General features: G+C 38.4%; 40 protein-coding genes (1 of these 40 only partly in view). 4 read left to right on the top strand and 36 right to left on the bottom strand.

Going from position 1 to position 51,797, the window contains the following annotated elements; genetic code table 11:
* The 7 genes from sucC to sdhC all read right to left on the bottom strand — a co-directional run.
* Positions 1–957, bottom strand: partial view of an ADP-forming succinate--CoA ligase subunit beta gene (sucC, locus tag GQR55_RS04610; protein WP_007586870.1) — the 5' portion only. 210 nt of this gene lie to the left of the window's left edge; 957 of the gene's 1,167 nt are visible here — the first part of the coding sequence; it begins with the start codon at positions 955–957; its stop codon lies beyond the left edge, outside the window.
* A 177-nt stretch (positions 958–1,134) separates the two neighbouring features.
* Positions 1,135–2,652, bottom strand: a complete 1,518-nt coding sequence (gene odhB, locus GQR55_RS04615) for a 2-oxoglutarate dehydrogenase complex dihydrolipoyllysine-residue succinyltransferase (RefSeq protein ID WP_166419626.1) — start codon at positions 2,650–2,652, stop codon at positions 1,135–1,137.
* 3 nt (positions 2,653–2,655) lie between these two features.
* Positions 2,656–5,475, bottom strand: coding sequence for a 2-oxoglutarate dehydrogenase E1 component (gene sucA, locus GQR55_RS04620; RefSeq protein ID WP_166419627.1), 2,820 nt, complete (start codon positions 5,473–5,475; stop codon positions 2,656–2,658).
* A 91-nt stretch (positions 5,476–5,566) separates the two neighbouring features.
* Positions 5,567–6,283 (bottom strand): succinate dehydrogenase iron-sulfur subunit, encoded by a 717-nt coding sequence (locus GQR55_RS04625; RefSeq protein WP_002961804.1) that lies wholly within the window; start codon positions 6,281–6,283, stop codon positions 5,567–5,569.
* Positions 6,284–6,293: 10 nt separating this feature from the next.
* Positions 6,294–8,066, bottom strand: a complete 1,773-nt coding sequence (gene sdhA / locus GQR55_RS04630) for a succinate dehydrogenase flavoprotein subunit (RefSeq protein ID WP_166419628.1) — start codon at positions 8,064–8,066, stop codon at positions 6,294–6,296.
* Positions 8,067–8,414: a succinate dehydrogenase, hydrophobic membrane anchor protein gene (gene sdhD, locus GQR55_RS04635; RefSeq protein WP_166419629.1), complete on the bottom strand. Its 348-nt coding sequence runs from the start codon at positions 8,412–8,414 to the stop codon at positions 8,067–8,069.
* Complete coding sequence (gene sdhC / locus GQR55_RS04640; RefSeq protein ID WP_166419657.1) at positions 8,405–8,782, bottom strand: succinate dehydrogenase, cytochrome b556 subunit; 378 nt, start codon at positions 8,780–8,782, stop codon at positions 8,405–8,407. The genes sdhD and sdhC overlap by 10 nt, the downstream gene beginning before the upstream one ends.
* A gap of 420 nt (positions 8,783–9,202) precedes the next feature.
* On the opposite strand from sdhC, the gene GQR55_RS04645 reads away from it, so the two are divergent.
* From GQR55_RS04645 to GQR55_RS04655, 3 genes are all read left to right on the top strand, one after another.
* Positions 9,203–10,489, top strand: a complete 1,287-nt coding sequence (locus tag GQR55_RS04645; protein ID WP_166419630.1) for a citrate synthase — start codon at positions 9,203–9,205, stop codon at positions 10,487–10,489.
* Between the two features lie 115 nt (positions 10,490–10,604).
* The gene (locus tag GQR55_RS04650) at positions 10,605–11,831 is read left to right on the top strand and encodes a SufS family cysteine desulfurase (RefSeq protein WP_166419631.1); all 1,227 of its coding nucleotides are present in this window, start codon (positions 10,605–10,607) and stop codon (positions 11,829–11,831) included.
* A gap of 33 nt (positions 11,832–11,864) precedes the next feature.
* On the top strand, positions 11,865–12,281 hold the full coding sequence (locus GQR55_RS04655; protein WP_166419632.1) for a SufE family protein: 417 nt from the start codon (positions 11,865–11,867) through the stop codon (positions 12,279–12,281).
* A 194-nt stretch (positions 12,282–12,475) separates the two neighbouring features.
* On the opposite strand, the gene tcdA is transcribed toward GQR55_RS04655, so the two are convergent.
* Genes tcdA through GQR55_RS04690 form a run of 7 tightly spaced genes read right to left on the bottom strand, consistent with a single transcriptional unit; the run spans position 12,476 to position 19,937 of the window.
* The gene (tcdA, locus tag GQR55_RS04660; RefSeq protein ID WP_166419633.1) at positions 12,476–13,273 is read right to left on the bottom strand and encodes a tRNA cyclic N6-threonylcarbamoyladenosine(37) synthase TcdA; all 798 of its coding nucleotides are present in this window, start codon (positions 13,271–13,273) and stop codon (positions 12,476–12,478) included.
* The gene (locus GQR55_RS04665; protein ID WP_166419634.1) at positions 13,274–13,954 is read right to left on the bottom strand and encodes a TIGR01621 family pseudouridine synthase; all 681 of its coding nucleotides are present in this window, start codon (positions 13,952–13,954) and stop codon (positions 13,274–13,276) included.
* Positions 13,951–14,712, bottom strand: a complete 762-nt coding sequence (kdsB, locus tag GQR55_RS04670; RefSeq protein ID WP_166419635.1) for a 3-deoxy-manno-octulosonate cytidylyltransferase — start codon at positions 14,710–14,712, stop codon at positions 13,951–13,953. Before kdsB ends, GQR55_RS04665 begins: the two co-directional genes overlap by 4 nt.
* Positions 14,700–14,897, bottom strand: a complete 198-nt coding sequence (locus tag GQR55_RS04675) for a Trm112 family protein (RefSeq protein WP_024599582.1) — start codon at positions 14,895–14,897, stop codon at positions 14,700–14,702. Before GQR55_RS04675 ends, kdsB begins: the two co-directional genes overlap by 13 nt.
* Positions 14,887–15,867, bottom strand: coding sequence for a tetraacyldisaccharide 4'-kinase (gene lpxK, locus GQR55_RS04680; protein ID WP_166419636.1), 981 nt, complete (start codon positions 15,865–15,867; stop codon positions 14,887–14,889). The genes GQR55_RS04675 and lpxK overlap by 11 nt, the downstream gene beginning before the upstream one ends.
* The gene (msbA, locus tag GQR55_RS04685) at positions 15,864–17,609 is read right to left on the bottom strand and encodes a lipid A export permease/ATP-binding protein MsbA (RefSeq protein ID WP_166419637.1); all 1,746 of its coding nucleotides are present in this window, start codon (positions 17,607–17,609) and stop codon (positions 15,864–15,866) included. The genes lpxK and msbA overlap by 4 nt, the downstream gene beginning before the upstream one ends.
* A 60-nt stretch (positions 17,610–17,669) precedes the next feature.
* Positions 17,670–19,937 carry a DNA internalization-related competence protein ComEC/Rec2 gene (locus tag GQR55_RS04690; protein WP_166419638.1) on the bottom strand — a complete coding sequence of 756 codons (2,268 nt, stop codon included), beginning with the start codon at positions 19,935–19,937 and terminating at the stop codon, positions 17,670–17,672.
* On the opposite strand from GQR55_RS04690, the gene GQR55_RS04695 reads away from it, so the two are divergent.
* Positions 19,917–20,423, top strand: a complete 507-nt coding sequence (locus tag GQR55_RS04695) for a DUF2062 domain-containing protein (RefSeq protein WP_166419639.1) — start codon at positions 19,917–19,919, stop codon at positions 20,421–20,423. The two genes, GQR55_RS04690 and GQR55_RS04695, sit on opposite strands and share 21 nt — an antisense overlap.
* Positions 20,424–20,542: 119 nt before the next feature.
* Here the strand turns inward: GQR55_RS04695 and GQR55_RS04700 are convergent, their stop codons facing one another.
* The 22 genes from GQR55_RS04700 to GQR55_RS04805 form a co-directional block, all read right to left on the bottom strand.
* Positions 20,543–22,288, bottom strand: a complete 1,746-nt coding sequence (locus tag GQR55_RS04700) for a DUF3466 family protein (protein ID WP_166419640.1) — start codon at positions 22,286–22,288, stop codon at positions 20,543–20,545.
* Positions 22,289–22,299: 11 nt separating this feature from the next.
* Positions 22,300–24,213, bottom strand: a complete 1,914-nt coding sequence (locus tag GQR55_RS04705) for an ABC transporter ATP-binding protein (protein WP_166419641.1) — start codon at positions 24,211–24,213, stop codon at positions 22,300–22,302.
* A 15-nt stretch (positions 24,214–24,228) separates the two neighbouring features.
* On the bottom strand, positions 24,229–24,468 hold the full coding sequence (locus tag GQR55_RS04710) for a glutaredoxin family protein (protein WP_166419642.1): 240 nt from the start codon (positions 24,466–24,468) through the stop codon (positions 24,229–24,231).
* Positions 24,461–26,578 (bottom strand): bifunctional 23S rRNA (guanine(2069)-N(7))-methyltransferase RlmK/23S rRNA (guanine(2445)-N(2))-methyltransferase RlmL, encoded by a 2,118-nt coding sequence (rlmKL, locus tag GQR55_RS04715; protein ID WP_166419643.1) that lies wholly within the window; start codon positions 26,576–26,578, stop codon positions 24,461–24,463. Before rlmKL ends, GQR55_RS04710 begins: the two co-directional genes overlap by 8 nt.
* 404 nt (positions 26,579–26,982) lie before the next feature.
* Positions 26,983–27,513 carry a cell division protein ZapC domain-containing protein gene (locus GQR55_RS04720; RefSeq protein WP_166419644.1) on the bottom strand — a complete coding sequence of 177 codons (531 nt, stop codon included), beginning with the start codon at positions 27,511–27,513 and terminating at the stop codon, positions 26,983–26,985.
* Between the two features lie 120 nt (positions 27,514–27,633).
* Positions 27,634–28,644: a quinone-dependent dihydroorotate dehydrogenase gene (gene pyrD, locus GQR55_RS04725; protein ID WP_166419645.1), complete on the bottom strand. Its 1,011-nt coding sequence runs from the start codon at positions 28,642–28,644 to the stop codon at positions 27,634–27,636.
* A gap of 120 nt (positions 28,645–28,764) precedes the next feature.
* On the bottom strand, positions 28,765–33,606 hold the full coding sequence (locus tag GQR55_RS04730; RefSeq protein WP_166419646.1) for an NAD-glutamate dehydrogenase: 4,842 nt from the start codon (positions 33,604–33,606) through the stop codon (positions 28,765–28,767).
* A 208-nt stretch (positions 33,607–33,814) separates the two neighbouring features.
* Complete coding sequence (locus GQR55_RS04735; RefSeq protein ID WP_166419647.1) at positions 33,815–36,136, bottom strand: MMPL family transporter; 2,322 nt, start codon at positions 36,134–36,136, stop codon at positions 33,815–33,817.
* On the bottom strand, positions 36,136–37,131 hold the full coding sequence (locus tag GQR55_RS04740; protein WP_165740267.1) for a YCF48-related protein: 996 nt from the start codon (positions 37,129–37,131) through the stop codon (positions 36,136–36,138). The genes GQR55_RS04735 and GQR55_RS04740 overlap by 1 nt, the downstream gene beginning before the upstream one ends.
* Positions 37,132–37,263: 132 nt before the next feature.
* Entirely contained in the window at positions 37,264–38,628 is a 1,365-nt protein-coding gene (locus GQR55_RS04745) for a DUF1329 domain-containing protein (protein WP_166419648.1), read from the bottom strand.
* Positions 38,629–38,641: 13 nt separating this feature from the next.
* Positions 38,642–40,741: a DUF1302 domain-containing protein gene (locus GQR55_RS04750; protein ID WP_166419649.1), complete on the bottom strand. Its 2,100-nt coding sequence runs from the start codon at positions 40,739–40,741 to the stop codon at positions 38,642–38,644.
* A gap of 251 nt (positions 40,742–40,992) precedes the next feature.
* Entirely contained in the window at positions 40,993–41,214 is a 222-nt protein-coding gene (locus tag GQR55_RS04755; RefSeq protein WP_149592249.1) for a DUF2835 family protein, read from the bottom strand.
* Complete coding sequence (pepN, locus tag GQR55_RS04760) at positions 41,215–43,809, bottom strand: aminopeptidase N (RefSeq protein WP_166419650.1); 2,595 nt, start codon at positions 43,807–43,809, stop codon at positions 41,215–41,217.
* A gap of 46 nt (positions 43,810–43,855) precedes the next feature.
* The gene (gene nhaC / locus GQR55_RS04765) at positions 43,856–45,319 is read right to left on the bottom strand and encodes a Na+/H+ antiporter NhaC (RefSeq protein WP_166419651.1); all 1,464 of its coding nucleotides are present in this window, start codon (positions 45,317–45,319) and stop codon (positions 43,856–43,858) included.
* 179 nt (positions 45,320–45,498) lie between these two features.
* Entirely contained in the window at positions 45,499–47,523 is a 2,025-nt protein-coding gene (prc, locus tag GQR55_RS04770) for a carboxy terminal-processing peptidase (RefSeq protein ID WP_166419652.1), read from the bottom strand.
* Between the two features lie 26 nt (positions 47,524–47,549).
* On the bottom strand, positions 47,550–48,200 hold the full coding sequence (gene proQ / locus GQR55_RS04775; protein WP_024600504.1) for an RNA chaperone ProQ: 651 nt from the start codon (positions 48,198–48,200) through the stop codon (positions 47,550–47,552).
* A 15-nt stretch (positions 48,201–48,215) separates the two neighbouring features.
* A complete protein-coding gene (locus GQR55_RS04780; RefSeq protein ID WP_166419658.1) occupies positions 48,216–48,494 on the bottom strand; it encodes a hypothetical protein in 279 nt (92 codons plus the stop codon).
* Positions 48,494–48,952 (bottom strand): GAF domain-containing protein, encoded by a 459-nt coding sequence (locus tag GQR55_RS04785; protein WP_166419653.1) that lies wholly within the window; start codon positions 48,950–48,952, stop codon positions 48,494–48,496. The genes GQR55_RS04780 and GQR55_RS04785 overlap by 1 nt, the downstream gene beginning before the upstream one ends.
* A gap of 128 nt (positions 48,953–49,080) precedes the next feature.
* A complete protein-coding gene (locus GQR55_RS04790; RefSeq protein ID WP_007586920.1) occupies positions 49,081–49,461 on the bottom strand; it encodes a hypothetical protein in 381 nt (126 codons plus the stop codon).
* A 171-nt stretch (positions 49,462–49,632) separates the two neighbouring features.
* On the bottom strand, positions 49,633–49,881 hold the full coding sequence (locus tag GQR55_RS04795) for a hypothetical protein (RefSeq protein ID WP_166419654.1): 249 nt from the start codon (positions 49,879–49,881) through the stop codon (positions 49,633–49,635).
* Between the two features lie 11 nt (positions 49,882–49,892).
* On the bottom strand, positions 49,893–50,714 hold the full coding sequence (locus GQR55_RS04800) for a CPBP family intramembrane glutamic endopeptidase (RefSeq protein WP_166419655.1): 822 nt from the start codon (positions 50,712–50,714) through the stop codon (positions 49,893–49,895).
* 119 nt (positions 50,715–50,833) lie between these two features.
* Complete coding sequence (locus tag GQR55_RS04805; RefSeq protein ID WP_166419656.1) at positions 50,834–51,703, bottom strand: LytTR family DNA-binding domain-containing protein; 870 nt, start codon at positions 51,701–51,703, stop codon at positions 50,834–50,836.
* Positions 51,704–51,797: the final 94 nt, after the last annotated feature.

Genomic DNA, 51,797 nt, shown 5'->3' on the forward strand with positions numbered 1-51,797 from the left:
AAAGATATTTACTAAAACAGCTTTAACATTGTCGTCAGAAAGAATGATTTTGAATGCTTCAGAAACACGTTCTTTAGTAGCACCGCCACCAACATCCAAGAAGTTAGCCGGCTTGCCGCCGTGTAGGTTTACGATGTCCATAGTACCCATTGCTAGGCCTGCACCGTTAACCATACAACCAACATTACCGTCTAGAGCAACGTAGTTAAGCTCGAAGCTTGCTGCGTGTGCTTCACGAGCATCTTCTTGAGATGGATCGTGGAATTCACGGATTTTAGGTTGACGGTAAAGTGCATTACCATCAATACCGATTTTTCCGTCAAGACAGTGAAGGTTGCCTTCGTCTGTAATTACTAACGGGTTGATTTCAAGTAGTGCGAAATCAAAATCAGTGAACATTTTACCAAGACCCATAAAGATCTTAACAAACTGTTTCATTTGTACTGGGTTAAGACCCAATTTGAAACCTAGTTCACGTGCTTGGTAAGCTTGAGGACCAACTAACGGGTCGATCTCTGCTTTGTGGATAAGCTCTGGTGTTTCTTCAGCAACAGTTTCAATTTCAACGCCGCCTTCAGTAGACGCCATGAAAACTACTTTACGAGATGCACGGTCAACTACTGCACCTAGGTACAATTCGTTAGCAATGTCAGTACAGCTTTCTACTAAAATTTTAGCTACTGGCTGGCCTTTCTCGTCTGTTTGGTAAGTAACTAGGTTTTTACCTAACCAGTTAGCTGCAAACGCTTTTACTTCTTCGATAGTTTTAACTAGCTTTACGCCGCCAGCTTTACCACGTCCACCTGCGTGAACCTGAGTTTTAACAACCCACATATCGCCGCCAATTTTTTCAGCAGCTGCAGCAGCTTCTTCAGGTGTATCGCAAGCGTAACCTGTAGAAACTGGTAAACCATATTCGGCAAAAAGTTGTTTTGCCTGATACTCATGCAAATTCATGATGCTTTATCCAATTTTTTATACTAAAAGAGCTGAATATTTTTTCAAATAAACAACTATCCCAAATTGCGCACCTAGTATAGATCCCAAGGCTTAACATGAAAACCCCAGTAAGACCAAAGGCGCAAAAAAAAAGCTGTGAATGTTCATTCACAGCTTACATTTCATACAACTAGATTAAACATCTAGCAATAAGCGAGTTGGATCTTCAAGTAACTCTTTAATAGTCACTAAGAAACCAACAGATTCTTTACCATCAATGATGCGGTGGTCATAAGAAAGTGCTAAATACATCATAGGAAGTATTTCAACTTTACCATTTACTGCCATAGGACGGTCTTGGATTTTATGCATACCCAAAATCGAAGATTGTGGCAAGTTAATGATAGGTGTAGATAGTAATGAGCCAAATACACCACCATTAGTAATAGTGAAGTTACCACCCGTCATATCAGCAAGCGTTAGCTTACCATCACGACCTTTAAGTGCTAGTTCACGAATACCTTTTTCGATTTCAGCAACAGATAGTTTGTCACAATCTTTAAGTACTGGAGTAACTAGACCACGTGGAGTAGATACTGCAATGCTGATATCAAAATAGTTGTGGTAAACAATATCGTCACCATCAATAGATGCGTTAACATCTGGGAAACGCTTAAGTGCTTCAGTTACCGCTTTCACGTAGAAAGACATGAAACCTAAACGAATACCATGACGCTTTTCAAACGTTTCTTGATACTGCTTACGAAGGCTCATGATTGGTCCCATGTTCACTTCGTTGAATGTAGTTAACATTGCAGTTGAGTTTTTAGCTTCAAGAAGACGTGTCGCAATCGTTTTACGTAAACGAGTCATAGGAACACGTTTTTGAGTACGATCGCCCATCGGTGCTGCTGGAGCAGAAGCTTCTGCTTTTTTAGCCGCTGGCGCTGGTGCTTTTAAGAAAGTATCAACGTCTTCTTTAGTTACACGACCATTTTTACCCGTGCCTTTAATTTTAGAAGCGTCTAAGCCTTTCTCAGCGATTAAACGACGAACTGATGGAGTTAACACATCTGAACTTTCGCTTGAATCTGCTGCTGGCGCTGCGTCTGCTTTTGCAGCTGGAGCCGCTGGTGTACCGCCTGCTTTAACCGAACCAATTACTTGCTCGCCTAATACAGTATCGCCTTCGCCGTGAATGATATCACCCATGATGCCATCTTCTTGAGCTACTACTTCAAGAACAACTTTATCTGTTTCAATATCTACCAAGTTTTGGTCGCGTGTTACAGCGTCACCTGGTTGTACATGCCATGTAGCAATTGTTGCGTCTGCAACTGATTCTGGAAGTACAGGTACTTTAATATCCACTTCTTTACCTTCTGATGCTGGTGCTGATTGCGCCGCTGGCGCGTCTTCTGATTTAGCTGGTGCTGATTCTTCTTTAGTTGAACCTTCACTTGCTGGCGCTGCATCAGCATCACCAAGTAAACCCATAACTTGATCGCCAAGTACGGTTGCACCTTCTTCTTGTGATATCTCTGTAATTACACCGTCGTGCTGTGCAACAACTTCTAGAACCACTTTATCTGTTTCAATGTCTACTAAGTTTTGATCACGAGTTACTTTGTCGCCAACACTTACATGCCATGTAGCAACGGTAGCATCTGCAACCGACTCAGGAAGAACAGGAACTTTAATTTCTGTGCTCATTGCTTATCCTTTATTTTCTATAGTAAGCGCGTCGGCAACGAGCGCTTGTTGTTCTTTAGTATGTACTGACATGTAACCACACGCTGGTGATGCAGATGCTTTACGTCCTGCATACTTTAATTTAGCACCTTGTGGGATTGCATCAATAAAGTGATGTTGTGAACAGTACCATGCACCTTGGTTTTGTGGCTCTTCTTGACACCATACAAAATCAGTTACATGTTGGTAGCGTTTCATAATTGTTTGCATTTCGTCGTGTGGGAACGGATATAGCTGTTCAACACGTACAATTGCAACATTATCTTGCTCAAGCTTACGACGTTCTTGTAATAGTTCGTAGTAAACTTTACCACTACAAAATACAACACGTTCTACTTTCTCCGGCTTAATATCATCAATTTCATCGATCATATTATGGAAAACACCGTGTGAAAGCTCTTCAAGTGATGAAGTAGCAAGAGGGTGACGAAGTAACGACTTAGGTGTCATTACAATCAGTGGACGACGAAGTGGTCGAACTGATTGACGACGAAGCATAGCGTAAACTTGTGCCGGAGTAGACGGAACACACACTTGCATGTTGTGATCAGCACATAGTTGTAAGAAACGCTCTAAACGCGCTGAACTATGCTCTGGGCCTTGACCTTCGTAGCCATGCGGTAACAAAATTGTAAGACCACATAAACGGCCCCATTTTTGCTCACCAGAACTTAAGAATTGGTCAAATACAACCTGTGCACCATTGGCGAAATCACCAAACTGCGCTTCCCAAAGTATTAGTGATGTAGGCTCTGCTGTTGCATAACCATACTCAAAAGCAACAACGGCTTCTTCAGATAAAACCGAATCAAATACTTGGAAAGTACCTTGGTCTTTACTTAGATGCTCTAAAGGAGTGTACGTAGCACCATCAGTTTGACTATGAACAACAGCATGGCGATGGAAGAATGTACCACGACCAGAATCTTGTCCAGTTAAACGAATGTCAGTGCCTTCTGTCGCAATTGTTGCATAAGCAAGTGTTTCTGCCATACCCCAATCAAGCGCTTTTTCACCACTTGCCATTAACTTACGATCATCGTAAATCTTTTTAACACGAGATTGAGCAACATATTGCTCTGGGTAAGTTGCAATTTTTTCACCCAGTTCTTTTAGTCTTTCAACAGAAACACTCGCGTCGTAATCAACATTCCACTCGTGGCCAACATATTTAGCCCAATCTGAAGAATGCGAAGTTTCTGGCTGTATTTCTGAAACAACACAGTTGCCTTCATCTAATGCATTACGGTAATCATCTGCTAGAGCTTTAACTTCTTGTTCAGAGAAAGAGCCTTCTGCAATCAATTGATCAGCGTATATTAAACGTGGAACTGGGTGTTTTTTAATTTTTTGGTACATTAAAGGCTGTGTAGCATTAGGCTCATCAGCTTCATTGTGACCATGGCGACGGTAACACACTAAATCGATAACTACGTCGCGTTTAAACTGGTTTCTGAAATCAAGTGCAAGTTGTGTAACAAATGCAACAGCTTCAGGATCATCAGAATTAACATGAAATATTGGTGACTGAACCATTTTGGCTATGTCAGTACAATATACAGTTGAGCGTACATCATCTTGTTTAGACGTTGTAAAACCTACTTGGTTATTTACAACAATGCGTATACTACCACCACAGCTAAAGCCATTAGTTTGTGACAAGTTAAATGTTTCTTGTACAACACCCTGACCAGTAACTGCAGAGTCACCATGAATTGTAATTGGTAGAGCTTTAATACCAGAGCTGTCACCTAAGCGATCTAGGCGAGCACGAACTGAGCCCATAACTACCGGATTTACAATTTCAAGATGAGATGGGTTGAACGCAAGCGCCATATGTACGTTGCCACCTTTAGTAGCAAAGTCAGATGAATAACCCATGTGATATTTAACATCGCCAGAACTTAATGTTTCTTTGTGTTTACCAGCAAATTCATCAAATAATTCTGATGGATTTTTACCAAGTACATTCACAAGAACATTTAAACGACCACGGTGAGCCATACCAATAACAGCTTCTTGTTGGCCGCTTTCACCAGCGCGGTGAATAAGCTCTTTTAGCATTGGAACTAACGCATCGCCACCTTCAAGTGAGAAACGCTTAGCACCTGGGAACTTAGCCCCTAAATATTTTTCAAGACCATCAGCAGCCGTAAGACCTTTTAGGATACGTAGCTTTTCATCTTTTGAGAATTTTGGCCTAGACTGAACAGATTCTAAACGCTGTTGTAACCAACGCTTTTCCTCTGTTGATGTGATGTGCATATACTCAGCGCCAATTGAACCACAATATGTAGTTTTTAGTGCTTGGTATAGTTCACCTAAAGGCATAGTATCGCGCCCTACGGCAAACGACCCTACGTTAAACTCGCGGTCAAAATCACTTGAAGATAGGTCGTGGTACTCTAGCTCTAAATCTCGTACACGCTCTCGTTGCCAAATACCTAATGGATCTAGGTTTGCATTTTGGTGTCCACGAAAACGGAAAGCATTAATAAGTTGTAGAACTTTAACCTGTTTAAGGTCACCGCCACTACCCTCTGCTACCACTACTTCTCTATGCTTGTTTTTTGCAAGCTGTGCAAACTGCGCTCGAACTTCTGAATGTTTTATTTCAACATCCACACCATCAACTTTAGGTAATTGTTCGAACACTTCTCGCCATTCATCTGGCACAGAAGTCGCATCGTCTAAATACGCTTCATAAAGCTCTTCTACATAAGCAACGTTGCCGCCGTTTAAATGTGAAGATTCTAGCCATGCCTTCATCACACCTTCGTGCATTTATAAGCCCTTTTCTTTAGCGCAGAAATTAATAGTTATCATAACAAGATGGCTAATAATCTGTATTAGCCATCTTACGTTTACTAAGTAATCAAACCGCTCGGTTTAATAACATAGATTTGATTTGTCCAATTGCTTTGGTCGGATTAAGACCCTTAGGACAAACGCTAACACAGTTCATGATACTGTGGCAACGGAACACACTGAACGCATCGTCTAAATCCGCTAAACGTTCTTCAGTTGCTGTATCTCGGCTATCAGCCAAGAAACGGTAAGCGTGAAGAAGGCCTGCTGGACCAATGAACTTGTCTGGATTCCACCAGAACGAAGGACACGATGTTGAACAACATGCACACAAAATACACTCATATAGCCCATCTAATTTATCACGTTCTTCAATAGATTGAAGACGTTCGCCTGCTGCAGGCTGATCATTAATTAGATAAGGTTTAACTTTTTCGTACTGAGTGTAGAACTGACTCATGTCAATAACAAGGTCACGAACCACAGGTAAGCCAGGTAAAGGACGTACTACAATTTTACCTTTGCCATTTTTTTGCAGCGTAGATAAAGGAGTAATACATGCTAAACCATTTTTACCATTCATGTTAACACCATCAGATCCACACACACCTTCACGGCATGAACGACGGAAAGATAATGTTGGATCTTGTTCTTTTAAAAGAATAAGTGCATCCAATACCATCATGTCGTGACCTTCCTCTGTTTGCAAGGTGTATTCTTGCATACGAGGAGCGTTGTCAACATCTGGATTATAACGATAAACTGAAAATTGTACTTGTGCCATCGTCTATCTCCTAGTAAACACGTGCTTTAGGTGGGAAAGCTTCACGCGTTTTAGGCGCATAGTTTACATCACGCTTGCTCATTTCATCCGTTAATGGATTGAATACTGAGTGACATAACCAGTTTTCGTCATCACGATCTGGGAAGTCAAAGCGAGAATGTGCACCACGGCTTTCTGTACGGAAGTTTGCAGCTACTGCAGTTGAGTAAGCTGTTTCCATTAAGTTATCTAGTTCAAGACATTCGATACGCTGCGTGTTGAAGTCTGATGATTTATCATCAAGACGAGCATGTTGCAGACGTTCACGAATTTCTTTAAGTTCTTGAAGACCTGAAGCCATTGAATCACCTTCACGGAATACCGAGAAGTTAAGCTGCATACATTGCTGTAGGTCTTTTTTGATTTGAACTGGATCTTCACCTTGGCCAGCCGTTGAATTTTCCCAACGATTGTAACGTGCAAGAGACGCTTCTAAGTCTGATTCTGAAGCCGCTTTAGATATTTCAACGTCATTCAGGTACTTACCTAAGAAGTTACCCGCAGCACGACCAAACACAACTAAATCTAGTAATGAGTTACCACCTAAGCGGTTTGCACCGTGTACAGATACACAGGCAATCTCACCTACTGCAAATAAACCTTGAACTACTGTTTCGTTGCCTTGAGCATCAATTTGTAGCGCTTGTCCATTTACATTAGTAGGAACACCACCCATCATATAATGACAAGTTGGAATTACTGGAATTGGCTCTTTAGCAGGGTCAACGTGAGCAAATGTTTTAGCAAGGTCACATACGCCAGGAAGACGTAAGTTAAGTGTTTCTTCACCTAAGTGGTCAAGTTTTAACTTAAGATGTGGACCCCAAGGACCATCACAACCACGGCCTTCACGGATTTCAGTCATCATTGAACGCGCAACAACGTCGCGAGACGCTAAGTCTTTTGCGTTTGGTGCGTAACGTTCCATGAAGCGCTCGCCATCTTTATTTAAAAGATAACCGCCTTCACCACGACAACCTTCAGTTACTAGCGTACCAGCACCTGCAATACCCGTTGGGTGGAACTGCCACATTTCCATGTCTTGCATAGAAATACCAGCACGTGTTGCCATACCAACACCATCACCAGTGTTAATGTGAGCATTAGTTGTTGATGCAAATATACGACCTGCACCACCAGTAGCTAATACAACTGCTTTAGATTTGAAGAAAGTGATTTCACCAGTTTCAATCTCAATTGCAGTACACCCTACTACATCACCATTATCGTTTTTAACTAAATCAAGCGCATACCATTCAGAGAATACATTTGTTTTGTTTTTAACGTTTTGTTGGTAAAGAAGGTGTAATAAAGCATGACCAGTACGGTCAGCAGCAGCTGCAGTACGTGCGGCTTGTTCACCACCAAAGTTTTTCGATTGACCACCGAAAGGACGTTGGTAAACACGGCCATTTTCAAAACGAGAAAATGGTAAACCCATGTTTTCTAATTCAGTAATAGCTTCTGGGCCAGTTTGACACATGTATTCGATAGCGTCTTGGTCACCGATAAAATCGGAACCTTTAACGGTATCGTACATATGCCATTCCCAGTTGTCTTCGTGTGAATTACCAAGCGCAACCGTAATACCGCCTTGAGCAGATACAGTGTGTGAACGCGTTGGAAATACTTTAGATATTAATGCACACGTTTTGCCAGATTCTGTAATTGCTAAAGCAGCGCGCATACCTGCACCACCTGCACCAATTACTACGGCATCAAATTCACGAACAGAATATTTCACTTAAACACCCCATAATACGATTAGACCAATAGCTACGTAAGCAAGTGACATTAGGCTCAATACAAAACCTAAAGCTGCACGAAGCTTAGCGCACTTAACATAGTCTGTAAGAACTTGCCAAAGGCCAATGTGGGTATGAACCATAATGCAAACAAGGGTAATTAAAGTAAACCCTTTCATTGCTAGGTTAGAGAAGAGGCCTGTCCAGGCTTCGAATGTGACTTCTGGCGTCGCTAGAAAATAGCCGATAATAAAAATCGCGTACGCGCTGATTATTAATGCCGTGGTACGTAAAGATACGAAATCTTGTACACCATCACGTTTTAGAGTTGCTTGATTTAAAACCATATCCACACCCCTGCCAATACGGCAAACACAACACCAAGAGCCATTGAAACTTTAGCGCTGAGGTTACCTGATTCGAGTTCTTCCCAATGTCCCATATCCATAATCATATGACGAATACCACCGATAAGGTGATAAACTAATACAGAAACAGTGCCCCAAGCTATAAATTTGGCAATGAATCCGTTAAACAGACCCTTGACGAATTCAAAACTTTCAGCTGAAGAGAGGGACTCAGACCAAGCCCAAATGACAAACGTTAAAGCAAAAAACAATGCAACACCGGTGACGCGGTGAAAAATTGAAGCTTTAGCCGTTGCCGGCATAGATATAGTTGTTAGATCTAGATTTACAGGTCTTTGCTTTTTCACAGTTACTTGCCCATCTTTGCTCACAGTGGAGCTCATCTACTTGTTTTTCTAAAAACCCACCAAATATTACTGATGGAACTATCAAAATAAACGTATCAAAACAATTAAAGTTCACAATCATGTAAATTTTAAGATGTTAAGAAAGTGTTTACCCAAATACAATACGGTTTAAAACCACCGTTAGTATATATACCCACAGGGCTTTTTACAATTCTTGTTTATTTAGAGATGTTTGCGAATTAGCCAATAGTATTATATTTAATTAATACCGAATATTTATTATACATATATGCATAATGTTTATAAAAATTGACTTTAACCCCCTCTTTCACGTTAAAATGCGAAGATGTGCTTAAAACAGATTTTAGAACTTTAAAATCTAAAAATCAGAATAGATATCTTAATAGGAGATACATAACGATGGCAGATAAGAAAGCCACAGTCCATATTGATGGGCTAGATCCAATCGAACTTCCAATTTATCAAGGCACTGCTGGCCAAGATGTAATCGACGTACGTACGTTAGGTTCATACGGTCACTTTACTTATGACCCAGGTTTCATGTCGACTGGTTCTTGTGAATCTGCAATCACCTACATTGATGGTGGTAAAGGTGTTCTACTTCACCGAGGTTATCCAATTGAGCAATTAGCTGAGGATTCAAACTACATTGAACTTTGCTATTTATTGCTTAACGGTGAATTACCAACAAAAGAGCAATACGAAGAGTTTGCTAAGCAAATAACTCGCAGCACTATGCTGGATGAGAAAATTGCTAACTTTTTCCAAGGTTTCCGTTTTGATGCTCACCCAATGGCTATGCTGTGTGGTGTAGTGGGCGCTTTATCATCTTTCTATCATGAAGACCTTGATATTACTGATGCTAGCCAACGTAAAACAAGCGCTGTTAAATTAGTTGCTAAATTGCCAACTATTGCTGCAATGGCTTATAAAACAAATATCGGCCAACCGTTCGTTTATCCACGTAATGATTTAAGCTATGCAGAAAACTTCTTACACATGATGTTCTCTGTACCTGCTGAAGAATACAAAGTTAACCCTATAACAGCTAAAGCAATGGATAAAATATTCATGCTTCATGCTGATCATGAACAAAATGCATCAACGTCTACAGTACGTCTTGCAGGTTCATCGGGTGCTAACCCGTATGCATGTATTGCTGCTGGTATTGCATCTTTATGGGGACCTGCTCACGGCGGCGCAAACGAAGCATGTTTAAACATGTTAGAAGAGATTGGTTCAGTTGATCGTATCGATGAATATGTAGCAAAAGCGAAAGATAAAGCAGACCCGTTCCGCCTTATGGGCTTTGGACACCGTGTTTACAAAAACTTTGACCCACGCGCTACAGTAATGCGTCAAACGTGTCATGAAGTTTTAGCTGAGCTTAATATCCAAGATCCATTGCTTGATATTGCAATGAAACTTGAGAAAATCGCGCTAGAAGACCCGTACTTTGTAGAGAAGAAACTATACCCTAATGTAGATTTCTACTCTGGTATTATCTTAAAAGCGATTGGTATTCCAACAAGCATGTTCACTGTAATCTTTGCAATGGCACGTACTGTTGGTTGGATCACTCACTGGGATGAGATGCTATCTCAACCTGGTCATAAGATCAGCCGTCCTCGCCAAATGTATACTGGTTACACTCAACGTGACTACGTATCAACTGACAAGCGTTAATTAACGCTGTTAGTTTGAAAAAGGCCGCTTTTGCGGCCTTTTTTATTAACCTGTACTTGAGAAATATCATAAACAGATTACAATTCCTGCCTTTAAATGAAGATGTAGATGAGCCATGCCTGCTTTAAAGTTTGATATAAATAAAATTAGAAACGATTTCCCAACATTAAATCAAACAATAAACGGCTGCCCGCTGGTTTATTTGGACTCTGCAGCAACCTCACAAAAGCCTCAATCAGTTATAGATACAATGACTGAATTCTATACGTTTCAAAACGCTAATGTACACCGTGGCCGCCATACACTTAGCGATCAAGCCACTCATTTATATGAACAAGTACGAGATAAAATAGCGCAGTATTTTAATGTGTTTAGTAAAGAAATTGTATGGACTAAAGGTGCTACAGAAGCCATTAACTTGGTCACCAATGGTTTAAGAAATCGATTAGACGAAAATGATACCATCGTCATATCTGTTCTCGAGCATCACGCCAATATTGTTCCTTGGCAGATACTTAGCCAACAAACAGGTGCTAAGTTGGTTACGCTTCCACTCAATCAAGATGGTACGCTTGAAACAGAACAATGCTGTGAATTTATAAAGCAAACAAAGCCTTCCCTATTAGCTATTACACAAGCGTCTAATACGCTTGGTAATATCACCAATTTAAAGCCATTGATAAAAGCTGCTAAAGATGAAGGTTCACTTGTTTTAGTTGATGGTGCACAAGGTGCCATGCATTTAAAACCCGATTTACGTGAATTAAACTGTGATTTTTATGTGTGTTCAAGCCACAAAATGCTCGGTCCAACAGGCTTAGGTGTGCTTTATGGTCGATATGAAGAACTAAACGCTTTAGATATATACCAATCAGGTGGAGAAATGATCGATAAAGTTTACTTAACTCACAGTACTTATCGTCCTGCGCCCGCAAAATTTGAAACTGGAACACCAAATATTTCGGGGGTTTTAGGCTTTGGTGCTGCATTAGATTATTTAAATAAATTAGATCACGCACAAATGCGACAATATGAACAAAAATTATTTAGCTACGCTGCCCAAGAGCTAGTTAAGGTCGAGGGTATTACGATATACAGCAACCTATCTGACAATATTGGTACTCTCTGCTTTAACTTAAATGATGAACATCCTTATGATTTGGCAACTTTACTTGACGGATATGGGGTAGCAGTTAGAAGTGGACACCATTGCACGCAACCCCTAATGACACATTTAGGGGTTAATGGAACACTAAGAGCGAGCTTTTCTTTCTATAACACTTACGACGATGTAGATATATTTATTAATTCACTTAAAAAATGCATCGCTTTATTAGACTAAACGTCACTTTAATAGAATTAATTAGGATAACTCATGACAAATACGTTTAACAAAGTTACAGAATCTATAAAAAATGCCTCCGCTTGGCAGCAAAAATATCGTGAAATAATGCTTTTGGGCAAAACTTTACCTGTGTTACCCGATGTTTTGAAAACTGATGATGCACTTGTACCTGGCTGTGAAAGCAAAGTATGGATGTTTGTTGAATTTGATTTAACAGAAAATACACTTGTTGTAATTGGTGACTCAGATACACGTATAGTAAAAGGATTATTAGCCGTTATTTTAGCGCTTTACAATGGGCTCACACCAGAGCAAGTGGTGAATAAAAATGCGTATGAAGAATTTGAAAAGCTCGGCCTTATAAGCCACTTAAGCGCATCACGTGGTAATGGTATTAAAGCCATGGTTGATAAAATACAAACCATGGCACAACACAAGCTTAGTTAGTCTGAAGTCTGGATAATAATATATCTCTAGCTGCATTTTTAACGCTAACTGCTTTGAATTTACTTGCGATAGGCTAGCCTCGACGCGTAAATTCGCTTTATTTTCACTGAAAATCACTGGCTAGAGAGGAGTATTCTTAAATACCTTTATTATTTAATAATGTTATTAAACCTCTTAACCAGAGTTCAGATTAACTAAGCTTGTGATCGTTGTTTTTTATCTAAGTATTTACGCACGGCTTTTGCCGCAACAAAAAAGCCGAAGCTTCCTGTGATCATAGTCACAGAGCCAAAGCCATTATTACAGTCCATATTCATCGTGCCATCAGCACTTTGCTTTGCATGACATACACTGCCATCGCTTCCTGGGTAAACCAATTGCTCTGTAGAGTAAACACAGTCAATATTAAACTTACGCTTAGGGTTATTACTAAAATTATACTGCTTGCGTAAAATATAACGTACTTTTGCAAGTAATGGATCTTGCGTAGTTTTTGCTACATCACCAAAGGTTATTTGGCTAGGGTCAGTTTGCCCACCAGCACCACCGGTTGTAATTATAGGTAGCTTATTGCGTTTGCAATGCGCTATTAATGCCGCTTTTTCTTTAACTGCATCAATACAATCAATCACATAATCAAAATCTTGAATATGCTCTTGAATATTATCAAGGGTAATAAAGTCATCTATTACATTAACTTGGCACTGTGGGTTAATGAGCTCGCAGCGCACTTTCATTGCATCTACTTTAGCTTGGCCAATAGTGCCAGTTAACGCGTGAATCTGCCTATTTACATTAGTGGCACAAATATCATCCAAATCAATCAATGTTATTTTACCAACACCTGTCCGTGCAAGTGCTTCAGCAGTCCAGCTCCCTACACCACCAATGCCTACTACACAAAAGTGTGCATCTTGAAGCCAATCAAATTGTTGATGACCATATAAACGTTTAATTCCGCCAAAACGTATATCTGTAACTTTTTCGCTCATTTACCAATCCAGTTGCCATGGCGTTTGCCATGCTTGAAAATCTTGATGTTTAATTAACGCTAAATACTCATCACCACTATCAGGTAATAAACTAAGCTGTATTTGCTCACCTTGCCATAAGAAGCTCAAGGCATATGCATGTAAATAGGTACGATTTGAGGGCGTACCCGAGTACATTGCATCGCCTAAAATAGCAGAGCCAATACTTTTTAATGCCACTCTTAATTGATGCGTCTTTCCAGAGTAAGGTTTTAAAATATATCCTCTAAACCCAGGCTTGTAGCTTAAAGAATAGAACCGAGTAATTGCAGGATTAAGCTTGCTCGTTAGTAACTTAAATGAACCTCGGCGAGATTTAGCCATATCGCCTTTTATCCAACCTTGCTTTTTTTTAGGTTTAGCATCACTAATCGCTAAATAAAATTTATCAATTGCATGCTCTGTAAACATCGCAGTAAAAGCAGCCGCAGCGGCTTTATTTCTGGCTAAAATAATAAGCCCTGATGTCACTTTATCTAATCGATGAACAGCATAAAGCTTTTGCGATAATTGTTTTTCGGCTAACACAACAAAGCCGGGTCCCTCTTCTGAATGAAAATTAAGACCCGCAGGTTTTTCTAAAATATAAAAATCGCTATGAGTGAATACGATTTTTAATATTTTATTTACTTGTTCACTCACGCGTTGGTACTTTTAATATGCGCTATCACTTTTGCTAAGTCATCGGCCGTATCAACTCCTGCATGAGGTGCTATTTGAGCTTGTTCTATTTTAATTTTATAACCATGATACAACACACGTAATTGCTCAAGCGATTCAAGTAACTCAAGTGGCGATACGCTCAATTCTATATATTGTTTAATAAAACCCGCTCTGTATGCATAAATACCTACATGACGCTGGAACGGTGCTAAATTAAGAGCACTGCTGTCATTCATCATCGTGCTTCTATCAAACGGAATACTTGCACGAGAAAAATACAGCGCATTTTTATTGATATCGCTAACCACTTTAACGGCATTAGGATTAAATACTTCATCACGCTCTTCAATAGCAACACTTAACGTTGCCATTGGTGCTGTCGAATCACTTAATAATGCAGCAACTTGAGATACATTTTCTGGCGCAAGTAATGGCTCATCGCCTTGTACGTTAACCACAATTGTATTGCTATCGAGATTAAGTAAATCAACCACTTCAGCTAAACGCTCAGTACCCGATTGGTGATCTTCACGGGTCATTACTACATCACTAGTAAATAAACTCACTGCATCGAATACTTTTTGATGATCGGTTGCTATAACCACTTTACTAGCCCCAGATAAACATGCTTTTTCGTAAACATGTTGAACCATTGGCTTACCGCAAATATCAGCAAGCGGCTTACCCGGTAGTCGAGTTGATGCAAAACGCGCAGGAATTACAACTACGAATTCCACTTTTCAACCTCTTCTAAAGATAACTCTCGTGCTTCGTTTTCAAGGAGTACAGGAATATCATCTTGAACGGGATAAGCTAGTTTAGCAGCAGTGCTAATTAATTCGTTGTTTTCTCTATCAAAGCGTAATTTACCCTTACAAACTGGGCAGGCAATTATCTCGAGTAATTTTGAATCAAAGGCCATTGAGTATTCCTTTTTCTTTTAATATTGAATTTAATGTGTTTATTACGTTATCGGAAGGCTCTGCATCTACAGGTAAATAATACCAATTAGGTTTTGCAAAGGAACTACATTTAACGGCATCTTTTTCGGTCATTATAATGCAGTCATCACCAAACTGGGTAAAATCATCTGCGGTGTAAGCATAATGATCTCTAAAATGATGAGTCGATAGTAACGTAATGCCTTGTGCTTCTAATGAGTTTTCAAACCGTTTAGGGTTACCAATCGCACTTATTGCATGTGCATGGCTCACTGTAGGAATTACATCATCACTTGAATTAACTAAGCGAAGGTTACTTGTTAGTAGCGTGTAGCTATTATTTGCCTCACCACCATTTTCAATTACTATATCAACGCTTTGTAAGCGTTTAGTGGTTTCGCGAAGTGGGCCTGCAGGCATAACAAAGCCATTACCAAAACGGCGTTCGCTATCAACAATACAACACTCAATGCTACGAGGCATTTTATAATGCTGCATCCCATCATCAGAAATAATGACATCTAATGTATAGTTATTCTCTAATAAATCGATATTGTGTTGTCTATTAGGGCCAACCGCGATTGGACATTTTAAACGATGGTATAAAAGCACAGGCTCATCTCCAGCCTGTTGGGCGTCAACAACTGAAGTGACTAACAATGGGTAATTATCTGATTGCCCACCATAACCTCGACTAATAATACCCACTGATAAGCCTTGCTCTGTCAAATATTCATAAAGCCACAAAACAAAAGGTGTTTTACCATTTCCGCCTACACTTATGTTACCAACCACAATAACAGGCGTTTTACACTCAAATGATTTAAGAATTTTAGTGCGGTACAAAAATTTACGAAATGACGATACAACCCAAAACAAAGCACTTAATGGTAATAACAATAAAGTAATTAGACCAAATGGTTTATACCAACTTTGTTCTATTTTGCTCACGCCTGATCACCAAACTGCATTTTGCAGAGCGCTGAATAAGTACCGTCATTAGCAAGTAAGCTATTATGATCACCACTTTCTATTACACGACCATTATCAATAACATAAATTCGGTCGCTATTTTCGATTGTAGATAAGCGATGCGCAATAACAATAGAGGTTTTATCTTGCATTAAGGTTTCTAATGCTTGCTGAATAAGCTTTTCAGATTCGGTATCAAGTGCTGAGGTTGCTTCATCTAAAATTAAAATAGGGGCATCTTTTAATATTGCACGCGCTATAGCAATTCGCTGGCGTTGACCACCTGAGAGCATCACGCCATTTTCGCCTACCATGGTATTTAATTGCTCAGGAAGGTCTTTAACAAATTCCCAAACATGGGCTTGTTTTGCAACTTGCTCTAACTCTTCAACAGACACATCGTGCTTTATGCCATAACAAATATTATTGGCAATCGTATCGTTAAATAACACGACCTGCTGAGACACTAAAGCAAATTGGCGACGCAAATCTGTTAATTTGTAGTCTTGCAGTGCTATGCCATCCAGTAAAATTTCACTCGGTAGCTCTAAGTCGTAATAGCGAGGTAACAAGTTAGAAATTGTTGACTTACCAGAACCCGAACGCCCTACTAAGGCAATACTTTCACCCGCTTTAATCGTTAGTGATAAATCGTTTAATACGGCTTCATCTTTCGTTGGATACTTGAAGGTTACGTTCTTAACTTCAATTAAACCTTTAACTTTATCAACTGAAACAGTGCCGGTATCTTTTTCCATCTCTTCATCTAAAACTAAAAATATACTTTGCGCTGCAGAAATGCCTCGCTGCATATCACTGTTTACATTGGCAAGTTGTTTTAGCGGGCGAAGTAACATCATCATAGAGGCAATTAATGCCATAAAATCACCAGAGGTAATTGTATCAATCATAGATGGTAGAGACACCGCCCACAAAATAACAGCCATAGCGCTTGCCGCTAAAATTTGAATAATAGACACGCTAAGCGCTTTAGTAGCATCCATTTTAATACGTTGCTGACGATTATGATTATTAATTTTTGAAAAGAGATTAATCTCTTGATCTTGACCACCAAAACCGTGAATTACTTTATGCCCACTTAACATTTGCTCAGAACTGCGAGTAACTTGCCCCATAGCCGATTGAATATTTTTTGAAATATGGCGAAAGCGTTTAGACACTACGGCAACAATAATAGCTACTAATGGAATAATCACTAAAAATATCAGTGATAATTGCCAGCTGGTATAAAACATCACTGCCAATAAAAATATAACAAACGCCCCTTCACGTACGACTATTAGTAAGGCTTTAGTAATAGCTTGTTGAACTTGTTCTGTATCAAAGGTAATTTTTGAAATCAAATCACCCGTTGAGTTTTTGTCATGAAATGACACAGGTAAATGAAGTATGTGCTCAAATAACTCTTGGCGTAAAGAACGCACAACTTGGGAGCCTACGTAACTCAAACAGTAAGATGACATAAAGTTGAACACTCCACGTCCGAGTACTAACGCAATAACGACAAAAGGAGCGTACTTTAAAACTTCTGTATTACGCTGGTTCAAACCTTGATCAATAAACGGCTTCATTAACTGAATAAATAAAGCATCCATTGCGGAATAACCTATCATCCCAATAATTGCGACGAAAGCCACGCTTTTGTAGGCGCCAACATATGAGACAAGACGTTTATAAATTTGTGTAGTACTTTGATCCATAACACTCTCTAAATACAGTAACAGTCTGTATTGTATCCTCCGATGAGATAAAACTAAACGTCAATCTTTGATAAACCAGTAACTTTCATGCGCTCTTGCTGTTTCTATGACCAAATTGTTTGAGTAAAATTTAATACTAATTTGTCCTTCAACACCTGTCGTAAATTGCTGAGCACTTATTTGTTTATAACGCTCAACAACAAGAGGCTTCGGAAATTCCCACTGCCCTTTATAAGCACTTGAATGAATCACCACTTCAGGCGCAACATTGTTAATGAAATTAACGCTTGAGGATGTATCGCTGCCATGATGTGGGCTTAACATTATGGTACTCTTTAACGATTTATTATCTGTTAATAGCGATGCTTCACGCGCTTTTGATATATCTCCGGTAAGTAACACGCTATGAGTATTATCTGATACCCTAACAACACATGAATCATCATTTTCATTTCCAAACCCTTTTGTAGTAAAGCTTTGTACTTTTAATCTAGCAAAATCAAGACTTATGACTTCACATACATCTTGGGTGTTTTTAGGATGGAAATACTTTAATGTTTGTTCTAATCCAGCATCAATAAAATGCTGTAATCCTCCAGCATGATCATTATCTTCATGGCTTAAAATTGCTGTTTTTACTGTTAAATTATTTGCTTTTATATAAGGTAATAAGATACTTCGCGTGCGGCTAAAACGATTAAAATAACTGGGGCCAAAGTCATATATAAGTGCTTGATTATCCTTCTCGATTAACACCATGAGTCCATGACCTACGTCAAATACATGAACTTGCCACTTTGGCTTTTCTGTTAACCAATAATTTAATAAAAGCGTTATTGCTGGAATAAAAGCGAGCCATTTATATGGAAGGAAATAAATCATCAACATAATAATATAAGTAAAAACGACAAGTATTGGCTCAATTCTCCCTGTTGTTATCCACCTCAACGATTCAGGGATTTCGTTAAGTAACTTAAATAACGTATATAAACCAGTATCAAATAGATTTATTAAAATGCCTATATCTAAAAGCATACTCAGTAGTGTAAAAACGATTAAAAATGGCAAAATAATGATTGAAAGCAGCGGTATTGCTATTAAGTTTATTATTAATCCCGCAATACTGACGCCATTAAAAAAATAGAGTGAAAGCGGTAGTAAGCCAATAAATAACGCTATTTGTATAAAAAACAGTGCAATAACTTTATTTTTTACTCGTGTATTTAGTATTGGTAATTTATTAATAACTGTAAAAATGATAGCGACTGCTAAAAATGAAAAATAGAGTCCTGGGTTGAGTAAATTAAATGGGTTAACAATAAGAACAATAACTAAGGAAAATAAAATACTACGCCAACGCAATGGCTGCTTAGCTAAAAAGTACAGTAATAGATAACATCCGAGCATAATGAGCGCTCGCGTTGCCGATACTATAAATTCACTTAAGTATACATAAACAAAGGCAGCTAAAAAACCGAGTGAACTGTAATAAAGAGTAAGGTTAGATGATTGCCCAATTGATAAATTAACTCTTAAAAATATGAATCGAGTTAATAGATAACCAAAACTAAAAATCAAGCCAATATGTAGCCCTGAAATAGCGAGTAAATGGCTTAATCCCAGAGACTGCATTAATTGCTTATCGGCATAGCTCATCAAAGACTTATCACCACTGAGCAATGCGTAATAGAGCCATTGTAGCTTTGTATCCGCATAGGTGTTTTTAAGAAAGTGTTGGTAATCTAAAATGATATTTTGGTCGTCGCCATTTATAATATCAAGGTTTTTATTAAGCACTTTGCCTTTAAATAATATCCTATTTATAAAAGCATAACGTTCATTATCAAATACATTAAAATTTTTATTACTACGAAAATGTTTTAAATGAATTAACGCAGAAAATTTATCACCGACTGTTAAAGGCTGTACTGAATTAATGCTGAGCTTTGCTTTAGGTGCTCTAAAGTCTGAAAAATGGCTCCCTTCTAATGCGACTATTTTAACTTTTATATACTGTGGTTTTTTGCTAGAAATAACTTCTTCAATTACCAAAGTCGATTCTAGTGCATACTTTTCGTTCGGTTTTGGTATTTCAAAACTATAAAATAGGTAAAAATGCAGTCCGACAAAGCAAATTGCGCAAATAAAGCCTAACAATACGTTTGAAAACGGCTTAAAATAAGCGCTCATTATTACAATGAAAATTGTGAATACTGTAAATTCGAGAGTTTGATAATAAAATACGGTTGCTATAGAGCCAATTACAAACCCAAGACTTATCCACACTGATGTAAATGGTTGCTTTAAATGGCTAAAAAAACGATCCAAAGATTTTTACCTGATCCAAATAAAATTAGACATCATAAATCACTAAGAATATTTGGACGCCTTTTACAAGATGCAAATCTTTGGCATTTAAATAGACGTTCTGCTCGAGGTGCATTTGCAGTCGGGTTATTCTTTGCTTTCATCCCTGTTCCTTTTCAAATGGTTTTAGCCGCAGCAGGCGCTATTATTTTTAGAGTTAACTTACCTATTTCAGTTGCTTTAGTATGGCTTACAAATCCTTTAACTATGCCGCCTATTTTTTATGGCTCGTACTTAGTGGGTACGCTAATACTTAATCAACCCGAACAGCATTTTGTATTTGAAGCAAGTTGGTCTTGGTTTTTAGAAAGCATAGAAACTATTGGCCCGGCATTTTTACTCGGCTCATTAGTGTGTGCTTCAATTGCTTCAATCATCAGTTATTTTGGTATTGATATTATTTGGCGCCGCTCTGTAAAAAAAGCATGGTTAGCACGCAAGAACTAGTAGCGTTAAAGCTAAATAATAGTTATAAGATTCACGGCAATCCAAATCTTATAAAATATTATAGACGAAAAAAAACCAACTTTATTAAGTTGGTTTTTTATAATCAATATTTGTAAACTTTAAAAACGAAATACACGTCTTAAGCCAACGAGTGGTAATAACAATAGTGTATACCAAGGGAAGCTAGCAGAGTTGCGCTCATAGACTTCAGCCTCTGGTGGAGCACAGCTTTCTATTTCACCATTTGCGATTGGCGTTAGTTTAACTGCAACTGCAATGCTCTCATATTCAATTTCACCATTAACATCAGTTACTACACCACCTAAAGAATCTAGCTTTTCAACTGTCTTAGTCGCAGTACCAAATATTTCATTATTTTCGTTAATAGATGTGGCTTCGGCCATTGTGTACGCGTAGTCAGTTTCACCATCAGTATCAAAGCAAGGCAGTAAATCGTTTAAATTAGTGATTTTATCTTCACCAATTTTATAAATAAACGCTTCTTTACGACGTGTGTTATCAGAAACCCCCACTTCACCTTCACCAACAATATAGCCTTGATTATTTATATCGTTGCCGTAAGAGCTTGAGCTTGAAAAATAATCATTTGGAAATACAGTATTACCGGTTGCTATATCATGATAAAAGAACTTGTTACGAAGCGTACCTTCAATACGCTTAGTTGCATAACCTGTAATTACATCATTATCATTTATAGCAATTGATTTACCAGCCTGCCAGTCATCTTCTTGATCAATAAAATCAATAACTGCACCATCTTTAAAGTAAACTGGCATTGTAAGAATCGTATCGTCATTTTTGTAATAACGCGTATTCGATGAACCTACAATTGTACCATTACTATTTACTGCTAAAGCAGTACTTGTAAAAGCGTCATCTTCAGTTTCACCTTCATCAGGTGTAAGCGCTAAACCAAGCTCTTTAACAGAAATAACATTCAGTGATTCGTCAAGTTCCCATTTAACAGCACGTTTATTAAATAAACCTCGTGAAATATTAGAGTTTAATAAATTGATACATACTGACGTTGGTTCGTCTTCATTATCACAGTTATCATCAATATTATCTAGTCTGTCGTCAGGGATACTTGTAGAGATATTACCTACAACAGTGTAACCACTATTTGTTTTGACTATATCGTTAGCACGGCTTGTGCCACCGTATTCATTAAACTCTGGTTCTAATGGAACTTTGATCATGCCATCAGCGCTTATTACAATACCACGCTCTATAAATTCATGCGTGAACCACGTTTCTGCTTCATCATCGCCATCGGGTGTAAATGAAACCTTATCGTATGGTGCATTACCCCAACCAACCGTAACGCCGTCTTCACTTACAGCATTAAAAAGGTTAGTCGTAGAACGTGTTAGACCATCATAGTCAACAGATTCAACATCAAATATTGGTTGCTCTGTAACTTGTGTATCATTGTACTTTATACCAACTAATGAGCTTAATTTCTGATATTCAAAATTTGTAGAAATTGAAGATAAAAAACTAACCATGAAAGTATGCGCATCAGCATTAGTGAGTACAGCATCATTATTTTCAATGTCATCAAGTGTAAAGGTAATCTCTTTATCACTTAATTCAAATGCAGCCTCTGTATTATCGTAGCTATTTTCAATAATATTTTCAGTAAAATCTATATAGCTGATATCAATAGGTAAATTGTATAAACCATTTGCGAAACCAATAATATGCCCGCTTTCGCTTACATCTGTTACATAAGAATATTTAGCGTCTTCAAGAGTCCCTAATTCACTTAACTGGTACGTAGCACTTGTTGCTGAAGTGCTTAATGTCGCTAAAATACTGGCAGCGAGTAATTTATATTTCATTTTAGTCCTTACTACTGATTCTGTAATTCTTCAAGTTCTTCCCAGCGCTCAAGCGCAGCTTCAAGGTCAGACTCAAGTTGTGCCAAATGGTTCAATGCTTTAGTTGTTACATCACTCTCTTGTTTAAAAAAGTCTGAGTCACTAACTACAGCTTGTTGAGCTTCAATTTCAGCTTCTAGTTTTTCCATTTTATTCGGTAGTTGCTCTAATTCAAGTTTTAATTTGTAAGAGAGTTTATTTGTTTTAGCTGCAGGTTTAGCAACTGGAGCGACTACTTTTTCAACTTTTTTTACTGGTTGCTGCTGCGTTTTTTTTTCTTGTTCAGCTAAATAGTTAACGTAAGCCTCATAGTCGCTATAGCCACCTACAATATCTGTAACTTTACCGTTACCTTCAAACGCCCATACACTTGAGCATGTATTATCAATAAATTCACGGTCATGGCTTACAATCAGCACTGTACCTTGGTATTGATTAATGATGTCCTCAAGTAACTCTAACGTTTCAATGTCTAAGTCATTTGTTGGCTCATCGAGAACAAGGATATTAGACGGTTTTAAAAACAATTTAGCTAATAGTAATCTGTTTTTTTCACCACCAGAGAGTGCTTTAACAGGGGTTCGAGCACGTGCTGGCGGGAATAAGAAGTCTTGTAAATAACCTAAAACATGACGTGAGCGGCCGCCCATCATCACTTCTTGTTTACCTTCGGCAACGTTATCTTGAACAGTTGCTTCTTCGTCAAGTTTTTCACGGTATTGGTCAAAGTAAGCAAACTCTAAATTAACACCTTGCTTAGTAATACCACTATCTGGTTCTAAATCACCAAACATTAGTTTTAATAGTGTTGTTTTACCAATACCATTTGGGCCTACTAAGCCGATTCTGTCGCCACGCATTACCAGTGTCGAAAAATCATCAGCAATAACTTTGTCTTTAAATGCATGACAAAGATTCTTAGCTTCAAATACTAACTTACCAGAGCGATCTGCTGTTTCAATATTGAAATCAGTTTTACCAACTTGGTCAACACGTTGCTTACGCTCTGTACGAAGCTGTTTTAACTCTCTAACACGTCCTTCGTTACGCGTTCTACGCGCTTTAACACCTTGGCGGATCCATGTTTCTTCTTCGGCTAAACGCTTATCAAACAATGCATTTTGGCTTTCTTCAACTTTTAAATCATGGGCTTTTTGCTCTAAGTACGTAGCGTAATCACCAGGGTACGAAATAAGCTTACCACGGTCTAAATCTAAAATACGCGTAGCAACAGCGCGAATAAACGCACGGTCATGCGATATAAATACGATTCCGCCCTTAAACTCTTTTAAAAATTGCTCAAGCCACATGACGCTTGCCATGTCTAAATGGTTTGTTGGCTCATCAAGTAATAATAAATCAGGCTCACTAACAAGTGCACGTGCAAGTGCTACTTTACGTAACCAACCACCAGAAAGCGATTCAAGTTTAGCGTCTGGTGTTAGTTCTAATTGTGTTAAAACCAGTTGAATGCGGCTATCAAAACGCCAACCATCTACCGCTTCTAATTGAGTTGATAAACGCTCAAGTTTGTTTAATAGCTTATCAGTACATACTGTTTGCAACTCATTACTTACATGATGAAAATCAATTAGTAAGTTTGCAATCTCAGGCATACCCTGCGCAACATAATCAAATACGGTGCCGCTTGCACCTTTTGGCGGATCTTGCTCTAAGCGAGAAATTCTGATCCCGCCTAGCTGATTTATTTCACCATCATCTAAAACTACTTGGCCATCAAGTACTTTTAATAGTGTAGATTTACCCGCGCCATTTCGACCAACAACACACACCCTTTCGCCACTTTCTATAACGGCATCTGCTTTGTTAAGTAAAGCATGTGTACCAAAAGCAAGTTGTGCTTTTAAAATTCTAATTAAATCCATAGTTCTTATTTGCTCTTATTCTGCTTGTGCTAAAAATTCGCGCACAGTGTATAAAGTAAAAGGCCAAAATAATTGCTCGCCTTTTTCACTTTTTAATACAGGAATAGTAATTTGATACTCAGCTATAAGCCGCTCATCAGTCATAATATCGATTAGTAATAACTCACTAGTATCACTAAGTACCTCAGTGATAAGTTGCTCAGCGTGTTCGCACAAGTGGCAACCATCAGTGTGATATAAAACCCATTTAGCCATGCGTAATTAGCCAGCTATTATGGATTTTTTTATTACGTTTAAAGTCTGGTGATAATGTTTTATCTGAAATATTAACGGCTTTTAAACCTAAACCAATCAAGCCAACTTCATCCATCACAAAGCCACGTTTGTTATTAGAGAAAATCAGCGTACCTGAAGGGCTTAAAATCTTTTTAACCCAGGTTAATAATTTAATATGATCGCTCTGCACATCAAATGCATCTTTCATACGTTTTGAATTTGAAAACGTTGGAGGATCTAAAAATATCAAATCGTATTGCGCCGTTGCATGCTCTAACCATTTCAAACAATCTGCTTGTTCAAAGCGGTAACGTGTATTACTAATACCATTTAAGTCAAAGTTATCTTGACCCCATTTTAAATAAGTCTTTGATAAATCGACTGTTGTAATCGCTTTAGCGCCACCAAGTGCAGCGTGTACAGAGGCCGTACCCGTGTATGCGAATAAGTTTAAAAAACGTTTATCTTTAGCGTTTTCTTGAATGTAGCGGCGCATTAAACGGTGATCTAAAAACAAGCCCGTATCTAAGTAGTCAAATAAGTTAACTTTAAACTTAGCACCGAACTCTTCAACAACCATAGTCCGGTTTTGTTTGGCCATGGCTGTATATTGATCTTCGCCCTTCTGCTTTTTACGTACTTTTACAGCAATATTTTCAGGTGAAATCTCAAGCTGTTGAGCTGTTAAACTGATTACGTCTTGCAGGCGTTTTTCTGATGTTTTTTCATCAATTTCTTTAGGCGCTGCGTATTCGAAAATAACCGCAGAATCACCATAAATATCTACAGCAACATTGTATTCAGGAATATCAGCTTCGTAAACGCGATAAGCCGTAATTTCATTTTGCTTAAGCCAGTTTTTCAAACCTTGCTTATTCTTTTTTAGACGATTTGCAAATGACGTTGAGCCTTCAAAGTTAAGCGCTTTTTTGTCATCTGTCGTTAGGCTTACTTGCTTATCATCTAATTGATATAAGTTAAGTTCTACATCAAGCGGGCCATTTTTAAATTTATAACGCTTAAGGCGCACAAGTTTTAAAAGTTTAAATAAGCTCTCGTCCATACCAAGTAAGGCAAGTTTCCAGTGATTAAAATGCTTTTTAAAGCCAACACCTAAATTACGGTGTAAATCAACAAGTTCTGCCATAGAACCAATACGCTCACCATACGGTAAGTTTGAAATTACAACACCCGGTAATTTAGCAACAGCGGTAAGTTTAGTTGCATCACTTTGCTTAAATTTAATAACATCATCAAGCTCAGCACGTTTGGCATTATCAATCGCTTTACTTAATACTTGCTCATCGTAATCGTGACCAATTAACCACAATTTAGGATCGGTAATGTTAGCAAGTAACTCTTCTTTAAGTTCTTTAAACTTAGCGGCTCTAAAACTGGGTAAACGCTCAAAAGCAAAACCTTCACGGAATAATCCTGGCGCTTCGTTTCGCGCCATACCGGCAGCTTCTATCAAAATAGTACCCGCACCACAACATGGATCGAATAAAGGCTGTTTTACATTATCAAGCCAGCCACTGCGCTTAATTAACGCGGCAGCTAAATGCTCTTTAATTGGCGCTTTACCTTGACCTTGGCGGTAACCACGTTCAGACAAACGAGGGCCTGAATAGTCAATATACATCGATACGCCATAACGGTTTAATCGTGCTACAACGCGCACATTAGCGTCTTGTTTATCAACGTTAGGTCGTTGCTCGTATAAATCATTAAAATAGTCAACAATCGCATCTTTTATTACAAGACCCGAAAATTGCGTGTTTTTTAACGAATCGTTAGTACCGTTAAAGTCGACAGCGAATGTTTGCGTAGGCCCAAACCATTCTTGCCAAGGTTGCGAGCGCGCAAAATTGTACAGGCTATTCTTGTCATCTACGCCTTCTTTTTCTTCAATAAGCATAAGCACACGCGTTGCAAAACGACTTGATAAACAAACCTTTTGCGCCAGTAATGAGTCAGCCTCAAAACGAACAGAACCAACAGTTTGCTTGGACACGGTTGCGCCAAGTTCTGCTAGTTCATCAACCAATAAATTTTCGATTCCGATAGAAGTAAGTGCGATAAATTGCAAAGTAATAACCCTTAATAGCTAATTGCGCAGGATTATAACATAGGTTGAGTGACAAACACGCCATAAAGACACGCTTAAAGCTTAATTTTGATGAGGGTCTGTTGAACTTTCAAGGTAAAATTTACAGCAGTCTGTTTGGTATTTTGGTAAGGCAGAGCCTATGCAGTGTGGTTATTCCCCATAAATGGGCGATAACGTAGCATTAATGCCAAACAGGCGCTGCCCAAAGGTTCTTCCTAGGGGCTATTTACTCTTTATTGCTCGGTTTTTACTTATTCTTACATGGATGTAAGCCAGTAGAATAACGCAGGAGCAGTTATCGAGCCCACTAGGTTACAAATCTCGCGCTGCGATTAAATAGCCCCTAGTTTGAACAAATTTTAATCCGCAAAGATCAGCAGACCCTAGGCAGTTTGACTTTGGTATTGCTGATTTAGGATGGGGTGTACTCGATTATTTAAAATACGGATTACTTCAAATTGCGCTAAAGATAAGTTTTCGTCTAATTTAAAGGTTTCGCTTAAATTTAAACAAATAGATGCATCAGGGCAATGCTCTACAATTAAAAAATCACCCGATTGCGCCTTAGACGTTAATTTAACTATCGCTTCTACACTTGGCTCTGTGCCAGTGTATTCTTTAAAAAACCAACTTTTAGCTAGTACAGGTTTTAAGTGGTACTTAACGGCGGTTGCATTTAATGATATTTGACAAATTTGAGCTGCTGACCACAATTCAAAACCATCTAAATAATTATAAACTTGTTCGTAAAATGCAGCATCTTCAAGGCTAAAACGTGGATTGTTAAAAACAGAATCGGTAAGTTGTCTTAATTTATAAGGCGTGCATAATTGCATGTCGTCATTTAAATCAAGTAACAAACGATTTTTATCAGGACAAGCAATCCACTGCCATTGCTTTGATGCTTGTAACATTTGCTCCTCCTTGGGAATGTTTAATAATTATTATTGTTTAGAGTATAACCGCTTTTGACCATTTATAAAACGTTTGCTTAGAACATTTATTGAACGATCAAAAGCTTAGATAACTGATCCTTATAAGCCGTTAACGATCGACTTTACCAATTGTGGACCTTTGTAGATGAACCCAGTATAAACCTGGACTAAATTTGCGCCTGCATCTAACTTTTCTTTTGCAGATGTAGCATCGTCAATACCACCGACTCCAATGATTGGTAACTTACCTTGTGTTAAGCGCTTTAACTCACTTACTATCTCTGTAGAGCGCATTCTAACAGGGTGACCTGATAAACCGCCCGCCTCTTCTGCATATTGCTGCCCGATGACTGCGGCTCGTTCAAGCGTTGTGTTTGTGGCAATTACACCATCAATTTTATTATTTAAAAGTGACTCACTTACTTGCTGTATTTGTATTTGATCTAGATCCGGTGCAATTTTTACCAGCATTGGAACCTGTTTGTTATGCTTTGCAATTAAATCTAACTGTTCATTTTTAAGACTTTGTAGTAAATCATCAAGCGCTGCACCGTACTGTAAATCACGAAGCCCAGGTGTATTTGGCGATGAAATATTTACTGTAATGTATGAGGCGTGCTCAAATACTTTACGCATACAGTGAATGTAATCATCTTTACCTTGCTCATTCGGCGTATCTTTGTTTTTACCTATATTAATACCCAGTACACCGCTATATTTAGCTGCTTTTACATTTTCGACTAAATTATCAACGCCTTTGTTATTAAAACCCATACGGTTAATAATTGCGTTTGACTCTGGCAGCCTAAAAATACGTGGCTTGTCATTACCTATTTGAGGACGTGGCGTCACTGTACCTACTTCGATAAAACCAAATCCCATTTGGCTAAAAGCATCAATACATTCTGCATTTTTATCAAGGCCAGCAGCAAGCCCTACAGGATTTTTAAATTCAAGGCCCAAAAAGTTTACGGGTTTATCTGAAACATTTTGTGACCAAGCTAAATTTAGAGGCGTATTAGCAAAACGACGAAGATTATTAAGTGCAAACTCATGCGCCCACTCCGCATCACGGGTAAACATAAAACGGCGAGCTAAATCATAAAACATCAATATAATCCTCTTTTTAAATTCCAGACAAAAAAATACCTCAGACAAGGCTGAGGTATTGTATAACAATTTTAACAATCAGTTATTTATTTACTAAACAAATAGCTGATTAAAGCTAAATTATTTTCCTGATGTATCACAGTTATGACTTAGTAGCATTAGTTCACGCAGTGCAACTGAGAACTTAGCAAAGTCATGGCTTTGTGATGTTTTGAACTCAGCCAACATTTGTTTCCAACGTTGAAGTAATAAATCTTGGCTATCCATCCACTCATCTATTTGACTATCAACATCGCTTTCATCACCTTCAAAGCTATTTAATACAACTTCAGATAATGTACGTTGTTGCCAATCAAGCTCTTCACGATAAGATGAACGAGCAAGCGCTTGCCAATGATTTGCGACTGGTTGCTTTGTAATTTGCTCTAAGAACCAATGCAGACCCATTCTTGCGCCTAGTTTAAAGTAAGTATTCGATACCATCGAAATACTCTTACCTGAACTATTAGCAACTTCAGCTAAATCCATCACAGAAAACAAGCTTGATAAAGAAACAATGCGCTTAGCTATATCTGCTGGAACGCCGGCATCAATTAACTTATTAGCTTCAATTACAATGCGGTCATTCTCTTTTTCAATCATGTACGTATTTAAGTTATCGCTTAAATCTTTAAATGTTGGAGCAAAGAATTCGATTCCTTGTTCAATCGTTTGTGCCTTATTACGATGACGTAAGAACCAACGCGTTGTACGGCGAACAGTGCGACGAAGTTGGTAAAGCATTTCAGTTTGAACCGCTGCTGGTATTTTATTATCTAGTGCACTGATAGAAGACCATGTATCGCGCATTTCAAATATTTCGCTAGCAATTGAGTAACACATTGCAATTTCAGCTTCATTAGCACCGGTTTCTTCATGCATACGTACCATGAAGTTTAAACCCATATCGTTAACGATACTGTTAGCGAGTTTAGTTGCAATAATTTCTTTACGAAGCGGATGATTATCCATCGCATCGTTAAACTTCTCACGTAGTGGACGCGGGAATGACTTAACAAGCAACTGACGGTAATAAGGGTTTTCAGTAATTTCATCACTTACTAACGACTCTTTTAATACCATTTTTGCGTATGACACTAGCACTGAAAGCTCAGGGCGAGTTAAATCTTTACCCGCTGCTGCACGTTCTGCTAATTCTTCATCGCTTGGAATGAACTCGATAGCACGGTTTAACTTGCCATCTTTTTCAAGCGCATGAATAAAGCGAATCTTTTCTTTTAGTGTTGAAGTACCTTTAGACTGCGTAATTGAAATAGTATGCGTTTGACGGTAACAGTCTTTTAATACTAATTCAGATACTTCGTCAGTCATTGAATAAAGTAGCTCGTCACGTTGTTTACGCGTTAAGTCACCTTCAGCAACCAAGCCATTAAGTAAAATCTTAATGTTAACTTCGTTATCTGAACAGGCAACACCCCCTACGTTATCAATAAAGTCAGTATTTACACGACCGCCTTTCGCTGCAAATTCAACACGACCTAATTGAGTTGCGCCTAAGTTACCGCCTTCACCAATTATTTTAGCGCCCAAGTCTCTACCGTTGATACGTAGTGCATCGTTTGCACGATCCCCTACATCTGCATCAGTTTCTTTAGAGTTTTTAATGTATGTACCAATACCGCCATTCCACAGTAAATCAAACTCCATCATTAATGAGGCTTTCATTAACTCATTTGGAGTCATAGTTGCTTTTTTAGTGCCCAACATTTTTTTCATTTCAGGGCTAAGCGTAATTGATTTTGCAGCACGAGAGAAAACACCACCACCGGCAGAAATTAACTCTTTGTTGTAATCTTCCCAAGATGAACGCGGCATATTAAATAAACGTTCACGCTCTGGGTAAGATGTAGCAGCATCCGGGTTAGGATCAACAAAAATGTGCATATGGTTAAAGGCAACTTGTAAACGAATATGCTTAGATAACAGCATACCATTACCAAATACATCACCCGCCATATCGCCAATTGCCACAACTGTAAAGTCGGTAGTTTGACAATCGATATCCATTTCACGGAAATGACGTTTTACTGACTCCCATGCGCCTTTAGCCGTTATACCCATTTTCTTATGGTCGTAGCCCACTGAGCCACCAGATGCAAATGCATCACCTAACCAGAAGTTATATTCGTTTGCTATGCCATTGGCAATATCAGAGAACGTTGCTGTACCTTTGTCGGCTGCAACTACTAGATATGCATCATCTTCATCATGACGAACAACATCTCTTGCAGGGACTACTTCTCCGCGTTCAATGTTGTCTGTTATATCTAGAAGACCACGGATAAAGATTTTGTAACACTCTTGGCCTTCTTTAATAAACGCTTCGCGCTCACTAGGTAGTTGTTTACATACAAAGCCACCTTTAGAACCAACAGGTACAATTACTGTATTTTTAACTTGTTGTGCTTTAACTAAGCCAAGTACTTCAGTACGGAAATCTTCACGACGGTCAGACCAACGCAAGCCACCACGTGCTACTTTACCGTAACGTAAATGCACACCTTCTACGCGAGGAGAATAAACAAAAATCTCAAACGCTGGAAGAGGAAGCGGTACATCCGGAATTAAGCTAGGTTGTATTTTAAATGATACGTACGACTTAAACTGACCTGCATCATCTTTTTGGAAATAGTTAGTACGAAGCGTTGCAACAATCATATCTACGTATAAACGTATAATGCGGTCATCATCAAGATTTGCTACATTTTCAAGTTCTAAGTAAATTTGCGTGCTTAGCTTCTCAAGTGTCTTAGCACTTGCTGGGCTCTTAACTGAAAACTTTTTAGCAAATAAGTTAACAATTTGCGCAGCAATATTTGGGTAGTTAGCAAATGTGCTCTCAATGTAAGTCTGAGAGAATGTAACACCAATTTGGCGCATATACTTAGCATAAGCACGTAAAATAGAGGCTTCACGGCCAGTTAAGCCACCCATTAACACTAAACGGTTAAAACCATCATTTTCAAGGCGATTGCCCCAAACATTGGTTAATGCAGCGCGAAAACGTGCTGAAATCTTATCAAAGTCTGCCATCCCTTTGCTGTCTATAAGCATAGAGAAGTCCATTATCCAATTAATACGCCCATCGCTTGTTTTAACTGAATATGGCGTTTCACCAACAACACGCAGACCAAAGTTTTCAAGCATTGGCATAACGTCAGATAAGTGAATTGGCTCGTCTTTATGGAATAAGCTTAATCGTACAATATTGCTATTAGCTTCTTCTTGCGGACGGTAGAAAAGCATTTCTAGCTTGTTTTCATCGCTAAGTAATTCTAACTTTTCGATATCAACAACCGCAGCACTTGGCAGTACTTCATCTTTGTATGAGCGTGCAAACGCATTACAATATTTACGATTTAAATCGTTACCACGTGCTTCGCCCGCAGACTCTAAAAGTGCAGACTGAAGTTTATCTTCCCACGTGCGCGCAGCTTCTACTAAATTGTTTTCGATGTCTTTCACGTTATATTCGATCTTGTTGTCGGTCACACGAACGGTGTAATGTGTACGCGCCAGTGTTGACTCAGAGAAAAAAGTAGTAAATTCGACTTTATCGTCAGAATTAAATGCATTAGCTAATATATCTTGCGTTTCACGGCGCAGGGCTGTGTTGTAACGCTCGCGAGGTACATAAACCATGCAAGATAAAAAACGACCATACGAATCTTTACGTACAAACAAGCGACACATATCACGCTCTTGTACTTGTAAAACACCCATAGCAACTTCAAGTAGCTCACTTTCGCGCGCTTGAACAAGCTCATCACGTGGGTAGGTTTCTAAAATATTTAAAACAGCTTTGTAAGCGTGCGTGCCTTTAGCAAAGTCACACATTTCCATAATGCGATTAATTTTACTTTTTAATACGGGTACATCAGTAGCGCTGTTATTGTAAAAGCTTGATGAGAACAAACCAATAAAGCGGTCTTCTCCAATTACATTACCTTCATCGTCAAAACGCTTAATACCTACATAATCAATGTAAGCTGGGCGGTGAACGCGAGAAACAGAGTTAGTTTTAGTTAAAATCAATAAGTTGCTGCTACGTGCTTCTTGGCGAGCAACTTCTGGTAATTCTGATAATAATCGTGTGTGTTCTTCAGTAGAATTTTTCATCAAGCCAAGGCTTGATTCCATTTTACCTTTTAATTGGTAATCACCTTGAACTGGGCTTAGCTCATATTCACGGTAACCCATTAGGGTAAAGTTATCTTTAGCTAACCAATCTAAAAACTCAGTTGTTTCTGACACTTCTTCTTTTGTTTTATTATGATGACGCTTAGGTAACTCTTTGGTCACTGCCATCAATTTTTTACGGATTGGTTGCCAATCATCAACAGCAACTGACACATCAACAAGAACCGATTCTAACTCTTTTTTGAAAGACTCAATCACAGAAGAATCTGTCTGACGGTCGATTTCAATAAAGAATACTGTTTTAGTAGATGAAGATTCTTGCTCTGCTTTTAAATTTGATAATCCAGAAATTTTAGCGTTTGTATCGCGCTTAATTTTTAATGGGCAATGAAGTAATAAGTGAGAGGCGATATTTTCACGAGTCATGGCCATACGAACAGAATCAACTAAAAACGGCATGTCTTTAGTAATAATTTCTACAATTGTATGCGATGACTGCCAGCCATCTTTTGCCACTTCAGGGTTGAAAACGCGGATAACAGCGTCGTCGGTAGTATTTTTTTCTAGTGCGTTCCAAAGGCTTAATGCTGCGCCATATAGGTCACTATCGTTGCGATTTGCCAAATCCTCTTTAGACATGTTGCTGTACAAGGCTTTGGCGAATTTCTCAACGAGTAACACATTATCAGCGCGAACTTTTTTCTGGATCAGCTTACAGACATTATCTAGGATAACCGAGGCTTGGCCTTCATTTCGTGTCATTGTATGTTCCTTAATCTATTACTGCTCAGGAGCAGAAATTTGTACAGCTATTCATTAGCGTGGAGTCAATCAAATTCTAACCCTTTTGCAGCTAATAAACAGCCTTTTCGATGAAAACATTTTAAGCATTTCAGCTATTTGGTCATCTATTCACAAATTGTAGATATAAATGGCCTTTACAGGCCATTTAGGAGCAAAATTATTCACATTATTTTTTCTGGTCAGTCCAGAGAAGGCTACCAATAGCGGGTAATAACAATACCGCACCTAACATATTTACTAAAAACATGAAGGTTAGCAATATACCCATATCAACTTGGAATTTAAGATCTGAGAATATCCACGTACTCACACCAATAGCTAATGTAATCCCTGTAAACAATACAGCACTACCACGTTCAACAAGTGCATTACGATAAGCAATACTCAGTGGTACGTTTTGCTTAAGCTGCCCCATCATCGACGACAGTATATAAATACCATAATCAACCCCAATACCAACACCTAACGCAATTACAGGCAGTGTAGAAACAGTTAAGCCTATTTCTAGTTGAACCATAAGTGCTTGTGCAAGTGTTGATACAATATAAAGCGGCAATACTACGGCTATTGTTGCTTTTACGCTTCTAAAGCTCATTAGGCATAAAATAATAACGGCACCATAAACATAAAGCATCATTGGTATTTGCGCCTCTGCAACCGACTCATTAGTCGCTGCCATTACACCAACAGGGCCAGACGCTAATTTAAATGCTAATTTATCAGTGCCCTCTTCTTTAGCAAATTGCTTAACACTTTTAATCACAGTATCGATAGTTTGTGCTTTGTGATCATCTAAAAATATAATCACAGGCATAACCGAACAATCCCCGTTAAGTAGGCCTGTACTCGTTTCTACTCGAGATGTTGACTGTACTAAGCTTGCTGAATTTCGTGGCAAACTCTGCCATTTCAGATTGCCTTCGTTGTACCCTGCGTTAACCGATTGAGCTACAGAGCTCAAACTAACAGCAGACTGCACACCGGTCACATTTTCTACTTTATATTGGAAACGGCTAATCCTCTGCATCACATCATGTTCAGTACATGCTGCAGGATATGCCTCGACTATTACCTTTAAGATATCTGACGAGATAGTGTACTTGTCTGATATTAAAAATGTATCTTGATTATAACGCGCATCTTGATGCAGAGATGGCGCGCCTGCGTGTAAGTCGCCTATACGCATTTTATCTGCTTGCCAGTAACCTAGTGCAAATAAAACAAGGGTAAAACCAATAATCATTTTAGCGATTTTAGGATCTGTCGCTTTTACAAGAAGGTCTCTAATTTTATCAAGCATGTTAGGCTTTGCAGCGTCGCCAGATTGAATATGTACACTGTTTTCAAAGTTCATGTACGATGCCCAAACTGGCAGTAAAATTAAATTAGTAAATATAATGACGGCTACACCTAAACTCGCTGTAATAGCAAGTTCGCGGATAATACCAATATCAATAGTAAGTAATGTTAAAAAGCCGACAGTGTCTGAAAGTAGTGCAATACCACCGGGTATTAATAGAGCCCTAAAACTTGACTGACAACAGATACGAGTACTTTTTCCTTCACCTACTTTTTTACCAATCGCATTTATCATCTGCACACCATGGCTTACACCAATCGCAAATACTAAAAACGGCACCAAAATAGACATAGGGTCAAGGCCAAAGCCTAAACTTGAAAGCAGGCCAAGTTGCCAAACAACTGCAATAATAGAACAGGCAATAGGTAAAATGGTTAACTTCAAACTACCACAAAATAGCCAAACCATAATAAATGTAAAGGCGATAGCAATGGCAAAAAATACAACCACGCCTTTTGCGCCTTCAGCTATATCACCTGCCATTTTTGCAAAACCAATAATATGAATACTTACTTTATCTGTACTTAAAGGTTCTCTTAAATCACTTTCTAGCTTTTGTGCAAAAGCTAAAGTGTCTAATTTTTGTTGAGTTTGAGGATCAGTTTCTAAAAGCTGGGCCGTTACCATTGCACACGAGTAATCGCTGGCAATCATACGTCCTACCACTTTTGCTTTTTCGATGTTTTCTTTTACAACACCTAAACCACGCGTATCCGCTTTAAAGTTAGCAGGAATAATTGGACCGCCTGCAAAGCCATCCTCGACTACTTCAACAAAACGAGCGCTGGGTGAAAATATAGAGTTAACTAATGGACGATTTACGCCAGGAATAAAATAAAGCTGATCGTGAACCGCTTTTAATTGAGTAAAGAACTCTGGATTAAATATATTGCCGCTGTCATCACACACTGAAATCAAAATACTGTTTGCACCACCAAACTGTTTTTCATGCTTAGTGTATACTTTCATATAGTCGTGATTTAACGGGATGTTTTTATTAAACGAGGCATCTAATTGAATTTGAGTTGCTTTGAATACCAGTAAACAGCTTATAAGCGCAAAACTTATAAGCATAATTAGGCGATGTCTAAAAATCGCCTTTTCAATAAAATCGAGTAACTTATGCATTAAGGGGTTAACTCCTTCACTTTAATGCCATCTTCTGTCGCCATGATTAGTTTGTTATTTAAAATCACGCCATCTAAAATTGCTTTACCATCGGCTAACTGCTCATGGGTGAGTAACCCATCTTGAAGATGAAAAATAACGCCACTATTGGCGAGCATGAGCCATTGTTTGTTATTGTAATTAATGATGTTGTTGATCGTCGCAGTTTTTACATTTTCGAAATGCTGCCACTCTTGTTCGCCATTTTGCTTTGCAAAAACATTACCTCGAAGCCCTGCTACAATTTCTTGCGTGCTATCAGAGGCAACTGCAAAGAATGATCCAGGATAAATTTCCTCAATCCTTTGCCAAGTTTCGCCATCATCAATGCTTCTGGCCATTAAACCCATTTCACCAACCAACATTAATCCGTTATCTGTTTTTTCGATTCGATTAAAGTGCGGTAAAATTGAAGCTGTTTCTGCTTCATACCCTTCGGGATCGTTTTCTTTTAAATCGTTTAAGTAATCTCTGTCATCACTAAACAGTAACGAATCTAAAAAGCGCTTTTGCCAATGTTTACCACCGTCGGTGGTTTGATAAAACATACCATAGGCGCCCACTGCAAAACCTTTTAAATCATCTTCAAATAGGATATCAAGGCAGGGTTTATCTAGTTCTGGTTTAACTTGTTGTAACTGCCAATTAATACCACCATCGGTAGTATTGATAATGGTGGCATCGTGTCCACATGCCCAGCCATTATTTTCATCGCTAAAGTCAACAGCTGTTAATAGCACTTGAGTCGGTACAAGTTCAGCTTGTTGCCATTTATTACCAGTGTCACTTTTAATAACGGTACCATGCTTGCCTACTGCAATTAGCCCGTTACCTGTGTTTGTTATATCAGTAAGTAGGGTTTTATCTGCTTTAATTGCACTGATTGCATTTTCAGGGACATCCTGAGCAACACTCGCACCACTTATGATCAGGCTGGCATATACTAAATACTTCATAAATTTTAATCGCCTTGAACGAGAGAATTGTTTGTCTTTATATACTGAGGAAAGCGTTGCGCGATTTGGTATAAGACAAACGCGATGTGAAAGGAAAAGGCACTTAACATACGTTAAGTGCCTAACTTCTAACTATCTACCTGCGCGACGTAATGCGCTTGACGTAAATTCGTTATCGTTAAACGATTGTGAAAAATCGTACATTTTTTCTTGGTTATCTAAACCAATTGCTAAATAACGACGTGAATTTAAATCATGATAAACCTCAAGCGTACTCCACTGAGTAGGTACTTCGTAGTAGTTAAGGCCATAAGCCATTGCTACACGGTAAAGTTGGTCGCGGTTATCATAAATATCCGTAACCTGTACTTGCCAGCTATCTTCATCAATGTAAAACACACGTTTTTTATAGATATGGCGTGTATCGTCTTTTAAGTTAGCTTCAACAACCCAAACACGGTGTTTTTCGTAGCGTGTATGCTCTGGGTTTATGTGGCCAGGCATTAAAATGTCATCGTATTCTAACTTATCACTATGAAGCTTATAGCTGTTGTAAGGAATGTATAATTCTTGCTTACCTTTCAACGTCCAGTTGTAACGATTAGGTGAGCCATTGAACATGTCAAAGTCATCAGTAGTACGTAAGCTATCCGCTGCTGTTCCTGGTGCATCATATGCAACATTAGGTGCACGACGAACGCGGCGTTGTCCCGAGTTGTAAGTCCATGCTTGGCGTGGCGTTAATATTTGGTCCATCGTTTCATGAACAAGCAGTGCTGTACCTGCTAAGCGTGCAGGCTCTGTAACACTTTGTTTAAATTTAAACAAAATGTTTGAGTCTTGCAGCTCTGCGGGTGTTGCACTCGGATCTGAATATTTAACTAATAGCTGTTCATCAAAGCCAACATAGTTATAAGAGCCTGACGCCGTTGGTGCTGCTTGACCACCAAAACGTTCAATAGATTGCCCACGGTAACGTAATAAGTGATTCCAAATTGCCTCTAAACCAGTTTTAGGAATAGGGAAAGGAATACCAATTGCCGTATTTTTAATACCATTTCCGCCTTCAACTAATTCAGCTGTTGGTGCAAACTTTTTAGTTGCGTCATAAACAAACTGAGGATAAGACGCTGAGCGACGTGTTTCATACACTGGCATTTTAAATGTATCAGGATATGCTTCAAATAAAGCAATTTGACCCGGACTTAAATTGGCTTTGTACTTTTCGATATTACTTTTATCAATAGTGAAAAGCACTTTGTCAGTGGTATATGGGTCAAGGTGATGCATACCCGGTTCATAACCTGCTGGTGCAGATGTAATGCCATTATTCCATGCTGGAATAGAACCATCAGCATTCGCTGCTTTTTCTGCGCCCAATGGCGTTAAATTTTGACCTAATTGAGCAACTTCGTCAGCGCTTAATTTAGCTAAGGCTGCGCTGCTTGCAAACAAGCTACAAAAAGCAGTAGCAATGAGGGTAGGTTTTATAATCATAGTAATGTTACCCCTAAATAGAATATTTTAAGTTAAAAGAAACGTAATCGCGGTCTGAGAAAGTATTAATATCGCCGCCGCCCCAAAACGAGTTGTAGCTCACATCAAGTGACCACGCATTTTGGTAGTTAAAGTTCATGGTCGCACCTAAAGATTTACGGTCTTCAATAAATAAGAACATAGGATCTGGTGTATTACCATTTACGTCATGAGAAAATACAAAACGAGGAGAGAAGTTAATACCATCGTAAAGGTCATAATAATCACCTTTAGCAATTAAGCGGTATCCCCAAGAAGATGCAGTAGCAAATGATTTTTCTTCAGCGCCGTTTGATAAACCAAGTTGCAATGTTGAGTAATCAGTAGTACCAGGGCCTGTAATTGTGCCACTTCTGCCAGTACCGGATACATTTAAACGCATTTCGTCATATTCTGGCATGTTATGAATTTTTACAGCACCCACTTCACCAACAACAGCCCAACTATCAGCCCCTAATGAAGGGCCAAATAAATGAGTAGCCGTAAATTGAATTTGAGATGTATCACGTTCAATATAGCCCTTGGCAACTTCACCCGCTCCAACAGAGCTTATAGCATCGCCAAAACTCATTTGCGAAATACCCGCAAAATCAGGACGAATACCGGCAAGCGCTAACTGCTCTGGCATAGCTGTATAAAGTAACTCTACGTCATCAATTTGCAGAGGCTCGTCTTGACGAAAAGCAAATTCACCCGCAAAAGCTGTTTCACCAATAGTGGTGTTAAAGCTTAAACCGTATAGTTTAATATCTTCAGGATAGTCGTTTTCAGCTTTAGAAAAGGCAGTTAAATCAGCAACATTATCAGAGGTGATTTCTGTCGTCATAATCATCGCTAAATCTTGCGCAATTGCTTCGTTTGAAAAGTTTGATACGCGACCAGAGATAAGCGGACGACGACTGTGGTAGTTCACATGGTATAACGCAATTTCAGTATCATTAAACTCAGGTAAAAACACCCCTAAGCGAAGACCATACTGACCGCCATCTTCAGGTTCTGTTTTACCATTATCCCCTTTACCTTTAAGCGCGACCTTAGTTGGATATGCAAGGTACATTTGAGCTAATAAAGCACTCCCTTCGGCACTTGAAGGATCTATGCCTCGTGCAGCTGCTGCTAATGCAAAGTCAGATGTTAAGTTATTTAAACTATCCGTTAAAAAAGCAACATCAATATCAGGGTTAGACGTAAAGCCTAACTGAACATTCTGCTGATAACCATTTTCTGCTGCAAAGTCATTAGTAGAAAAATACGTGCCGGCTGCTGGTAAACGCGTTTCTTGCCATTGATATTGGTAGAAACCTTCAAGCGTAATATTTTCAGTAATACCAAGCGATGCCCAAAGCATACCTACAGGTATAAATGCTTCTTTAAGCTCAGCGCCTGGTGCTTTTAATCTGTCAATATCAACTGGGTTTACGTTAATGCCATGAGATATCAGCGTACTTTCCCCCCAGTTAACTACTTGCTGACCTAAACGAACAGATAAAGGATTATTTCCGTCGTTTAAATCAAAATCGGCCCATACAAACGCATCTAGTAAACGTATGTCGGCACAACTTTGTGCTTTAGTGTCTTTATCGTCACACGGATCAACACCCTGCCCAGATGTAGGATTTGAATAAGCGTGATAGCCATCCATTAATGCAAAGTCATAAAAATACATAAAGCGAGTGAACAAACCGTAGTTATCTTTATTTATTGAAAGGTCGTGTGTTCCCTTCAATAGTTTTGAGAATGAGTCACCACTGTCAAAATTTAAATTACCCGCATCACCATTGTTTGAGTAAGAGCCCGGTTGTGCCCATACATCTTGTGATGAATAAATAGTGTTACTTAGCGCAGGGTTGTAACCTGTCCAGTCAAAAGCTGGATTATTACTTTTACCAATTAAGCTAAAGTCCCTGTCTTCTACACGGACACTTTGCCCATATGAAAAGGTTGAATCGAAGGTAATATCAAAACCCCCAGCTTCAAATGTTACAGCTTGAGTACTGGCTGCAGATAAACCTAAACTAGCGGCTGCTAAACCTATAGCGATTTTATTTTTAACAAAAAGCGATCTTCTTATCATTTTGGTTCCCCCCTGTCGCGGGTCATTTTGTGTGATCAAGTTATTGTTTTTAGTGTAATCATAACGATAGAAGCGAATCTGCAAAATTACAAATACTCGCTCAAATCTGTCATATATTTTTATTCTGGTTGACGCTTACGTATTGGTAAGACGTCGTACCAGATAATTTATACACGTAATTTAACAATAGGACAAATTGAAATTAACAAAAATACAATATTTTTATGTATATATAACATAAAAACCGAGTGTCAGGCCACTCGTTCTAGGCGGATAAACTTGTTTTCGGGGGTTAATAAGAGTCTAAAACGGCCACGTACACCCAAGCTCGAAATGAAGGGCCTTAAATATGTAGCGGTAAAACGAATCGTTTTACCGCCATCCTCTACAACTTGTAATGAGCTAAAACGACCATGGTAGTAATCCATGCATTCGTTATAGCTCAATCTTAGGGTAAAATAATACTCAATCATTTATGCGAGCGCTTTTTCAACCTTTTCATACAAGTCAGCACTTAGGTCATCTAAATTGGCTAAGCGTTGTAATTGCAGTTTCATTGCTTGTGAGCGTACATCATCGTAACGCTTCCACGACATAAATGGTGTCAGCATACGTGATGCATTTTGTGGATTAATTGCATTAAGTTTTATTAGTAAATCACCTAATAACGCATAACCTTGGGCATCAGAGCGATGAAATTGCGCTGTATTAAAATGGCTAAAACTTCCTACAAGTGCACGTACACGATTGGGATTTGAAAAATCAAAACACGGATGTTCGTAAAGTGCTTTAATATTCTCTATTGCATTACTACCCGATTGCATAGCTTGCAGTGCAAACCATTTATCCATCACTAAAACATCATGACGCCACTGACTATCAAAATGACTCAAAAGCTCGTCTCTAATAGGGTGTGAAGCTTTTACCACAGCGCTTAGGGCACCAAGTAAATTAGTCATATTAGTCGAGCTTGCGGCTTCCTTAATAAAGGTTACAGCTTCTGGCTTTTGTGTTTTAGCTAGATAATGTAAGCATATTTGTTTCAAGGCACGGTTTGCAACTGCGCTTGCACTTATACTCCCATCATCTTCAAGAGATTCGTAACAACTAAGCAGCTCATCAGCAAGTTCATCAGCAATTTGTTGCTCAAACTTTTCTGTTATTTTGATAATTTCATCAACAGGTATTACATCAAATTCAGCAGCTAACGTGTCAAAACTTGGTAATTTAAACAGCTCTGCAATTAAAGCTAAATCGCCCTCTTTAGTGTTTATAAGTATACGTAGCGCATTTATAATTTCGCTGCTTAATACACTATTCGTTGCATCGGTGATTTGTGCTTTAACGGCTTTAATAAATAGTTGCTGTTGTGCATCCCAACGTGAAAAATCACTGCGCGCAAAACGCATAATGTGTAATAGTTCTGGCTCTGTTGTTTGCTGATTTAAAATACAAGGCGCAGAAAAATCTTCGAGTAAAACAGCAACTGGTTTCTCTACTATATTATCAAAGGTAAATGTTTGAGTCGTGTTTGTTACATCAAGCACATGATCTAGCTTTTTACCTTTATATTGCAGAGCAATACTTTTTCCATGGGCATCAAGTAATTCAATAGCAAATGGAATATGAAGTGGTTTATTATCTGGCTGATTAGCCGGTGCTGTTTGATCTATTGTCAAAGTGTATGTATTAGAGCTGCTATCAAAGTTTTGAACCGCATTTAAACGCGGTGTACCTGATTGGCTGTACCATTGCTTAAATTGCCCTAAATTAACGCCTGATGCATCGCTCATCGCACTTACAAAGTCATCACATGTAACTGCTTGCCCATCGTGGCGCTCAAAATAAAGAGTCATGCCTTTTTGAAAGTTAGTTTCACCCAATAATGTGTGCATCATACGGATAACTTCAGCACCTTTATCGTATACAGTGACAGTATAAAAGTTATTCATTTCAATAACTTTCTCAGGACGAATTGGATGAGCCATAGGGCCTGCATCTTCACTAAACTGATGTGTACGCATTACTTTAACCGCATCAATACGGTTAAGTGCACGAGAACCTAAATCACTACTAAACTCTTGGTCTCTAAATACAGTTAACCCTTCTTTTAGCGATAACTGAAACCAATCTCTGCAAGTAACTCGATTACCAGTCCAGTTATGAAAGTACTCATGCCCTACAATGGATTCAATCGTATGATAGTCTTTGTCTGTCGCTGTTTCTTGATTGGCTAATACGCATTTACTGTTAAATACATTCAGCCCTTTGTTCTCCATCGCACCCATGTTGAAAAAATCAACAGCTACAATCATATAAATATCAAGGTCATACTCTAAATTAAAACGTTCTTCATCCCACTGCATTGCTTTCTTAAGTGAGGCAATAGCATGGGGTGTTTTAGATAAATTACCTTTATCAACAAACAATGCTAACTCTACATCTCTGCCGCTTTTAGTTGTGTAGGTATCTTTTAAAACATCAAAATCGCCTGCTACAAGTGCGAACAAATAACTTGGCTTTTTGAATGGGTCTTGCCATTTCACAAAATGACGACCATCTTGTGTTTCACCGCTATCAACTTGATTACCGTTAGAAAGTAATTGCGGGTATTTTTTATCAGCAATAACAGTTACATCAAATGTGGCTAGTACATCGGGGCGGTCCATATAATAGGTTATTTTTCTAAAACCCTGCGCTTCACACTGCGTGCAGTACGCCCCTCCTGATAAATACAAACCTTCTAGAGAGGTATTCGTCTCAGGTGATATCTCAGTAACAATGCTTAATTGGCAATTATCTGGCAGATTATTAATTATTAGTTGCTCACCAATAATTTCATAATCAGTTATATCGACCGTATCAACAGATAAAGACAGTAAACGTAAGTCAATGCCATCAAGTACTAAAGGTGTTTTTTTATCACCAACACGCGTAAGTGTTAGTAAAGAGCTGACTTTGGTTGATAATGGCTGTAAGTCAAAAGTTAGCTCGGTGTGGTCAATTAGGAAGTCTGGGGCTTTATAGTCTTTAAGGTATTGTGCTTGAGGTTTGCTTGATTCAGTCATAGATACTCCAAAATAGCGCCTTTAAAGTTAAAAGGCGCTATTAAAATTAGGCAGATTGTTTTGGTTTAATACGTAAAATTTTAATACCTAAGTAGGCATAAACAACTGCTAAAACAGGGTTAATTAAATTAAAGAAAGCGTAGAGTGCATAATCAAAAGGGTTTATTAGTAAAACGCTTTGCATGTAAGCACCACAAGTATTCCAAGGAATAAGTGGGCTAGTAATTGTACCGCCATCCTCTAATGTACGAGATAAATTAACAGGCTTCAAACCACGTTTTTCATATTCATCTTTAAACATACGGCCAGGGACAACAATCGCGATATACTGATCGGCTGCTATAATGTTTGTACCAATACAGGTTGCAATTGTTGCTGCAATTAATGAGCCCGTACTTTTAGCTATTTTAAGTATGCTTTTAACAAAAATGTCCAGAAGGCCCGTTTTTTCCATGATTGCACCAAACATCAGTGCAGTCATAATCAACCACGTAGTTGTAAGCATTCCTGACATACCGCCACCACTGAGTAGCGAGTCCATTTTATCATCGCCTGTACTTATACTAAAACCATCAAAAAACGTAGTCCAAACAAGCTTAAAATAGCCAACTAACTGTCCTTGAGACACATCAATTTGGCTAGCAATTAAATCTGACTGAAATAACATAGCCCAAATAGCGCCCACAACAGCACCAATAGAAATAGCAGGAAAGGCTGGCATTTTTTTAATCGCTAAAACTAATAATACAATTAGCGGGATCAGCATTTCAAAACCAATATTAAAGTTTTGCTGTAAAATAGCTGTTATTTCATCAATACGCCCTGCTTCGCTTGAAGCCGTTGCATTAAAGCCCATGAATATAAATATAATCAGTGCAATTACAAAGCTCGGTACTGTCGTCCATAGCATGTGCTGAATATGCTCAAACAAATCAGCGCCAACTACGGCTGGTGCTAGGTTTGTAGTTTCTGACAGCGGGCTTAGCTTATCACCAAAGTACGCACCAGATATAACGGCACCAGCCGTTACTGTTTGCTCAAGCCCAAGACCCGTTGCAACACCTAATAAGGCAACACCTATCGTAGCGGCCGTAGTCCAAGAGCTACCAATGCTCATAGCTACAATGCCACAAATTAAACAGCTCGCTGCATAAAACCAGCTAGGGTTTATAACTTGTAAGCCGTAATAAATTAAAGTGGGTACCGTGCCAGAAAGTAACCAAGTACCAATTAACGCACCTACCATAAGTAAAATTAAGATAGCACCAAGCGAAAGTGTTATGCCTTCGATCATAGCTTGTTCTAATTTTTTCCACGTATAACCATTTTTAAGACCAATTAAAGCCGCTGCAAAAGTAGCAAACAAAAGTGCAATTTGGTTAGGACCTGAAGAAGAGTTATCACCAAATAAGTATACGGCTGCACCAAGCAAACAAATTAATACAGTGATAGGAATTAATGCATCAAAAAACGAGGCGGGCTTGATTGGTTTATCATCCAATAGCTTCAAAGTAGAGACTCCTGCACACTTGCTGTGTGTTTAATTATTATTTTTAGCACGTAAAGCGCATTAATTGAGCATGATTGATCTAACTCAACTTTATGTAATCAGAGATTATAACAATTTAGTAAATTTTAGGTAGTAAAAAAGGCGCTAAAGCGCCTTTTTTATAGAGGTAAAACCAGTTGTTACTTCTTAGCTATACGACCATAATTAATATAATCTTGTGTAATTAATGCAGCTTCTTCCAAAAATGGGTCAAGCTCTTCAATTACTTCTGGTAAATCGTCTAAGTTTTCTACCGGCTCTTTACCTAAGCGCTTAAGACGTTCGTTAGTACGTACAAGTGCACGTGCTTCACCTTCGTCCTTTTCTTTAATGCGCGTAGCTTCAACCAAAGAGATAGTTTTACGGTCTTTCTCTTCGTTATATAAAGTAATATCGCTAAATACATAACCAAATTCTGGCTCTGATTTAATTCGTACTTCGTGTTGTTTCTCTAGGTACGTAATAATAGGTGTTAAATTACCTAGTTTTTTGTATTTCGCTTTAACAATGCTATCCCATGGAAGTGCATTATCTTGCTTACTTTCGCCCCACTCTGCAGGATCGATTGCTGATGGAAACGAAATATCAGGAATAACACCTTTATGTTGCGTACTACCACCGTTAATACGGTAGAACTTAGCAATTGTATATTGCACGCTACCCAGCGCATTGTCGTATAGGTCGTAAGCGCGGCCTAAGCCTTTGTGCTGCTGTACAGTACCTTTACCAAATGTTTGCTCGCCAATTATAACCGCACGACCGTAATCTTGCATTGCTGCTGCAAATATTTCAGAAGCAGAGGCACTGTAACGATCAACTAAAACAGTTAAAGGACCATCGTAATAAGTGATACCGTCACGGTCTTTCTGCTCTTCAATACGGTTGTTCAAGGTATGAATTTGAACAACAGGACCTTGATCGAAAAACAAACCAGATAACTGTGTTGCTTCATATAAAGAACCACCGCCATTTTGGCGTAAGTCGATAATAATACCATCAACTTTTTCTTCTTTAAGTTTAGCTAATTCAACTTTTACATCTTTCGAAAGGTTATTGTAAAAGCCAGGAATTTCAATCACGCCTACTTTGCTTGTTAAATCAGAGTATTTTGCTTCAAATACTTCTGATTTAGCCGCTCTATCTTCAAGTCGAATTTTATCACGCGTGATTTCAACAACTTTAGGTGCACCATGAGCGTCAACACCCTTTAAATACTGCAAACGTACTTTAGTCCCTTTAGGACCTTTAATTAAATCAACTACGTCATCTAAACGCCAGCCAATTACATCTACAAATTCTTCGCCATCTTGGGCAACACCAATAATGCGATCATCAGCTTTAATTTGATCTGTTTTATCTGCAGGGCCTCCCGGCACTAAGCTGCGAATAACTGTGTAATCTTCATCAGGGCTTAATACGGCACCAATGCCCTCAAGCTCTAAGTCCATATCCATTTTGAACTGCTCTGCACGACGCGGCGATAAATAAGACGTATGCGCCTCAATACTGCGTGCCAGTGAGTTCATAACAATTTGAAAAGCATCTTCTGAATTAGATTGTACTAAACGTTTTTCTGCATTTTTATAGCGTTTGGTCAGCACTTCTTTAATGCCTTCCCAATCTTTACCCGTCATTTTTAAACGCAGTGCATCGTACTTTACACGTTCACGCCAAATTTCATCAAGCTCAGCTTGAGACACCGGCCATGCTGAATCTTCACGGTCAAAAAAGTATTCATCTTCTTTATCAAACGTCATTTCTTTTTCAAGTAAAGTAAGTGAATACTCGTAACGTTCAAAACGGCGTTTAAGACTTAAGTTAAAAATATCAAACGTAAAATCTAATTTGCCGGTAGTGATAGCGTTATCAAAGTCATCACGGTATTGCTCAAAAGAGGCGATATCGCTTGCTAAGAAAACGCTTTTATTAAAATCAAGGGATTCGATATAACGATCGTACACTTTACTAGAAAGCTCATCGTTAAATCGAACCGGTGTATAGTGTGAACGAGCAAATAAGCTAGCCACTCGTTTGCTAGCAGTACCATGTTGACTCTCTTGCTTAAGCTGGGGTAAATCGTCAATTGTGACGGCTTCTACAGCAGCAAATAATGAACCTGAAAACAGGGCAGCAACTAACGGAATGAGCGTAAACTTTTTACTCATACACAACTCCTTAATTTATTGACAACTTAAACGATGTATAAGCTATCAGCTTTGGTTTTAACTTGCATACCTGTCACTAATTCAACATGAACGTCATCTTTGTTCACTTCAGTGATTACTGCATTTACAAGTGCTTGGCCAAGTTTAACCTTAACCTTATTATTAACCTTGACCTCAGTTGCTGGTAAAGGTTCAATTTTTCCTGAACGTTTAGCCGGCGCTGCTTTAGCAGGTTTGTTAGCAGCAGGTGCGTTTTTATCGCCTGCTTTGCTAGCATGAGCTGGTTTTTTCTTGAAAGATTTAGAATCAGAATCTTGACGTGGACGCTGTTGTTTTTTGCGTTTTGCCATTTTAGCGCGGCTTTCTTCCAATGCTTTTTGCGCATGGTCGATATGCTCTTGCTCAACCTTTTCACCTTGATTACCATCAAGATCAATACGAAACTCTGACTTTGTCACAGCTTCTAAATAACGCCAGTTAGACGTGTATTTTCTAAGCGCTTGACGAACTTGAGTCTTACTTACTTTTTCAGACCCTTCAATACGCTCAGCAATATCTTTAAAAATACCGACTTTAAGCGGCTTGATGCCATCTTTTTGTTTAAAACATTGTGGGAATTCTTGATATAAAAATTCCAACACTTCATTAATATCTTTTAGCTTGTTTGTGGTTTCCATTTTAGAACCTATTTTTCACATCTTTTCATCAAGGGACGAATCGACGTAGTGTATTACCCAGTCGACCAACTCTTCGAAATCGGCTTCTATAACAGCCATATCACCTCGAAGGTGTTCCCAAATACCATTAATTGTTTCATCAATAAATTCACATTCTGAATCATCTGGAAGACGATCCCATGCAATATGAATTAAATCATTGAGCGTTTCCGCTACATGTTCTTCTTCGCCTTCCCAGTCGCCAACATCTTGCACAGCAAACAGGTAGTCTTGAACATTTAGCAAATCTTTCATTACAGGCTCGCCTCTAAGCATTTCACTAATGCTTCAAGGCCAGCTTTGTCATCAGCATCAAATCGGCCAATACTTGGACTATCAATGTCTAGTACTGCAAATACTTTACCATGTTTCATGATAGGTACAACCACTTCAGAGTTAGACGCTGCATCACAGGCTATATGCCCGTCAAAAGCGTGAACATCTTCAATCAATTGTGTTTCTGCGGTTGCCGCAGCAGTTCCACATACCCCTTTTCCTACTGGAATACGGATGCATGCAGGGTTGCCTTGAAACGGACCAAGTACTAATTCAGTAGGAGAATCCATAAAGTAAAAGCCCGCCCAATTTACATCTTCTAAAGAGGTAAATAATAGCGCGCTTATATTTGCCAAATTGGCAATTACATTAGATTCACCAGCTATCAGCGATTGCGTTTGCTTAACTAATGACTGGTAAAAATCTTGCTTTTGCATACCAAACTACTTCTTATTAAACATACAGTAGCTAAAGGTACTCTTTGTCGTGAAAAATTGGAACCTTTTGGAGGTAAAAAAAAGGAAATCGCACCGTTTATCAGCGTGCTTGGTTAATAATGCTGCGATTATTTTTTTACCGATTTACGAAGACCAAATAAAAACAGTCCAGCAGCAAATGCTGACATAACACTATTAATCAAAAATATCTCGCCAGTTGAGGCACTTAATAAGTAACTAAATATAGCGCCACCTAATAAACCGAGTGTCAAAACACCCGAATAATTAACTTTAGAATACTTAAACATCAGTAAGTATCCTGGCACAACAAAGGCCGCCATTGTTAAACCTACAATATGCGCATTTGATATAGCCGTCATCAACAGTTGAAAAAATACAGATAAGAAATCACCCTGTAGCGTTAACGCATAATACAAACCTAGCAAGCTGCCAATAATTACTGGGGACAATAATGAAAGCGCGACGCTTTTTGCAAGTTGATGTTTCATCTAATAATCCTTAATACAGCGTATAAAATTTAATGTATTAAGCATGCACCAAGATCTAAAGCTTAGAAATAGAGACTATGGTCGTAACTTATGATGATAAAACATACAACATATAAGCTAGGTAATTTAATAAAGCCCAGTTTTTAAAAGAAATAACAAATAGCTCAGCAGTTACAACTGAGCTATTTTTTGTGATAAATCAATATTTTTATTTATCGCCAACTCTTCAAGCACTATGACTCTTTCAACTAAAAAGTCTAACTTTTTTTGCATCTTAACAATCGTATTTTTCTGATTTTTATCTTGTAATAAAAGTAACGTCTCTTTAGCAGTCGCTTTATTAGTAAAGTAATTTTTAATTAGCACTAAAAGTAAAAAAGGCGACAAAAAAATCATTATAATTAAAAATAATTCAAACATTATTATCTCCTTTAAGTGTTTTGTGTTGCTAATTTATAATGTTGAGACGAAAAACCTGGACGTTTCTTAAATAATGTAGAGAGTGTTATTTGACGCGGCTTACCACGACGGATAAGTAAGTTTACGTAGAGTATGCTTAAAATTATTGCAGTCGCCTTGAACAAATTGCCTTTTAAGTCCCCTGCTGCACCACCTGACATGCTAAATATGCCATAAGCCGCATTCATAAATATATGCATCCATAGTGGAAACCAAATACGGTATCCACATTCGCAAAATAACCACGCAAACCAAGTTCCTGCTATTGTTGTAATTGCAACAGCCATCACAGCTGAAATAGCATCATGTCCTTGATAAATATGACCCAAACCAAATATCGTTGAGCTAATTAATGCGGCGGGAATAAACCCCCAACGACAAAAACGAAATAACACGCCGAACAAAGCAGCCCTAAAAATTATTTCTTCAAAAACTCCCGCATATATTGAACCTGTAATTATTCCCGTAATTGAAAGGTTTAGCGCGTTACTTAAATAAGCGTAACCTATCACCATAGGTGTGCAACAGACCACCGCTGCGAGTAAATAACGTTGAAAACCTTCAATGTCGACACCTAAAACGTTGTACCAACTCTCATGTTTAAATAATAATGTTGCCACAACTAGCAATGGCCCATAAATAAATAAGTATTTAGCGGGAAATAACAAAAGGGCTGATTGTTGATCAAGATCAGATAGGACACTTACCCAGTTATCCCCCCAAAACTCTTTCATCATGTAATGACAAAATATAAATGTGATGATTATTAGCAGTGCTTTAATTGTATGTTTCATACGTACCTTCTTAAGTTACAATTTTAAATTCAACTTAATCATGGCAATCACTAATCATGAAATCGATCAATTAGGGCTAAATTTCATTTTTAGGTGCTAACTACACGTTTTTGGGGCCATTAACAAACATCTGGGGTTAACAACAAGGCTTGTTTAATGGCATCAACATAAGTTCGCGAAACTGGAATTGTGAAATCAAATGAGCTCATCGATAACTGTAACCCTCCGGCATTCCCTTTACTTACTGCGACTAATTGTAAATTAACTGCATAAGACCGATGACAGCGATATAAAAATGTATTTTGGGGTAATTGCTTTAATAAACCAGTTAACGTTATGCGCAGCAATTTATGAGAAACAACATCGTTTTCTATCGTTGCGAGCTCACAGTAATTATCGGCTGACTTAATAAACAATATATCCGATAGCGCAATTATTAGCTTGTCACCTTTATTATCGCCAATAAGTGTTATTAGGCGATGTGGGGGGACGTTATTTTTTTCTACCTCTTCACAAGAAGGCTGTTTAGTCTTAACAACCGGTATTATTTCAGTTGTTAACACCATATGCTTTGCATGGCGATTGACAACAAATATGAAACTAATCGGGAATAACCCAACTGCTAATGTATATACAATGAAGAGTATTTGGTTTTGCCAATGCCAAGCCCCTAACATAGCAACAACAAAATATCCGTGGTTAAACAAAGCAGTAATTAAAATATAAAGGCTGGGGGTCACTATTATTCGAAGTTTATTGCTAAGATTTAACCGAATTAAAAATATCTCAATAAAACCCGAAAGCAATAAAGCGCAAAACGTGACTAAGCCGTAACCTGAAAGGCGGAGTAATTTATAAGGTTCAGTATCGTTGGTTGTACCAAAAGGTTGGAATACGAATAGAATAAATAGAGTTACTATCGAAAATAAAATTGCCCTGTATACAACCAACTTTCTTGACGCTAAATCATCTTTAAGCCACAACGTCATATTTTATATACCCTAAATTCGGATAATAAGTGCAATTTCTCAGATTAGATGGCCAGCTGTTATAATTCGGCCATTTTCTCGCCAAAGGAAATTG

Origin of the sequence: Pseudoalteromonas sp. Z1A8 (assembly GCF_011378855.1) — a bacterium.
Lineage (GTDB): Bacteria > Pseudomonadota > Gammaproteobacteria > Enterobacterales > Alteromonadaceae > Pseudoalteromonas.

Coding starts and splice junctions, on each gene's coding strand:
- odhB (WP_166419626.1), bottom strand. CDS start 2,652: ATGAGCACAGAAATTAAAGTTCCTGTTCTTCCTGAGTCGGTTGCAGAT.
- sucA (WP_166419627.1), bottom strand. CDS start 5,475: ATGCACGAAGGTGTGATGAAGGCATGGCTAGAATCTTCACATTTAAAC.
- GQR55_RS04625 (WP_002961804.1), bottom strand. CDS start 6,283: ATGGCACAAGTACAATTTTCAGTTTATCGTTATAATCCAGATGTTGAC.
- sdhD (WP_166419629.1), bottom strand. CDS start 8,414: ATGGTTTTAAATCAAGCAACTCTAAAACGTGATGGTGTACAAGATTTC.
- GQR55_RS04645 (WP_166419630.1), top strand. CDS start 9,203: ATGGCAGATAAGAAAGCCACAGTCCATATTGATGGGCTAGATCCAATC.
- GQR55_RS04650 (WP_166419631.1), top strand. CDS start 10,605: ATGCCTGCTTTAAAGTTTGATATAAATAAAATTAGAAACGATTTCCCA.
- GQR55_RS04655 (WP_166419632.1), top strand. CDS start 11,865: ATGACAAATACGTTTAACAAAGTTACAGAATCTATAAAAAATGCCTCC.
- tcdA (WP_166419633.1), bottom strand. CDS start 13,273: ATGAGCGAAAAAGTTACAGATATACGTTTTGGCGGAATTAAACGTTTA.
- GQR55_RS04675 (WP_024599582.1), bottom strand. CDS start 14,897: ATGGCCTTTGATTCAAAATTACTCGAGATAATTGCCTGCCCAGTTTGT.
- msbA (WP_166419637.1), bottom strand. CDS start 17,609: ATGGATCAAAGTACTACACAAATTTATAAACGTCTTGTCTCATATGTT.
- GQR55_RS04695 (WP_166419639.1), top strand. CDS start 19,917: ATGGCTAAAAAAACGATCCAAAGATTTTTACCTGATCCAAATAAAATT.
- GQR55_RS04700 (WP_166419640.1), bottom strand. CDS start 22,288: ATGAAATATAAATTACTCGCTGCCAGTATTTTAGCGACATTAAGCACT.
- GQR55_RS04705 (WP_166419641.1), bottom strand. CDS start 24,213: ATGGATTTAATTAGAATTTTAAAAGCACAACTTGCTTTTGGTACACAT.
- GQR55_RS04710 (WP_166419642.1), bottom strand. CDS start 24,468: ATGGCTAAATGGGTTTTATATCACACTGATGGTTGCCACTTGTGCGAA.
- GQR55_RS04720 (WP_166419644.1), bottom strand. CDS start 27,513: ATGTTACAAGCATCAAAGCAATGGCAGTGGATTGCTTGTCCTGATAAA.
- pyrD (WP_166419645.1), bottom strand. CDS start 28,644: ATGTTTTATGATTTAGCTCGCCGTTTTATGTTTACCCGTGATGCGGAG.
- GQR55_RS04730 (WP_166419646.1), bottom strand. CDS start 33,606: ATGACACGAAATGAAGGCCAAGCCTCGGTTATCCTAGATAATGTCTGT.
- GQR55_RS04735 (WP_166419647.1), bottom strand. CDS start 36,136: ATGCATAAGTTACTCGATTTTATTGAAAAGGCGATTTTTAGACATCGC.
- GQR55_RS04740 (WP_165740267.1), bottom strand. CDS start 37,131: ATGAAGTATTTAGTATATGCCAGCCTGATCATAAGTGGTGCGAGTGTT.
- GQR55_RS04745 (WP_166419648.1), bottom strand. CDS start 38,628: ATGATTATAAAACCTACCCTCATTGCTACTGCTTTTTGTAGCTTGTTT.
- GQR55_RS04750 (WP_166419649.1), bottom strand. CDS start 40,741: ATGATAAGAAGATCGCTTTTTGTTAAAAATAAAATCGCTATAGGTTTA.
- GQR55_RS04755 (WP_149592249.1), bottom strand. CDS start 41,214: ATGATTGAGTATTATTTTACCCTAAGATTGAGCTATAACGAATGCATG.
- pepN (WP_166419650.1), bottom strand. CDS start 43,809: ATGACTGAATCAAGCAAACCTCAAGCACAATACCTTAAAGACTATAAA.
- prc (WP_166419652.1), bottom strand. CDS start 47,523: ATGAGTAAAAAGTTTACGCTCATTCCGTTAGTTGCTGCCCTGTTTTCA.
- proQ (WP_024600504.1), bottom strand. CDS start 48,200: ATGGAAACCACAAACAAGCTAAAAGATATTAATGAAGTGTTGGAATTT.
- GQR55_RS04780 (WP_166419658.1), bottom strand. CDS start 48,494: ATGAAAGATTTGCTAAATGTTCAAGACTACCTGTTTGCTGTGCAAGAT.
- GQR55_RS04785 (WP_166419653.1), bottom strand. CDS start 48,952: ATGCAAAAGCAAGATTTTTACCAGTCATTAGTTAAGCAAACGCAATCG.
- GQR55_RS04790 (WP_007586920.1), bottom strand. CDS start 49,461: ATGAAACATCAACTTGCAAAAAGCGTCGCGCTTTCATTATTGTCCCCA.
- GQR55_RS04795 (WP_166419654.1), bottom strand. CDS start 49,881: ATGTTTGAATTATTTTTAATTATAATGATTTTTTTGTCGCCTTTTTTA.
- GQR55_RS04800 (WP_166419655.1), bottom strand. CDS start 50,714: ATGAAACATACAATTAAAGCACTGCTAATAATCATCACATTTATATTT.
- GQR55_RS04805 (WP_166419656.1), bottom strand. CDS start 51,703: ATGACGTTGTGGCTTAAAGATGATTTAGCGTCAAGAAAGTTGGTTGTA.